This is a genomic window from Marichromatium sp. PS1, from assembly GCF_041155115.1.
GTDB lineage: Bacteria > Pseudomonadota > Gammaproteobacteria > Chromatiales > Chromatiaceae > Marichromatium > Marichromatium gracile.
This window is the reverse complement of the sequence record NZ_BAAFHB010000002.1, coordinates 1-57,318: the sequence shown is the minus strand read 5'-3', so window position 1 is coordinate 57,318 and position 57,318 is coordinate 1. Positions and strand designations below refer to the sequence as shown.

Sequence of the window (57,318 nt, the reverse complement as noted above, 5' to 3'; positions counted from 1 at the left end):
AAGACGCTGAAGGCATGGAAGGGGTTGCGCTTGAACTCGGTACGATCGACCGCCGCCTTGATGAAGCCGAGGTCGAAGTGGGCGTTGTGCCCGACCAGGATGGCGCGGGTGCAACCGGTGTTCTTCACCGCCTTGCGGACCGGGGAGAGGATGCGGTTGAGCGCCTCGTGCTCGGGCACGGCTTCGCGCAGCGGATGGTCCGGGTCGATGCCGTTGAAGGCGAGCGCCCTGGGGTCGAGTTCGGCGCCGACGAAGGGCAGCACATGGCAATGGACCGCGGGCGCGGGTTCGAGCCGGCCATCGGGCGCCATGCGGATGACCACCGCGGCGATCTCGAGCAGGGCGTGGCGCTGGGCGTCGAAGCCCGCGGTCTCGACGTCGACGACGACCGGCAGGAAGCCGCGAAAGCGCTGTGCGATGCCGTCTGGAATCTGTTCTTCACCGTTCATCGCGACAGCATAAGTGGTTTGGTCGGCAACGCCAATCCTGTTGCCCATGCCGGCCCCGTCAGGGGGCTGCGCTGTGGTAGGATCGCGACTCGTTGCGTTGAATCAGGTGAAGGACGTCGAGATGGACACACGCGGGTTCAAGTGGCTGGGAATCTTCGGAGCGGCACTGCTGCTGGCCGGTTGCGCCTCCGGCGCGGCGCGCGTGAGCGATCCACGCGACCCGCTCGAGCCTTACAACCGGGCCGTCTATCGCTTCAACAGCGATTTCGACAAGGCCTTCATCCAACCCGCCGCGCGCGCCTATCGCAAGGTCACGCCGGAGCCGGTCGATCGCGGCGTGACCAACTTCTTCGCCAACGTCGCCGACATGACCTCGGCGGTCAACAACGTGCTGCAGTTCAAGATGTCGCGCGCCGGCAGCGATGTCGGCCGGGTGTTCATCAACTCCACCGTGGGTATCCTCGGGGTGTTCGACGTTGCCACCAACGTCGGGCTGCCGAGCTACAAGGAGGACTTCGGTCAGACGCTCGGTTACTGGGGGCTCGAGTCCGGCGCCTACTTCATGTTGCCGATCGTCGGTCCGAGCAGCATCCGCGACACCTTCGGCTTCGCCGGTGACGTGGCGCTCGACCCCTTCTTCAACCTCGAGAAGAATCAGGTCTATTGGGGGGCGATCGCGTTGCGCGCGATCGATCAGCGTGCCGACCTGCTCGATGCCAGCGATATCCTCGAGGAGGCCGCGCTCGATCCCTACAGCTTCCTGCGCGAGACCTATCTGCAGCGTCGCGAGAGCCTGGTCCACGACGGCAACCCGCCGAGTGGTGCAGGCGGTGACGACGTCTGGGACGAGATCGACTTCGACAGTCCCGCCGAGATCTGATCCCGCCATCCGGCGTCCCCGTCCGGGGACGCCGGAGCCTCTTCCAGGACGGCCCGATCAGGCCGTCTCGAGCCGCCAGCCCAGGGTCTCCCCGGCGCGTAGCGGCACCACACAGTCCTCGCCGAACGGATAGTGCGCCGGCACCTGCCAGGGCGTGCGGGTCAGCCGCACCCGTTCCTGGTTGCGCGGCAGTCCGTAGAAGTCGGCGCCGTGATGACTGGCGAAGCCCTCCAGCCGATCCAGCGCGCCGGCCTCGTCGAACACCTCCGCATACAGCTCCAGCGCCGCGTGCGCGCTGTAGGCGCCGGCGCAGCCGCAGTCGCTGAGCTTGGCCGTGCGCGGGTGCGGGGCGCTGTCGGTGCCGAGGAAGAAGCGCGGATGACCGCTGGTGGCGGCCTCGACCAGCGCCTCGCGGTGACGCTCGTGCTTGAGCACCGGCAGGCAGTAGAAGTGCGGACGGATGCCGCCGGCGAGCAGGGCGTTGCGGTTGTAGCGCAGGTGGTGCGGGGTGATGGTGGCGCCCAGGGTCTCCGGGCCCTCGCGCACCAGGGCCACGCCGTCGGCGGTGGTGACGTGCTCGAAGACCACCTTCAGCTCGGGGAAGTCGCGCAGCAGCGGCACCAGCTTGTCATCGATGAAGCGCTGTTCGCGCTCGAAGATGTCGACCTCGGGGTCGGTGACCTCGCAGTGCACCAGCAGCGGCATGGCGTTGCGCTGCATCGCCTCGAGGACCGGGGCGATGCGGGCGATGTCGGTGACGCCGCTGTCGGAGTTGGTGGTGGCGCCGGCCGGGTAGAGCTTGCAGGCGGCCACCGCGCCGCTGGCGCGTGCCCTGTCGATCTCCTCGGGCCGGGTGAGGTCGGTGAGATAGAGCGTCATCAGCGGCTCGAAGCCGCTCCCCTGCGGCAGTGCCGCCAGGATGCGCTCACGATAGGCGAGCGCGAGCGCGGTGTCGGTCACCGGCGGCTTGAGGTTGGGCATGATGATGGCGCGCGCGAACTGGCGCGCGCTGTGTCCCACCACATCGGCCATCGCCGCGCCGTCGCGCAGGTGCAGATGCCAGTCGTCGGGGCGGGTGATCTCGATCGTCTCGGTCATCGCGATCAGCCCGCCTGCGGGCCGGCGGCGAGGATCGCGGCATCGACCTCGTCGGTGAACTTGGTGAAGTTGTCGCGGAACATCCCGGCGAGCTTGCGTGCCTGGGCATCGTAGGCGGCCGGATCGGACCAGGTGGCGCGCGGGTCGAGGATCTCGGTCGGCACCCCGGGGCAGCTCTCGGGGATGTTGAGCCCGAAGATCGGGTCGGGACGGGTGGCCACGCCCTCGAGCTTGCGATCGAGCACCGCGTGCACCATGGCGCGGGTGTGGGGGATGGCGACGCGCTTGCCGACGCCATACGGGCCGCCGCTCCAGCCGGTGTTGATCAGCCAGACCTGGGTGCCGTGCTCGGCCAGGCGCTTGCCGAGCAGCTCGGCGTAACGTTGCGGGTGGCGCGGCATGAAGGGCGCGCCATAGCAGGCGCTGAACACCGGCGAGGGCTCGGTGACGCCCTTCTCGGTGCCGGCCACGCGCGCGGTGTAGCCGGAGATGAAGTGATACATCGCCTGCTCCGGGGTCAGCCGCGAGATCGGCGGCAGCACGCCGAAGGCGTCGCAGGTGAGAAACAGGATGGCGTCGGGGTGTCCGCCCATGCCGGTTTCGCTGGCATTGGGGATGGCGCTGATGTGATAGGCGCCGCGGGTGTTCTCGGTCAGCGAGTCGTCGTCGAGGTCGAGCCGGCGCGTCTCCATGTCCATGGTGACGTTCTCGAGGACGGTGCCGAAGCGGCGCGTGGTGGCGTGGATCTCGGGCTCGGCATCGGCCGAGAGCCGGATCATCTTGGCGTAGCAGCCGCCCTCGAAGTTGAACACCCCGTCGTCGCTCCAGCCGTGCTCGTCGTCACCGATCAGGGTGCGCGAGGCGTCGGCCGAGAGGGTGGTCTTGCCGGTGCCGCTGAGACCGAAGAAGAGCGCGGTGCGACCGTCCTCGCCGATGTTGGCCGAGCAGTGCATCGGCAGCACGCCGCGCCCCGGCATCAGGTGGTTCATCACCGTGAACAGCGACTTCTTGATCTCGCCGGCATAGCTGGTGCCGCCGATCAGCACCAGGCGCTTCTCGAAGTTGACCAGGATGCAGGTCTCGCTGTTGGTCTTGTCGAGTCCGGGGATAGAGTGGAAGTGCGGCGCAGCGATGACGGTGAACTCGGGCGCGAAGTGCTCCAGCTCTTCGGGTTTGGGCTGGATGAAGAGGTTGCGCGCGAACAGGCTGTGCCAGGCCTTTTCGGTGATCACGCGCGCCGGCAGCCGGTAGTTGGGGTCGGCGCCGACGAAGCAGTCCTGGACGTAGACGTCCTTCATCTGCAGGTAGGAGGCGAGACGATGATGGACCAGGTCGAAGTGCTCGATGTCGATCGGGCGGTTGACATCGCCCCACCAGATGTCGTCGCGGCTGCCCGCCTCCTCGACGATGAACTTGTCGTTGGCCGAGCGTCCGGTGTGATGGCCGGTGCGGACCACCAGCGGACCCATGTGGGCGACCTGGCCCTCGTAGCGCGCGAGCGCCTGCTCGTAGAGCTCCGCAGTGGGGAGGTTCCAATGGACGGCGTTGAGGTTGTAGAGGCCGTGTTGTTCGAGCGGGTGGTCGCTGTTCGGACGTCCGGAAACGCGCATTGCTGGCTCCAATCTGGGTTTTCTGGGCAAGGGAGGCTGGACAAGTGCTCGGATCTTGCCGCAACGGGATCGATAGGCGTGGAGCCTACACCAAATCGACCCCGCTGCGGACGCTCGAGCGGTGCGATACCCGCTTCCTTTGCGACGGATCAGGATCGCACCGGGGGCGTGGTCACGAACTGGCCGGTCGCGCGCCCGAGCCGCTGCTCGTCCCCTGATTTTTGCCGCTGCCGCTGGTGCGGCAGTGACCGGAGACCTTGACCCCGTCCTTGCGGGTATAGGGATCGACCCAGTGACATTCGCCCTTGCGCTCGCAGGCGCCCTTGTCGAGACCCTTGCAGGCCGAGGCGGCATGGCTCGTCGGGGCGGCCCCGAGCACGAGTGTGGCGGTGGCGATGGACAGCACGAGACGCGGGTTGATGCGCATGCTTCCCTCCGGTGCGTGTCGGTTTGAGTGAGACTCCCTGCCTTGCACGTGGCGTGAGCAAAGCTAGGTCGCGCTCAACCGCTTTGCAAGTCGCTCTTCCCGGCGGTCAGCGTCAGATAGCGCTGATGCAGATGCCGTACCTGCTCGGCGAGATCCTGCGGGTCGCCGCTGTTGTCGATCAGGTCGTCGGCAAGCGCGCGGCGACGGGCGCGCGGGATCTGCGCGGCGATGATGCGGGCGATCTCGTCGTCGGCAAGGCCGCTGCGCGCCCGCACGCGCTCGATCTGTGCCGACTCGGCGAGGTCGACCACCAGCACCCGATCGGCGAGACGCTGCTGTCCGGTCTCGAACAGCAACGGGATCACCAGCACCGCATAGGGGGTGCGCAGCGCGGCGCGCTCGGCACACATCCGCGCCTCGATGCGCGGGTGCAGGATGGACTCGAGCCGCTGGCGGGCCTCGGCGTCGGAGAACACCAGCGCGCGCATCGCGGCGCGATCCAGGCTGCCGTCGGCGGCGATCATCTCGCGACCGAAGGTCGCGGCGATCGCCGCCAGGGTCTCGGGGTCGTCACGGGTGAGGGCGTGGGAGATGTGGTCGGCATCGATCACGCCGGCGCCGAGTCGCTCGAGCTGCGCGGCGACGGTGCTCTTGCCGCTACCGATGCCGCCGGTGAGGGCGATGGTCAGCATGGCGCTCATCCCAGTCCGCTGAGGCGCAGGTAGGCGCCGGTGATCTGCTCGCCCCACAGCAGTGCGACCCAGCCGGCGACGGCGAGGAAGGGACCGAAGGGCATGGCGGTGTCGCGCCCCTGGCGTCGCAGTGCGATCAGTGCACCGCCGATCAGCGCCCCGGAGACCGCCGAGAGCAGCACCACCAGGGGCAGCGCCTGCCAGCCGAGCCAGGCCCCGAACAGGGCCAGCAGCTTGAAGTCGCCATAGCCCATGCCCTCCTTGCCGGTGAGTAGCCGAAAGGCGTGATAGAGGCTCCACAGCAGCAGATAGCCGGCCGCCGCGCCGATGATCGCCGCCTGGGCATCGGTGAACACCCCGAACAGGCTGAGGATCAGCCCGAGCCACAGCAGCGGCAGGGTGATGCGGTCGGGCAGCAACTGGGTGTCGAGGTCGATCACCGCCAGTGCGACCAGGCCCCAGGTCAGCACCAGCGCGGCGAGTAGCTGCACGCTGGCGCCGAAGTGCAGCGCCGCGACGAGACTGAGCAACGCGGTGAGCAGCTCGACGGCCGGATAGCGCCAACCGATCGGCGTCTTGCAGGCGCTGCAGCGTCCGCGCAGCAGCAGGAAGCTCAGCAGCGGGATGTTCTCGTGGGCGCGGATGCGGTGACCGCAGTGCGGACAGCTCGATGGAGGGCGTGCCAGTCCGGGCGGCGGTGTCGCGTCGTCGGACTCGCCGGCGAGTTCGGCGCACTGCGCGCGCCACTCGTGTTCGAGCATCCGTGGCAGACGCAGGATGACGACGTTGAGGAAGCTGCCGAGGATCAGTCCGAGCAGCGTGACGGTGACATAGAGCAGCATGGGGGACTGCTGGAATGGCTCTAGCCAGGGCATGGTCGAGTCCTTGCTGGGGCGGGTCGGGAGAGGCGACGCCGGGGCGTCGCCACGGGATCAGACGACGGAGGCGAGCTTGAAGATCGGCAGGTACATGGCCACCACCAGGCTGCCGACCAGGCCGCCGATGATCACCATGATCATGGGTTCGAGCAGGCTGCTGAGGCTGTCGACGGCGTTGTCGACCTGCTCCTCGTAGAAGTCGGCGACCTTGCCGAGCATGGTGTCGAGCGCGCCCGACTCCTCGCCGATCGAGGTCATCTGGATCACCATGTGGGGGAAGAGGTCGCGCTGACGCATCGCCAGCTGCAGCGACTGACCGGTGGCGACCTCCTCGCGCATCTTCAGCACCGCGTCCTGGTAGACGATGTTGCCGGTGGCCCCGGAGACCGACTCGAGTGCGTCGACCAGCGGCACGCCGGCGGCGAACATGGTCGAGAGGGTACGGGCGAAGCGGGCCAGCGCGGCCTTGTTGAGGATCGGGCCGATCACCGGGATGCGCAGCACCAGTCGGTCGATCCCCTCGCGCAGCCCGCGGCTGCGCTTATAGAGCGCGGCGAAGCCGTAGCCGGCGCCGCCGAGGCCGAGGAACACCGCCCACCACCACTGCTGCAACAGGTCGGAGAGGCTGATCACCAGCAGGGTGAAGGCCGGCAGATCGGCGCCGAAGCTCGAGAACAGGTCCTTGAACTGAGGGATGACGAACAGCAGGATCACCACGGTGACGATCACCGCCACGGCGATCACCGCCGCAGGATAGAACATCGCCTTCTTGATCTTGCCCTTGATCGATTCGGTCTTCTCCTTGTAGATGGCGATCTTGTCGAGCAGCACGTCGAGCACGCCGGCCTGCTCGCCGGCGGCGACCAGGTTGCACACCAGATCGTCGAAATAGAGCGGATGCTTGCCGAGCGCCAGGGCCATCGCGGTGCCGCTCTCGATGTCTTGCTTGATCGCCAGGATCATGTCCTGCATCGAGGGGTTGTCGTGACCGCGACCGACGATGTCGAAGGCCTGCACCAGGGGCACGCCCGCGGCCATCATGGTGGCGAGCTGGCGGGTGAACACGGCGATGTCGGCGGTGGTGATCTTCTTCTTGCGGGCGCCGAGCAGCGGCTGGGGCTTCTTGCGCACCTTGGTCGGGTTGACGCCCTGACGGCGCAGCTCGGCGCGCACCAGGTTCATCGTCGCCGCGCGGCTCTCGCCCTTGATGCGGGCGCCCTTGCGGTCGACCCCCTCCCAGAGGAAGACGCTGGCCTTCTCCTTGTCCTTGGCCTTGTTCTGGGGGGGCTTGGGTTTCTGTTTCGCTGCCAGCGCCATGGGTGCTTACTCTTTGGTGACGCGGTTGAGTTCTTCGAGGCTGGTGAGACCGTTCTTGACCTTGCGCAGCCCCGATTTGCGCAGATCGGCGACGCCCTCGCGCCGCGCCTGGTCGGCGAGCTGCATCGAGTTGCCGCCCTCGAGGATCAGCCGGCTGATCTCCTCGGAGATGGGCATCACCTGGAAGATGCCAACGCGCCCCTTGTAGCCCTTGGTGCAGCGCTCGCAGCCGACCGGCTTGTAGATGGTCAGCCCGGCCTCGACCTCCTCGTCGCTGAAGCCCTCGGCGCGCAACGCCTCGGGCGGCAACTCGTGCGGCTCGCGACAGTGCAGACAGAGCCGGCGCGCCAGTCGCTGGGCCATGATCAACAGCACCGAGGAGGCGATGTTGAATGGCGCCACACCCATGTTGGCCAGACGGGTGAGGGTCTGGGGGGCGTCGTTGGTGTGCAGGGTGGAGAGCACCAGATGGCCGGTCTGGGCGGCCTTGACGGCGATCTCGGCGGTCTCGAGGTCGCGGATCTCGCCGACCATGACGATGTCCGGGTCCTGGCGCAGGAAGGCCCGCAGCGCCGCGGCGAAGGTCAGCCCGGTCTTGGGATTCATGTTGACCTGGTTGATGCCAGGCACCTGGATCTCGACCGGATCCTCGACGGTGGAGATGTTGATATCCGGCTCATTGAGGATGTTGAGCGCGGTGTAGAGCGAGACGGTCTTGCCCGAACCGGTCGGGCCGGTGACCAGGATCATGCCGTAGGGTTTCTTGATCGCCTTGAGGAAGGTGTCGCGCTGCTCGGGTTCGAAGCCGAGCGCATCGATGCCGACCTGTGCCGAGGAGGAGTCGAGGATACGCAGCACCACCTTCTCGCCGTAGAGGGTGGGCAGGGTGTTGACGCGAAAGTCGATGTCGCGCGAGCGACTGAGCTTGAGCTTGATGCGCCCGTCCTGGGGAATGCGCCGCTCGGCGATGTTCATCCGCGACATCACCTTGAGTCGGGCGATCAGGCGGTTGGCGATGGTCTGCGGCGGGTTGGCCACCTCCTGGAGCAGGCCGTCCTGGCGGAAGCGCACACGGAAGAACTTCTCGTAGGGCTCGAAATGGATGTCCGAGGCCCCGGCGGTGATGGCGTCGACCAGGATCTTGTTGACGTAGCGCACGATCGGCGCCTCGTCGATATTGGCCTCGCTGCCGTCGTCGCGCTCCTCGTCCTCGTCCGGGGCGATCTCGAGCTTTTCCAGGTCGGCGTCCATGATCTCGCTCATGGTCGTGTCCTGGGCCTCGATCGCGCTGTCGATCGCCGCCTGGAGCTTGTCCTCCTCGACCAGCACCGCGTCGGTGGCCAGCCCGGTGTTGAAGCGGATCTCTTCGAGCGCCTGGTCGTTGGTGGGGTCGGAGACGGCGAGGAACAGCCGGTTGCCGCGCCGCAACAGCGGCAGTGCGTGGTGTTTGCGGATCAGTCGCTCGTCGACCAGATTGGTCGGCAGCTCGGAGACCTCGACCGAGCCGAGGTCGAGCAGGGGGACGCCGAACTCGTGTGCCGCCGCAACCGCGATCGCCCGGCTCGAGAGCAGCCCCTGGCCGACCAGGTGGCCGACGAAGGTCCGCCGCTGACGGATCGCCTCTTCCTGGGCGTCGGTCGCCTGTTGCTCGCTGAGCAGCTCGTCCCTGACCAGACGCAAGGCCAGTCCCGAGAGCTTGACGTTGGCGGCATCTAGCGACATGGGATCGAGGCTCCGATGGGATGGTGGCACCGTCGCCCGCGCGTGCTCGGACGGTGCGGCGAACGAGGCTGGTGGCGGGCGGGAGGGCGCGGGATCACTTGTTCTTGTGGTCCTGGTTGACCTTGTAAGCGTCCCTGATGTTGGTTGCGATCAGGCCGTCTTTCTGCTCGCTCGGCTGGAGGTAGAACTCGAACACGAAATCCCGACTCATCAGGTGTCTGTCCTCGATCCCGTGATCGACCTCGCTCTTGTGGAAGAACACCGAGCTATAGGGGGATTGCGGGTTGCGGGTGTCGGTGACCCACAGATCGGCGGAGATCCGGTTGAGTACCCGCATGAAACCGTAGCCCTTGTCCTTTAGCCAGTTGACGCAGACGCCGCGCACGCACGAGCCGGCCTCGCCCCACTGATTGTCCTTCTCGTAGTGGATCGGCAGCAGGTCGGGGATGGTAAAGCCTGAGTAGAAGGCGTCGACCTGTTGCTGCAGCTCCTCCGAGATGTGCTTGAAGCCGATCAGCTCGACCCGGCACCCCTGGTTCTGCAGTGCCCGCACCAGCGGGAGGAAGTCGCCGTCTCCGGTGACCAGCAGGATGTGGTCGAGTCGCTCGGCCTGCAGCATGGCATCGACAGCCAGGTCGAGATCGGCATCGGCCTTGCTGTTGGTGATGTTGCCGTCTTCGTCGCGATAGTGACGCACGTGCTTGAGGTTGACCTTGTAGCCGAACTCCCGGATCAGCTGATGGTACTCATGACACTTGCGCTTGTAGTCCTCGTCACCATCCTTGTCCGCGCGCTCGATATCATAGGCGATATAGGTGTTGAGGCGCTGCAGTCTCCCTCCTTCGCGCGCGGCAAACCGTCTCAGCACATCGTAGCGCATCTGGTAGCCGCCGTTGTAGCGGATGTTTTCCGCGTCGATGAAGACACCGACCCTGGGTTGTGGGCTCATGTTGGATGGTTTGCTCGTTGTCTCGACCAACTGTTTGAATGGTCTCAGGTGTGAGTGCTGAGTCCCTTCGTGGACGCCGGGCACGGCGCTTGGGTGCATCCGTGAAGTCGCCCTGCAAAGCGGCGAGGGTATGGTGGACGACCCGCTGCGGTGAGAGGCCGCTGGAGGCCTGTGACCGTGATGCCGGGTGAGGGCGCGGCTGGTTCGGGACGGCAAGACGCCATCCGCCCCCGAGTCACCTCCGCGGGCTCGGGGATGCTTCCAGGGTGCCTGGCACCCGGGTGCATCGGGTCACAGCGCAGGGGCTGGGGTCGTGCCCCGAGGGGCGGTCGTCCAACTGGGCAGACGGACCGATGGTGTGGTGTTTGCTCGAATGAATCAAGACGGCGTCCGGCAATCGTGTTCCCGGACGCCGCCCCGAACGCGCCCGGTGCTCCCGGGCGCGGCGCGTCCATGCGCCTCGGCGGCGGTCCTCAGCGGTTGAGTCGGCCGTCGATGAGCTCGTTGACCACGGTCGGGTCGGCGAGCGTCGAGGTATCGCCCAGCGAGTCGATCTCGTTGGCGGCGATCTTGCGCAGGATGCGGCGCATGATCTTGCCCGAGCGGGTCTTCGGCAGACTCGGCGCCCACTGGATGAGGTCGACGATGGCGATCGGGCCGATCTCGCCGCGGACCAGCGACACCAACTCCTTCTTCAATGCGTCGGTCGGCTCGACCCCGGCCATCGGGGTGACATAGGCATAGATGCCCTGACCCTTGACCTCGTGGGGGTAGCCGACCACCGCGGCCTCGGCCACGTGCGGGTGCAGCACCAGCGCCGACTCGATCTCGGCGGTGCCGAGACGGTGGCCGGAGACGTTGAGCACGTCGTCGATACGTCCGGTGATCCAGTAGTAGCCATCGGCGTCGCGGCGTGCGCCGTCACCCGAGAAGTAGTACCCCGGGTACTGCTTGAAGTAGGTGTCGATGAAGCGCTGGTGATCGCCGTAGACGGTACGCATCTGCCCCGGCCAGGGACGAGTGATGACCAGCGCGCCCTCGCCCTCGCCCTCGATCGGGGTGCCCTCGGCGGGATCGACCAGCGCCGGCACCACGCCGAAGAAGGGACGGGTGGCCGAGCCCGGCTTGAGCGCGGTGGCGCCCGGCAGCGGGGTGATCAGATGACCACCGGTCTCGGTCTGCCACCAGGTGTCGACGATCGGGCAACGCTCCTCGCCGACGATGTGGTAGTACCACTCCCAGGCCTCGGGGTTGATCGGCTCGCCGACCGAGCCGAGGATGCGCAGCGACTTGCGCGAGGTCTGCTTGACCGGCTCCTCGCCGGCGCGCATCAGCGAGCGGATCGCCGTGGGCGCGGTATAGAAGCTGTTGACCTGGTGCTTGTCGACGACCTGCCAGAAGCGCGACATGTCGGGGTAGTTGGGGATGCCCTCGAACATCAGCGAGGTGGCGCCGTTGGCCAGCGGACCATAGACGATGTAGGTGTGACCGGTGACCCAGCCGACGTCGGCGGTGCACCAGTAGACCTCGCCCTCCTGATAGTCGAAGGTGTACTTGTGGGTCATCGCGGCATAGACCAGGTAGCCGCCGGTGGTGTGCAGCACGCCCTTGGGCTTGCCGGTCGACCCTGAGGTATAGAGGATGAACAGCGGGTCCTCGGCGTCCATCTCGGTCGGCTCGCAGGTCGGCGCGGCCGCGGCGATGGCCTCGTGGTACCAGATGTCGCGACCCTCGACCCATTCGACCTCGCCGCCGGTGCGTCGCACCACCACCACGGTGTCGACGTTGGGGCACTCCTGCAGCGCGGTGTCGGCATTGCGCTTGAGCGGGATGTGGCGGCCGCCGCGCACGCTCTCGTCGGAGGTGATCACCACCTTGCACTCGGAGTCGAGCACGCGGTCGCGCAGCGAGTCGGGCGAGAAGCCGCCGAAGACGATCGAGTGCACGGCGCCGATGCGCGCGCAGGCGAGCATCGCCACCGCCGCCTCGGGGATCATCGGCAGATAGATGCACACCCGATCGCCCTTCTCGACGCCGCGCGCCTTGAGCGCGTTGCCGAGCCGCGAGACCTCTTCGTGCAGCTCACGATAGGTGATGCTGCGATCCTCGTTGGGGTCGTCGCCCTCCCAGATGATGGCGACCTGATCGCCACGGGTCTCGAGATGGCGGTCGAGGCAGTTGTAGGTGACGTTGAGCTTGCCGCCCTTGAACCATTCGACGTGCAGGTCGTCGGCCTGGTAGCTGTAGTCGAGGACGCTGTCCCACTTCTTGAACCAGGTGACGAACTGCTCGGCGTGCTCGCCCCAGAAACCCTCGGGGTCATCGACGGAACGTCGATACATCGCCTCGTAGGTGGCAGCGTCGATGTGGGCGTTGGCGGCAGTCTCCGCCGGCACTGGATAGACCTTTTGCTCCGACATGGATGTCGTCTCCTCTTATCGTGGTCTCTTCTTGTAGGGTGATTCGGTGCCGGCGAACTGCTTGAAGCAGCGTCGATACCGTGAGGCCGGCGTCTTGTTGTGGGCACATGGTAAACGGTCACACCTGAGGCATCTAGCCATTCGCTGGGGCGCGTCTGTCATGTGCTCCAGCGCGGATGACGATCGTGGACCCTTGCGCGATGTCATGTTCCTTTCGTGTTCTCTGCCTCGCCACTGTCTCGTCCCGGACTCAGCACAGAAAGGTGCCGAGCGCCACCCCCTTGCCGTCGTCGCGGTAGGCCGCCTGGGCGAGGAACAGCTCGGCGGCGGCGAGGGCGTCGCCGAGCGCGTCGTGGGCGCCGTGACGGGGCAGGTTGTAGCGGTCGCAGAGCGCGTAGAGACGCAGGTCCGAGCCGCGAAAGGGGATCTGGCGACGCTCGAAGGTGCGATGCGCCAGCACCTGAGTATCGACCACCGGGGTCAGCAGCCCCTGGCGCCACAGTCGTCTGCAGGCGCTCGACAGGAAGCCGAGCTCGATGCTGGCGTGGTGCGCGATCAGCACCCGTCCGGCGAGCGCCGCGAGCAGCTCGGCGAGGACCGGCTCGAGCTCGCCGCCGCAGGCCGCCTGATCGTCGGTGATCTGATGGATCACCGCGCTGGCCTCGGGGATCGCGCCGCCGACGCGCACCAGATGACGGCGCGCGGTGGCGAGGTCGATGGCCGCGCCGCGTACCACCACATGGCCGACGCTGAGGATCTGGTCGTTGCGCGGATCGAGTCCGGTGGTCTCGAGGTCCACCGCGAGATACTCGACCTCGCGCCAGTCGGTGCGTGGGCGTGGCGTCGGCTGGGCGAGGTGCTCGCGCAGCGGCCCCTGGGGCGCGCGGCGCAGTCGCCAGCGCCGGCGCCATTCGATCAGTCCTGGCATCCGGCGTCCTCAGGTGAAGCGGCCCGCCTGATGGCGTTGTCCGAGTGACTCCTGCATGGTGTTGATCAGCAGGAAGGCGTCCTTGAGATGACCGCGTTCGAGCGGCGAGAGCTCGTCGGGCGAGAGGAAGTTGTCGGCCTTGGTGCCGTTGCGCAGTTGATGGGCCTGGTGGCGCATGCGCAGGGTGGCGATGAACTCCGAGGCATCGACCAGATTGGCCGCGCCGTCGCGGCTCAGCGCGCCGCACTCGGCCGCCGCGCGTAGTCGCTCGCGGGTGTTGGTCTCGGCGAGTCCGGCCGAGAGCGCATAGACCCGCGCCAGATCGATGATCGGCACGGTGCCGCGATGCTTGATGTCGAAGGTATGGTCGTGGTCGCCGCCGTGGATCAGCACGATGTTACGGAAGAAACCGAGCGGCGGGCGGTACTTGAGTGCGTTGGCGGCCATGTAGGCGATGAAGATGCGGTTGGCGCGGGTGCGCTCGAGCATGCGCTGCTGCAGCGGCTCGAACAGGCCCGCCGGGTCGTGCAGCGGGCGCAGGTCGAAGAACACGCTGGCGAGCATCAGCGCCAGCGGCTCGGGTTTGACGATCCAGGTGGCGAAATAGTCGTGCCAGACCCGCAGTGGTTGGCGCCACTTGGGGTTGGAGGCCATCACGTCGCCCGGGCAGTAGATGAAGCCGCAGGCGTGCAGACCGTCGTTGACGAAGCGGGCGAGTGCGGCGAAGTAGGCGTCGTGCTCGGGGCCGGCCTCGTCGGCGAGCAGCAGGGCATTGTCCTGATCGGAGTGCGAGGACTGCTCGCGCCTGGCCTGGGAGCCGCCGACCATCCAGCAGTAGGGGACCGGCGGCGCGCCGAGTTCGGCCTCGGCCAGCTTTAGGAGGCGCCGGGTGATGGCGTCGGTGATGGTGCTGATCGCCTGCCCGGTCTGGTTGGCGGTGGCCCCGGCGGTGACCAGGTGGACCTGCAACTCGGGGATGCGCGAGCCGATCTCCACCAGGGTCTCGAGGGACTCGGCGCGATGGATGTCGCCGACCAGATAGACGGCGTTGGCGCTCTGGAAGCGGGTCAGGTCGGTGCTCGAGACCAGTCCCATCACCCGCCCGCGCTCGATCACCGGGAGGTGATGGACGTTGAGCCGGGTCATGGTCAGCAGTGCCTCGAAGCCCAGGGTGTCGGGTTCGATGCTGTGCAGTCGCTCGGTCATGATCTCGCGCACCGGTCGCTCGCTCGACAGCCCGGCGGCGAGACAGCGACTGCGCAGGTCGCGATCGGTGATCATCCCCGCCAGGTGCTCGCCCTCCATGATCAGCAGCGAGGAGACGCGGTGCTCGGACATGATCCCCGCCGCCTCGCGGATGCTGGTCTCCGGGCCGGTGCTGATCGGTGCGCGGTTGATCATGCTGCGCACCCGTACCGTCATCAGTCCGGTGCCCGCCGGCGGGGTGTCGCACACTACGTCGAGGGCCTTGCGCAGGCGGTTGGAGATCGACTGCTCGAAGTGTTCGGCGAAGCCGGCATGGCGCTCGCGCAACGCCTGTAGTTCACCGCAGGGCAGGGCGTAGACCAGGGTGTCCTCGACGGCGGTGGCGCGGTAGTGATCGCCGTCGTCGCGACAGCGCAGGTCGTACAGATCGCCCTCGGCGAGCTTGCCGATCAGTTCGTCATCGTCGTTGCGCAGCTCGATCGCGCCGCGTCGCAGGATATAGAGCCGGGGGCTGTCCTCGTCTTCCGGCGGAAAGGCGCTGTCACGACGGAAATAGCGTACCTGGAGGCGGCGCGGAAGCTGTACCAGCGCCTCCTCGGGCAGCTGGTCGAAGGGCGGCCGGCCGGCGAGGAATTCCTGGATCTCGATCAGTTCGATGTCCATGGTCGATGTCCCGTGCCCGTGATCTGAGTGGCTCGGCCGGGTGGTTGGCGGCGTGCGCCGGCCCGGCGTTGTCGGTGTCCGTGCTGGGCCGCCCTGTCGCAGGATGCCGCGACAGGGCGAAAAAGCCCCGCCGAAGCGGGGCTTGAGTCAACGCTCAGGGATTGAGCGCGGCGTCCATCAATGGCCGCCGGCCTCGCCGGCGCCACGCGGGATGCGCACGTCCTCGACGAGGTGCTGGATGTGCTCCGGCGGCGGTGCCGTGAGCTTGGCGACGATGATGGCCACGGTGAAGTTGACCACCGCGCCGACCGCGCCGAAGGCGTTGGGCGAGATCCCGAAGAACCAGTCCTGACCCATGCCCATCTCGGGCATCAGGAAGGAGGTCCCGGGGACGAAGAAGATGCCCTTGTGCTGGAACACGTAGAGCAGGGTCACGGTGATACCGGCGATCATGCCTGCGACCGCCCCGGCCTTGTTCATCCGGGTGGCGAAGATCCCCATCATCAGCGCCGGGAACAGGGAGGAGGCGGCGAGCCCGAAGGCGATGGCCACGGTACCGGCGGCGAAGCCCGGCGGATTGAGGCCGAGATAGCCGGCGACCATGATCGCCACCAGCATCGACACGCGTCCGGCCATCAGCTCGTTCTTCTCCGAGATCTTCGGCATCATCACGCCCTTGAGCAGGTCGTGGGAGATCGCCGAGGAGATCGCCAGCAGCAGTCCCGCTGCGGTTGAGAGCGCCGCGGCCAGACCACCGGCGACCACCAGTGCGATCACCCAGGCCGGCAGGCCGGCGATCTCGGGGTTGGCGAGCACCATGATGTCGCGGTCGACCTTGACCATCTCGTTGCCGGCCCAGCCGTAGGACTCGGCCTCGGCGGCGAACTCGGGGTCGGCGTCGTTGTAGTACTGGATGCGACCGTCGCCGTTCTTGTCCTCGAACTGCAGCAGGCCGGTCTCCTCCCACTTCTTGAACCACTCGGGACGCTCGTCATAGAGCAGGTTGCCCTCGACGCTGCCGATCGGACCGATCTGGATGGTGTCCATCAGGTTGAGTCGCGCCATGGCGCCGACGGCCGGGGCGGTGGTGTAGAGCAGGGCGATGAAGACCAGCGCCCAGCCGGCCGAATAGCGCGCGTCACGCACCTTGGGCACGGTGAAGAAGCGGATGATGACGTGCGGCAGACCGGCGGTGCCGATCATCAGCGACAGGGTGTAGGCGAACATGTTCAGGGAGTTGCCCATGGTCTGGGTGGTGTACTCCTTGAACCCGAGGTCGGTGACCACCTGATCGAGCTTGTCGAGCAGCGACATGCCGGTGGCGACACCGTTCTGAATGTATTCGCTGCCGAGCCCCAGCTGGGGCAGCGGGTTGCCGGTGAGATTGAGCGAGATGAACACCGCCGGCACGGTGTAGGCGAAGATCATTACCACATACTGGGCGATCTGGGTATAGGTAATACCCTTCATGCCGCCGAGCACGGCGTAGATGGCGACGATGCCCATACCGATATAGAGACCGGTGTCGTAGGGCACCTCGAGGAAACGCGAGAAGGCCACGCCGATCCCCTTCATCTGGCCGATGACATAGGTGATCGAGGCGAGGATCAGACAGATGACCGCGACGATGCGCGCCGACTGCGAGTAGTAACGATCACCGATGAACTCGGGTACGGTGAACTTGCCGAACTTGCGCAGATAGGGCGCGAGCAGCAGCGCCAGCAGCACATAGCCGCCGGTCCAGCCCATCAGGAAGACGGATGCGCCATAGCCGTTGAAGGCGATCAGCCCGGCCATGGAGATGAAGGATGCCGCCGACATCCAGTCGGCGCCGGTGGCCATGCCGTTGGCAACCGGGTGAACGCCGCCGCCGGCGACGTAGAACTCGCCGGTGCTACCGGCGCGGGCCCAGATGGCGATGCCGATGTACAACGCAAAGGTCGCGCCGACAACGCCGTAGGTCCACATATCAAGAGGCGTCATGATCTGTGCTCCTTACTCTTCGCCGACGTCGAACTTCTTGTCGAGCCTGTTCATGTTCGCCGCATAGACGAAGATCAGTACCACGAAGGTATAGATCGAGCCTTGCTGGGCGAACCAGAAGCCGAGCTTGTAGCCCCCAAGGGAAATGGCATTCAGGGGTTCGACGAGGATGATCCCGAACCCATACGAGACCACGAACCAGATGGTCAGCAGTACCGCCAGCAGGCGTAGATTCGCCCGCCAGTAATCTGCCCGTTTTTCAGGTGTCATTTCGATGTCACTCCGTAATCGACAAGTGGATTGCGTAATTGCTCGGGGTGACGGGGCGTTGACCGGCAGCCACGCGCAAGCACGGGCCCGATGGTCAGACCGCGACAGATGCCCCCTCATTCTCTTTCTTCTAGTGTGTGTGTGCCGTATCTGTCAGTTCAGGCGCACGCTTTGCATTGTCTGGTTGCCTTTGCCGCAATGTCAACGATTCGAAGTGACATCGGATTCAATGGTGATCATTGTGACGCGGGTGCAGCATTCATCACGGCACGCTGGTGATCGTGGCCGAGACCACGCCACGGTTGCCAAGCGTGGCCAGGTTTTTTACTCTCAACCATTTCCCCGGCGTTCGCTGGGAGCAGGGGACGGATTGCGCCGCGCCCGCTCCCCCGAGCACGCTCCGGGCACGCCGCCTCGCCACCACCGGGGTGTCTGCCCGTCTCGTCCATCGTCTCCCGACGCCTGCACGGAGCGCACGTCCGAGGCCGCGCGCGGGTGCCGGCGCCCGCTCGTCTACAGCAACCAGTCAATACAGAGAACGAGATGCACTACTTGAGTACCCGCGGGGGTGTCACCTCCATCGGTTTCGCCGACGCGGTCACCATGGGGCTGGCCACCGACGGTGGTCTGCTGGTCCCGGCCGAGTTGCCCCGGGTCGATGCCGCGACCCTGCGTGCCTGGTCGCAGTTGAGCTTTCAGGAACTCGCCCTCGAGGTGTTCACCCCCTTCGTCGGCGACGAGATCCCGCGCGAGGACCTGCGCGCGCTGATCGATCGCTCCTATGCCGGTTTCTCCCACCCCGAGGTCACCCCGGTGGTCGAGGCCGGCGGGGCGCGCATCCTCGAGCTCTTCCATGGCCCCACCGCCGCGTTCAAGGACGTGGCGCTGCAGTTTCTCGGCAATCTCTTCGAATACCTGCTGGCGCGTGACGGCGGTGAGCTCAACATCGTCGGCGCCACCTCGGGCGATACCGGCTCGGCGGCGATCTACGGGGTGCGCGGCAAGGCGCGCATCCGGGTCTTCATCCTCCACCCCAAGGGCCGGGTGTCGCCGATCCAGGCGCGCCAGATGACCACGGTGCTCGACGACAACGTGCACAACATCGCCGTCGAGGGGACCTTTGACGACGCCCAGCGCATCGTCAAGACGCTGTTCAGCGACCTGCCGTTCAAGCGCAGCCACCACCTCGGCGCGGTCAACTCGATCAACTGGGCGCGGATCCTCGCCCAGATGGTCTACTACTTCTACGCCTGGGGTCGGGTCAGCGGCGGCGATCCCGAGCGCGCGGTCAGCTTCTCCGTGCCCACCGGCAACTTCGGCGACGTCTTCGCCGGCTATCTCGCCCGCCGCATGGGGCTGCCGGTGCGCCGGCTGGTGATCGCCACCAACCGCAACGACATCCTCACCCGCTTCGTCGACAGCGGGGTCTACGCCGCCGAGTCGCAGGTCCACCGCACCCTCAGCCCGGCGATGGACATCCAGCTCGCCTCCAACTTCGAGCGCTATCTCTACTTCCTCCACGACGGCGACTGCGCACGGGTGCGCGCGCTGTTCGAGGGGCTGCGTGAGCACGGTCGCATCGAACTCGACGCCGAGCGCCACGCGCGGGTGCGCGCCGACTTCGACGCCCGCGCCGCGAGCGACGCCGAGACCCTGGAGCAGATCCGCGCCAGCTACGAGTGCGACGGCTATATCTGCTGCCCGCACACCGCCGTCGGCCTCCATGCCGCGCGTGGCATGGACGACGCCATCTGCCTGGCCACCGCGCATCCGGCCAAGTTCAACGAGGCCGTCGAGCAGGCGATCGGCCAGGGCGCGCCACTGCCGCCGTCGCTGCAGGGGTTGATGGAGCGCGAGCAGCGCTGTGTCGAGCTGCCGGCCACGGTCGAGGCGATCAAGGCCGAGATCGAGCGCACCCTCGCCGCCACGGGGGCGGGTGCATGAGCGAGTCGGCCGAACGCTATGTCCAGATCATGGACACCACCCTGCGCGACGGGGAACAGACCCAGGGAGTGTCCTTCTCGCCGGCGGAGAAGCTCAATCTCGCCAAGACCCTGCTCGAACAGGTGCGGGTCGATCGCATCGAGGTCGCCTCGGCGCGGGTCTCCAGCGGCGAGGCCGACGCGGTGCGCCAGATCATCGAGTGGGCCGAGGGGCGCGGACTCGCCGAGCGGGTCGAGGTCCTCGGCTTCGTCGACCAGGGGCGCAGCATCGACTGGATCCGTGATGCCGGCGGACGGGTGCTCAACCTGCTGACCAAGGGCAGCGAGCGTCACTGTCACGGCCAGCTCGGCAAGACCCTGGAGCAGCACGTCGGTGATGTGCGCGCCTGTGTCGCCCGCGCCCAGGAGGCGGGGCTTGCCGTCAACCTCTATCTCGAGGACTGGTCGAACGGCTATCGCGACACCCCGGACTATGTCTATCGCTTCGTCGAGCAGCTCGCCGACAGCGGGGTGGGGCACTTCATGCTGCCCGACACCCTCGGGGTGATGACCCCGGAGCAGGTCGAGGCGGCGATCGCCGACATGGTCGCGCGCTTCCCCCGGCTGTGCTTCGACTTCCACCCCCACAACGACTACGGCCTGGCCACCGCCAACGTGCTCGCCGCCGCGCGCGCCGGGGTGAGCGCGCTGCACTGCACCGTCAACTGTCTCGGCGAGCGCGCCGGTAATGCCTCGCTGGCCGAGGTCGCGGTCAACCTGCGCGATCAGCTCGGCTATCGCACCGGCATCGACGAGACCCATCTCGCCCGCGCCAGCGAGCTGGTCGAGTACTTCTCGGGCAAGCGCATCGCCGACAACGCGCCGATCGTCGGCGCCGACGTCTTCACCCAGACCGCCGGCATCCATGCCGACGGCGATCGCAAGGGCAGTCTCTACCACTCGCGGCTCTCGCCCGAGCGCTTTGCCCGGCGACGCAAGTACGCGCTCGGCAAGCTCGCCGGCAAGGCCTCGCTGGCGAAGAACCTCGAACGACTCGACATCGAGCTCTCCGAGGAGCAGCAGCAGACGGTGTTGCGCCGTATCATCGAGCTCGGCGACTCGAAGAAGACCATCACCACCGAGGACCTGCCCTTCATCATCGCCGAGGTGCTGGAGAGCAAGGATTACGACCATGCTGAGCTGCTCGCCTGCTCGGTGGCCTCGACCATGGACCTGGAGTCGACCGCGAGCATCAAGGTCCGTATCGAGTGCGACGTCTATAACGCCGTGGGCAGCGGCAACGGTGGCTTCGACGCCTTCATGAGCGCGCTCGCGCGGGTGGTGAAGAAGCGCGGCCTGACCCTGCCGCGGCTGACCGACTACGAGGTGCGCATCCCCAAGGGCGGGCGCACCGATGCCCTCACCGAGTGCAGCATCGTCTGGCAGACCGACCTGGGCGAGCTACGCACCCGCGGGGTACATGCCAACCAGGTGTTCGCCTCGATCGCGGCGACGCTGCGCATGCTCAACATCGTCATCCACCGCGCACTCAAGCAGGCGGCGGCTGCCGAGTCCGCGACGACGGGCGACTGAGCCCTGTCTCGTCGGCTGTCGTCGCGCGCGGCGGCAGCGGCGTCAGCCAGCCGATCCCCATCATCAGCCCGCCGACGGCGAGGAAGGAGACGATGCGCTCCACCCCGCCGCGCGCGGCCAGATCGATCGCAAACAGCTTCACCACCGCCAGCGTCAGCACCGCCGCCGCGCCGAACCAGAGCGCGCGCGAGCGCCAGCGCCGCGCCCCCAGCAACAGCGCCACCGCGCACAGCCCCCAGCTCACCGAGAGGACCATCTGCGTCGGTGCCGAGTCGAGCAGCGCCGCCACCCGGTAGTCCACCCCCCAGGCATGGTGCAGCGCGCGCAGCAGCACCAGATTGAGCCAGCCGAAGCCGAGCACCCCGAACAGCGCGGTGACGGCTCGCCGGCCCGGCGCGCCGGGGGCGATCAGCCCGTGCGTCTCGAGCGCGCGCCACCAGCGCCACAGCGCGACGAGCACCAGCGCGGTGACGAGATCGAGCGGGTTGACGAGCGGCAGCCGAGGCCAGGGCGCGCTACCGCCGGCGATCCCGGTCGACCAGATCGACCAGAGCGCCAGCCCGAGCGCGAGCGGCGCGCCGAGCGCGCCGACATGGACCCGCGCCCAGGTCAGCGGCCAGGGTCGCGCCCGCGTGGCCAGCAGTAGCGCCACGGCCGGGAGCAGCGCCAGCGCCGCGGCGTGCCAGCCGGGGGCGGGCTGGTGCGCGACCAGCGCCCACCACAGCCAGCCCCAGTCGAGCACCAGCAGGGTCGTCAGCCCCTGGGCGAACAGGCCCCAGCCGATTCGCGGGGCGAGTGCGCGGCGCTCGACCCGCCACAGCAGCAGATAGCCGAGGCCGACGAAGGCCGGCCAGGCGAGCGCGCCGCCGGCGCCGAACGGTTGCTCCAGCCGCTCGGCGCTGGCCGCCAGCGCGACCAGCCCGAGCAGCGGCAGCCCGCCGAGCAGGGCGTCGAGTCGCGCCCAGCGCAGCCGGGTGGCGGCGAGTTCGGCGAGCAGCGCGCCGAGCAGGGTATAGCCGATGAGTCGCGCCGGCAGCACCGCGCCGGGGTCGAGACGCCACAGCTCGGCGCTCCCGGCGCCGAGCCACCACAGCGCCCCCCAGCCGAGCAGCCAGGGCGCCAGGGCGCGGCACCAGGGGCGGGCACGGTCGAACCAGTAGGCGCTCACCAGCCCGGCGAGGGCGATCGTCAGCGCGCCGAGCACCTCGGCGCCGAGGAAGGGGCGCGGGTCGGCGGCGGTCTCGGCGAAGGGCAGCGTCAGTGCCGCGCCGAGCTGGAGCAACAGCGCGAAGACCAACACCCGCGTCTGCTCCTGACGGGCGCCGATCCAGGCCATGGCCGCGCCCTCGAGCGCCCAGAAACCGGCGGTGAGTTCGGCCTCGAGGGCGAAGGCCGGGGTCAGCGACAGCAGGATCACCGCGAGCGCGAGGAAGGTCTGGGCGAGCAGCGTCGTGGCTGGATGTCCGTCGCGTCGCAGCCAACCGGCGAGGACGAGATAGAACAGCCCCATCGCCAGGGTCGAGTAGGCCTCGCCCCAGGGCAGGTGGGCGACCAGCGCGAGCTGACAGGCGAGGGTCAGCAGCGGGGTGCCGAACACCAGGGTGGCGTCGACCGGGGTGGCGGAGCCCGGCGGTCGGTGCCGGGCGTGGAGCACCGCCACGGCGACATAGACGAGGAAGAAGTAGATCAGGAAGGGCTCGACCCGATGGAACAGTGCCGGCTCGTAGCGCAGCACGCCCCAGACGATGCCGATGACGAAGGTGAAGGCGAAGCCGAGCAGGTTGAGCGCGCGCCAGCCGCGCGCCCAGGCCAGCGCCAGCACCAGGGTGTCGAGCAGGGCGTAGTAACCGAACAGCACCACCGGGTCGCCGCCACCGTCGGCGCTGATCAGTGGCGCGAGGAAGCCGCCGATCAGGCCGAACCAGGCGAGGCTGCGCGCCTCCTGGGTGAGCGCCAGGGCGAGACAGACGAGCGCGATCAATGCCAGCAGCGCGAAGGCGGCCACGGGCCCGAGCAGCCCGGCAAGCACATGGGCGCCGTGGACGTCGAGATAGAGGATGCCGATGGCTGCGCCCTGGAGCAGCAGTCCGTAGTCGCGATTGCGCGCGCACACCCGCCAGCCGAGCCCGAGCAGCCCCAACGCGGCCAGCGCGATGGCGCCGAGACGCAGCTCCAGCGACAGCCGCAGCCACTGCTGGTCGACCGCATACTTGATCAGGAAGCCGGTGCCGACGAACACCAACAGGATGCCGATGCGCACCAGCGGATTGGCACCGAGCAGGCGCTCGCGCAGGCGCCAGGGGGCGCGTGGGGCAGGCGTCGGGCGGGGCGGGGTCGGCGGCGGGGCGGGCAGGTCGAGCGACAGCGGCTCGGAGTCGGGGGCTTGCGCCGGTTCCGGCTGGGGCTCCGCGGGCGATGGGGTCGCACGCCCCAGCTGCTCGCGCAGCATCCGCTCGAGCAACTGCTGGCGGGCGAGCACGAAACCGAACAGTGCGCCGATCAGCGGCGCGGCGAGCCCGTCGAGCCCGGCCTCCGCCAGCCATAGCCCGCCGGCGAGACCGACCAGGGTCAGGATCAGGGTCAGGGCCATGCCGGGTTCCTCGTACCGCCGTGTATGCCGACACGTTAGCCCGGCGCTCGGAGCGGGGCAATCGGGGCGGCAGCTATCAGCCACCAGCTACCAGCTACCAGCTACCAGCCACCAGTCGTCAGCCGTTGCCGCCAGTCGCCAGCTGTCAGTGGACGCTTGTGCTCAACGACGGTGGTCAAGGACTGTCCGCCCTTTCACTGGCGGCTGGCGACTGGCGGCTGGCGACTGGCGACTGGTAGCTACCCGCCGGCAAACTGCTATGATGCGCCGGCGGTCTGGCCGCCATCGTGTTCGCGCCCGCTCGGGCCCCTTGTTGCGGAGAGACGGATGAATCCGGAAAAGGTCGTCTTCGGCTTCTTCATCGTGCTCGCCCTGACGCTGAACTTCGGGTTCTTCGTCGGCGAGATCGACAATCCCGACCATCATCACGCCTGGGAGCTGTTCGCGGTGATCGTGGTCAACCTCGTTGCCACCGTGCTCAAGTTCGGCGACCGCACCCAGCTCGGCGCGGTGCTGCTCGCCACCAGTCTGGTGGCGATCCTGCAGCTCGTCGCCGCGGCGCTGGTGTGGACGGCGGTGGTGCACGTCGGTGAGGGCGGCATGACCCCCTCGGCGATGGCCAGCATCGTCTCGCTCGCCGGCGGGGCGATGATCGCCAACGTGGTCTCGGTGGTGCTGTTGCTGATCGAGACGGTGATGCTGCGCCGCTGAGCGGTGCGGCGCCGCGACCGGGGGAGCCGTCGCATGGATACCATCGTCTTTCTCGTCTTCCGGCGGATGCGCGCGCCGCTGCTGTCGCTGATCCTGGTCTATGCGGTGGCGATGGCCGGGCTGGCGTTGATCCCGGCGCAGGACGCCGCCGGCGAGCCGGCGACGATGAGCCTGTTCCATGCCTTCTATTTCGTCAGCTACATGTCGACCACCATCGGTTTCGGCGAGCTGCCCAATACCTTCACCGATGCCCAGCGGCTGTGGGTCTCGGGTTGCGTGTTCGCCACCGTGGCGGTGTGGATCTATGCCATCGGCACCCTGATCGCGCTGCTGCAGGACGCGACCTTTCAGCGCGCGATCCGCGAGCGTCGCTTTCGCGCCCGGGTGCGCGGGCTGTGCACCCCCTTCTATCTGGTCTGCGGCTATGGCCAGACCGGCAGCGCCCTGGTGCGGGGGCTAACCGATCGTCATCTGCATGCGGTGGTGGTCGATATCGATCCCGAGCGCATCAATCTGCTCCAGCTCGAGAACCAGCGCGAATACGTCCCCGCGTTCTGCGCCGACGCGCGCAGTCCGGCGCACCTCGAGGCGGCCGGGCTCAGGCATCCGCTGTGTCAGGGGGTGGTGGCGCTGACCAACGTCAACGAGACCAACCTCAAGATCGCCATCGCCGCCAAGCTGATGCACCCCGAGGTGACGGTGATCTGTCGCGCCGACTCGCACGAGGTCGAGGCCAACATGGCCTCCTTCGGCACCGACCACATCTACGACCCCTTCGATACCTTCGCGCTCTACATGGCCACCGCCATCCAGGCGCCCTGTCTCACCCTGCTGTTCGACTGGCTCTCGGGCTTCGGCGGCGAACGGCTCAAGGAGCCGCTGTTCCCGCCGACTCGGGGGCGCTGGGTGATCTGTGGCTATGGTCGCTTCGGCAAGGCGATGTACAAGCATCTCAAGGAGCAGGGGATGGAGGTGCAGGTGATCGAGGCGCTGCCACACAAGACCGGGATCCCCGAGGAGGGCGTGGTGCAGGGCCGCGGCACCGAGGCGGTGACCCTGGAGCAGGCCGGGATCCGTCGTGCCGTGGGGTTGGTGGCGGGCACCGATCACGACGCCGACAACCTCTCGATCGTGATGACCGCGCTGATGCTCAACCGCGGGCTGTTCGTGATCGCGCGCGAGAACCAGCACCACAACCATCAGTTGTTCGCCCGGGTCGGTGCCCATGCGATCATGCACCCCAGTCTGATCGTCGCCAATCGCATCGGTATCCGGTTGGTCAACCCGCTGCTCTCCGACTTCGCCACCCTGGCACGGCTCGAGGACGAGCCCTGGGCCTGCGAGTTGGTGAGCCGGGTGCTGGGGTTGGTCGGGGAGTGCGCCCCGCACGTCTGGGAGATCGTCCTCGAACCCGGGCGCGCCTTCGCCGTGTGTGACGCGATTGCGCGCGGCGAGCCGCCGACCCTGGAGATCCTGTTGCGCGACCCGCAGGCGCGCGACGAACGCCTGCCGGTGATCCCCCTGCTGCTGGCGCGCGACGGCGCCCGGTGGTTGCTCCCGGGGCCGGAGACCGAACTCGAGGCCGGCGACCGGCTGCTCTGCTGCGGTCGCGAGTGGGCGAGCAGGCGCATGGGTTGGACGCTGCAGAACCTGCATGCGCTCGACTATGTGTGTGGTCGTGAGAGCTGGCGCGAAGGGCCGGTCTGGCAGTTGCTGGCCCCATTGCTGCGGCGCGCCCGCGATCATTGACCGCCGCGCCGGGAACCCCGACCGATGCCGCTCGTCTGATGCTGGACGAGAGCCCGGGGACGGATCGCACGTGCCTTGGCTCGGCTGGAGATGATGGCATACTGGATCGATTGAGACGATTGCCACCGACTAGGAGAAAGGCCTATGCACCCGGTGATGACCCGACTGGGCCAGGACCATGCCCGTCTCGTCAAGCTGCTCGACCTGTTCGAGACCCTGCTCGACCGCTTCCACGCGGGTGAGGAGCCCGACTACGACCTGATGTCCGAGATGCTCGAGTACATGGACGGCTATGCCGATACCGTCCATCACCCGACCGAGGACATCATCTTTCGTCGAGTCCTCGACAAGGGCGCCGGGCAGCACGAGGTGTTCGACGTGCTGATGCGTCAGCACGCGAGCCTCAGCCAGATCAACAAGCGCTTCCGTCAGTCGCTCGACGGCATCCTCAACGAGGAGGTGCTGTTGCGCGAGGACGTCGAGGCCAATGGTCGCGAGCTGGTCGCGACCATGCGCGCGCACCTCTCGCTCGAGGATCGCGAGGCCTTCCCGATCGCCCTCAAGGTGCTCGACGAGGCCGACTGGGACGCGGTGGCGGCCGAGGCGCCCTCCGCCGAGGATCCGCTGTTCGGCGCCCCCGATCCCGAGCGCTTCCAGGCACTCTACCGACTCCTTTCCGAACAGGCCCAGTCCGAGACCCCTTGATGAAGTTCGTCGATACCCCCGCTTACCGCCATGACACCCCCGAGTCGCTCGGGGTGCTGCTGATCAACCTGGGCACGCCCGACAGCACCAGCGTGCCGGACGTGCGCCGCTATCTCGCCGAGTTCCTCTCCGATCCGCGGGTGGTGGAGATGTCGCGCGCGCTGTGGCTGCCGTTGCTCCACGGCGTCATCCTGCGCACCCGCCCGGCACGCTCGGCGCGTGCCTATGAGTCGGTGTGGACCGAGGACGGTTCGCCGCTGCTGGCGATCTCGCGGCGGCAGCGCGACGGCATCGCCGAGCGGCTGGGCGCGCGGCTCGGGGGGCCGGTCAAGGTTGCGCTGGGGATGCGCTACGGCAACCCCTCGGTGGCCTCGGCGCTGGCCGAGCTGCGCGCGGCCAATGCCCGACGCATCCTGGTGCTCCCGCTCTATCCGCAGTACTCGGCCACCACCACCGGCTCGGCCTTCGACGCCGTCACCGCCGAGCTGCGGCGCTGGCGCTGGCTGCCGGAGCTGCGCTTCATCAACCAGTACCACGACGATCCGGCCTATATCGATGCCCTGGTCGCCAGTATCCGCGCGTACTGGGCCGAGCACGGCGAGCCCGAGCGGCTGCTGTTCTCCTTCCACGGCATCCCCAAGGACTACTTCGACAAGGGCGACCCCTATCACTGTCTGTGTCGCAAGAGCGCGCGGCTGGTGATCGAGTCGCTGGGGCTGGCGGAGGATCGTTGGGGGATGTCGTTCCAGTCGCGTCTCGGTTCGAGCGAGTGGCTCCAGCCCTATACCGAGACCACCCTCAAGGAATGGGGCGCGGCCGGGGTGAAGTCGGTCCACGTGCTCTCGCCCGGGTTCTCCGCCGACTGCTTGGAGACCATCGAGGAGATCGACGAGGAGAACCGCGAGTACTTCCTCGAGGCCGGCGGCGAGCACTACGGCTACATCCCCTGTCTCAACGACGCCCCGGCGCATCTCGATCTGCTCACCGAGCTGATCCTGCGCCACTGCGCCGGCTGGCCCGGGCTCGACGCCCCGGCCCAGGATGCCGAGGCGCTCGCCGAGCGTCTGGCCCGCGCCCGCGCGCTCGGCGCCGAGCACTGACCGCGGAGGTCCCCATGGACGACGCCCATCCACTGCCCACCGAGATCCGCCTGCACCAGCGCTCGCGGGTGCTGGAGCTGGCCTTCGACGACGGGGCGCGCTTCCGGCTGCCGTGCGAGTACCTGCGGGTCTACTCGCCCTCGGCCGAGGTGCGCGGTCACTCCCCGGCGAGCGCCAAGCTGCAGCTCGGCAAGGAGCGGGTGAACATCACCGCGATCGAGCAGATCGGCGCCTATGCGCTCAAGATCCGCTATGACGACGGTCACGACTCCGGGCTCTACGACTGGGGTTATCTCCATCGCCTCGGTCGCGCCTGGCAGCCGCTGTGGCAGGACTATCTCAAGCAGCTGGAGGAGGCCGGCGCGCACCGTGACGGTCCCGACCCCTTCGAGCAATTGCAGGCGCGCGGCGAGGTACCGGCAGAGACGGCGGCGACGGCGCGCGACTGACACCCGGGAGCGGGCGCGCGGCCCGCAGGAGTGGAGGCACATGGATGGAGGCCTGATGCGTCGCTGGACAGTGGTGCTGTGCGCGCTGCTCGGCGCCCTCGCGGTCGAGGCCGCGCCACCCGAGGCCCAGGGCTGGCGCGCCGAGGTGGTGACGCGCGGGCTCGAACACCCCTGGGCGATCGCCTGGCTGCCCGACGGCACGGCGCTGATCAGCGAGCGGCCGGGCCGGCTGCGTCGGCTCGCGACCGACGGCCGGCTCGACCCGAGGCCGATCGAGGGCGTGCCCGAGGTGCTCGCCGAGGGGCAGGGCGGTCTGCTCGACGTCGCCCCACACCCCGACTTCCGTCGCAACCGGCTGGTCTATCTCAGCTATGCCGAGGGTACGGCCCGCGCCAATCGCACCGCCCTGGCGCGCGCGCGACTGGTCGACGGCGCGCTGCGCGATCTCGAGCGTCTCTATGCCAACCCCGACACCAAGCGCGACACCCAGCACTTCGGCTCGCGCATCCTCTGGCTCGACGACGACAGCCTGCTGCTCAGCATCGGTGACGGCGGCAACCCGCCGATTCGCTTCGCCGGCGGACTGATCCGCGAGCAGGCGCAGCGTCTCGACAGCCACTTCGGCAAGATCCTGCGGCTGCGCGCCGACGGCAGCCCCCATCCCGACAACCCCTGGTTCGCCGCCGGCGGCGCGCGCGCGGCCATCCACAGCCTCGGGCATCGCAACATCCAGGGTCTCGCCCGCGACCCGGCGAGCGGGCGGGTGTGGGCCAACGAGCACGGCGCGCGCGGTGGTGACGAACTCAATCGCATCATCCCCGGCGCCAACTACGGCTGGCCCGAGGTCACCACCAGCCACGAGTACTGGGGACCGGCGATCTCCAGCGTCCACCAGCGCGTCGACGTCACCGCGCCGCTGCTCGAATGGACCCCCTCCAAGGCGCCGAGCGGGCTCGCTTACTACAGCGGACGGCACTTCCCGGCCTGGCGCGGCGACCTGTTCAGCGGCGCGCTCAAGTTCGGTGAGGTGCGGCGTATCGACCTGGAGGACGGCGCGGTGGTGGGCGAGGAACGGCTGACCATCGGCACTCGGGTACGCGACGTGCGCGAGGGCCCCGATGGCCACCTCTACGTCCTCACCGATGCGCCCGACGGCGCGTTGCTGCGGATCGTCCCGGATGGATAGCGCGCGGGGCTAGCGATCAGCCGCCAGCCGCCAGCCGCCAGCCGCCAGCCGCCAGCCGCCAGCCGCCAGCCGCCAGCCGCCAGGGGATTGAACCGCAAAGATACCGTCTTTCCCGTCAAGCCGCGGAAGCGTAATCGGGCTGGTAGGGACGACGGTTCTTGAACACGCCGAAGCAGATGTGGGCGAGTTTCCGCATGGCGGCGCCGAGGGCGACCATCTTGGGCTTGCCGCGCGCCAGGAGGCGTTCGTAGAGGTCCTTGACGTGAGGGTTGTAGCGAATGGCGGTGACGGCGGCCATGTAGAGGGTGGCGCGTGCATGCGCAGGCCCGGCCTTGGAGAGTCTGGCGCGCCCCTGCACGGAGGTGCCCGACTGTCGCTCGACGGGCACGAGCCCGAGGTAGGCGGCGAACTGTTGGGCCGAGGTGAAGGGACGGCTTTGCAGCAGCGCCACGAAGCGCTGAGCGACCTTGAGGCCGACGGCGGGGATCGAGGTGAGGAGGTCGACGTCCTCGCGTAGCTGAGGATGGCCGTCGAGGTGGTCGTCGATCTGTTGCTGGAGCTTGGCGAGGGCAGCCTCGAGGAAGGCGATGCTCTCGCGCACCGAGTCGCGCACCAGCGCCGGGGTGTGGGTCGCCTCGACCTTCTCCAGGCGGTTGCGCTCGCGGCGCAGGTCCTCGATGAGGGCGCGCTGACGGGCCAGCAGCGCCCGCAGGAAGCGCACCTCGGGCGAGGGCGGCGTCCAGGGCGCGGGCTTGAGGAGCGCGCCGAAGCGCGCCAGCACCTTGGCATCGACCGCGTCGGTCTTGGTGCGCACCGCCAGACCGCGAGCGAAGTCCCGGGCCTGGGCCGGGTTGACGATCGAGACCGTCAGGCCACGCCCGTGGAGCAGCTCGGCGGCCGTCTCGTGGTAAGGGCCGGTGGCCTCCAACACCACATGGACCGCCTCCGGCCTCGCCCCCTGACGCCCCAGCCAGTCGATCAGCGCCTCCACCCCCGCGGCGGTATTGGGCACCGTCTTGGTCTTGAGCTTAACCCGCTCCTGCTCGCTCAGCTCCAGCGCGGTGTGCAGCTTCGCCTTCGAGACATCGATTCCGAGAGACATCATCGTCGTCCACTCCTTGATCCTGGGCCAGTCCTCATACCCACTCGCCTTGTCCATGCAGGGTTCGCCCCTTGGATACCGTTCAGTGTCGAGACTGGCATGAGAAGAGAGATCGAGGGCTGAATCTTTGCGGCAAGGTCCAGGCCTTCAGTCGCAATCGAGCTGCCTCAATCTCGCGCGGTGGGAGCTAACCACCACGGGGTGGCAAGATACAAGCCGCAAAGAACGCGAAGGGGTTCCAATTGCCAGCGACCAACTGACAGCGAGAGGAGCAGGCTTGTCTCTTACCTTCAAGGCTGACTGCAAACCGCAACTGGAGGCTGTTTGCCGAAGGCTGGTCGCTTTCTTTGCGTCCTTCGCGTCTTGGCGGTTCGAACCAGCTTCCAGCGATCAGCTTCCAGCCTCCAGTCGGGGAGGTTGGTGTGCATGATCGGCGATTGACGGGCAAGACGGTATCTTGGCGGTCCAATCTTCTGATCAGCTGATCGCGCCTTTCGCTGGGCACGCGACGCTTTGCCCAGCCTACGCACTGATATGAGCCTTCAGCTTTGATCCAGCGGGGAGGGTTTGGCGCTTGTGGCTGGCGGCTGGCGGCTGGTAGCTGGAGGCTGAGGGCCTTTCTCTCTGGAGACCGTCGCCGCGGGGCGCGGCGACGGTGGCCCGGCCCGAGGGGCCGGGTGGGGGATCAGCCGCGCTTGCGGCCGGCCACGCGCAGGCGCAGCGAGTTGAGGCGGATGAAGCCGGTGGCGTCGGTCTGGTCGTAGGCGCCGGCGTCCTCCTCGAAGGTCGCGATCGACTCGTCGAACAGGCTGTTGGTCTCGGAGCGACGGCCGAGCACGCTGACGTTGCCCTTGTAGAGCTTGAGACGGACCACGCCGTTGACCACCTGCTGGCTCTCGTCGATCGCCGCCTGCAGCATGCGCCGCTCGGGGGCGAACCAGTAGCCGTTGTAGACCAGGCTGGCGTAGCGCGGCATCAGCTCGTCCTTGAGGTGCGCGGCCTCGCGATCGAGGGTGAGCGACTCGATGGCGCGGTGCGCCTTGAGCATGATGGTGCCGCCGGGGGTCTCGTAGCAGCCGCGCGACTTCATGCCGACATAGCGGTTCTCGACGATGTCGGCGCGCCCGATGCCGTTGGCCCCGCCGATGCGGTTGAGTTCGGCGAGCACCTCGGCCGGGCTCATCGCCTTGCCGTCGATGGCGGTGATGTCACCGCGCTCGAAGGTGAGCTCGATCTCGGTGGCCCGGTCCGGGGCCTGCTCGGGCGAGACGCTCCAGCGCCACATCGCATCGCCGGGCTGGGTCCAGGGGTCCTCGAGGTCGTAGCCCTCGTAGGAGATGTGCAGCAGGTTGGCGTCCATCGAGTAGGGCGACTTGTTGCCCTCGCGCTTCTGCTCGACGCCGATGCCGTGCTTGGCGGCGTAGGCCATCAGCTTCTCGCGCGAGAGCAGGTCCCACTCGCGCCAGGGGGCGATGATCTTGATCTCGGGGTTGAGCGCGTAGGCGCCGAGCTCGAAGCGGACCTGATCGTTGCCCTTGCCGGTGGCGCCGTGGGAGATGGCGTCGGCACCGGTCTCGGCGGCGATCTCGATCAGGCGCTTGGCGATCAGCGGACGCGCGATCGAGGTGCCGAGCAGGTACTCGCCCTCGTAGACGGCGTTGGCGCGGAACATCGGGTAGACGAAGTCGCGGACGAACTCCTCGCGCAGGTCGTCGATATAGATCTCCTTCACGCCCGCGGCCTCGGCCTTGGCGCGCGCCGGCTCGAGCTCCTCGCCCTGACCGATGTCGGCGGTGAAGGTCACGACCTCGCAGCCGTACTCCTCCTGCAGCCACTTGAGGATCACCGAGGTGTCGAGTCCGCCCGAATAGGCCAGAACGACTTTCTTGACTGCGCTTTGCGCCATCGTCTTGCTCCAGAATCGTGAAGGGGTGTTTGCAGGGGCCGGGCGAGCGACTCGCCCTCCCCGGTGGCGGATACCAGTGGCGCGCGGTGCCATGATCGGCCCGACGGTCGCGTCCCGGGTAATCCGCCAGTATAGAACGTCGAGCGGGATCAAGGGGAGGGGCGGAGGGCGGCTTCGGTTCAGTCGTTAGTCTCCGGCTACCAGCCGCCAGCCGCCAGCCGCCAGCCGTCAGTCGTCAGTCGCCAGTCGTCAGTTGTCAGTCGTCAGGGGGATTGAACCGCAAAGGCCCAAAGGGGCGCGAAGGGGATGTTCGGTTGGCAAGGTGCTGGCGGCTCTCTCTAGGGCCGCACCGCCAGCACCGAGCAGGGGGGCTGGTCGAGGATGGACTCGACGGTGTTGCCGATCAGCAGGCCGGTGAGACCGCGTCGTGCGGCGGTGCCCATCACCACCAGGTCGGCGTCGAGCTGACCGGCGAGCAGGCGGACCTGCTCGGTGGCCAGTCCGCGGGGCAGGTGCAGACGGGGGGTGAGATAGTCGTGGGCCTCGGTGCCGAGGATCTCGCGCAGCATCATGTTGAGCGCCTCGAGTCCGCGCCGGTGACGGATACGCTCGCTCTCGACATAGTCGCGCGGAGAATGGTCCGGGGCATCGGACCAGACACGGAACAGCAGCTCGGCCGGGGCGTCCCAGACGTGTACCAGGTGGAGCGCGGCGAAGTCCGAGAGTGCCAGCGAGCCGGCGAGGGTGAGCAGCCGGCGGTTGAGCGGGGTGTCGATCGAGTCGGGCTGCGCCGGATCGTAGTCGAGCGCGAGCAGGATATTGTCGTAGTTGTCGCGCTCGCGTGGCTGCATCAGCCACACCGGGCAGGGGCTGTTGCGCAGCAGCTGGCGATCGTCGCCGCCGAGGAAGCGTTCGAGCCGCTCCGGGGGCTGGGCGGGGTTGATCACCAGGTCGTGACCGCGCTGTTCGATCTCGCGCAGTGCCTCGCGCGCGAGGGCGCCGACCCGTACCTCGATGCGCAGCGCGCAGCAGTCGTGGTGGGCCGCCAGCCGGACCTTCAGCGCCCGTTCGATGCGCGCGATCGTCTCCTGCACGGGTTCGTTCGCCGGTGGTGCGGTCAGCACCGCGAGCACGCTGAGCCGGGCCTGGTTGTTGTGCGCGAGCGTCAGCGCGCGCGCCAGCGCATGCTCCGGCCCGACGCCATCGGCGATGACATAGAGGATGTTCTTGAATCGTTTCATCACATGCCCTCGGCAGCTCCGCCCGCAGGTCGTCCCGGCGCGCAATCCTCACTCAGCCGTTGCGCCGCGCTGCGCGCGGCGTCGGCATAGGGGATGAATACCAGATCCGCCCCCTGTTGTGCGAACCATTGCGCGTCGGCGTCGCTGGTGGCCGAGAGCGCGACCCGGCCTCCATAGCCCTGTTGGCGCAGTCCCTGGAGCAGCAGGCGGTTGATCGCGCGTTCGCGCACCGTGCTCACCACCCAGCGTGCGCGGCTCAGCGGCAGGGTGGCGATCAGCTCCGGATCTTCGATGTCGCCGTAGTGGACGTGGTAGCCGGCGCGTGCCTGGCGGCGCACCACGTCGGGATCGAAGTCGACGGCGAGCACCCGGCGACCGCGCTCGCGCAGCCCGTCGGCCATGACCGCGCCGAAGCGCCCGAGGCCGAACAGCAGGATCTCGGGTTCGCCGGTCTCCTCCGACTCCTGCACGATCTCGCGATGCGGCACCCGGCGCTCGAACCAGACCAGATAGGGCGCGAGCCGCTCGTAGAGCGGGTGCGAGTAGAGGATCAGATAGGTGGAGACGCTGATGGTGACCAGCCCGACCAGGGTGATCAGTCCCAGGGTCTCGGGGGCGAGATGCCCGAGGGCGAGTCCGAGCGCGGCGAGGATCAGCGAGAACTCGCTGATCTGCGCCACCGTCAGCCCGGCGAGGAAGCCGGTGCGGCGGCGATAGCCCATGTAGCCCATGATCGCCATCACGATCAGCGGATTGCCGATCAGCACGAACAGCGACAACACCGCCGCCGCGCCGAGCTGGCCGCCGATCAGCCCGAGTTCGAGCGTCGCGCCCAGCTCGATGAAGAAGAACAGCAGCAGGAAGTCGCGCAGCGTCACCAGCCGCGCGGCGATCTGCTCGCGATAGCGGGTCGAGGCGATCGACACCCCGGCGAGGAAGGCGCCGACCTCGCGGCTGAAGCCGAGCGCGTCGCCGGCGAGTGCGCCGAGCACCGCCCAGGCGATGGCAAACAGCATCAGCAGCTCGGTCGAGCGCGCCAGTCGGTGCAGCAGCCAGGGCAGCACATAGCGCATCAGCAGCGCCACGGTGGCGAGCATCGCCGCCCCCTTGAGCAGGATGGCGAGCGCCTCGCGCACCGGGTGGACGTCGCCCTCGGCCTGGCCGACGGCGGTCAGCGCGATCATCACCAGCACCACCACAATGTCCTGGACGATGAGAAAGCCGACGGCGATGCGCCCGTGCAGCGCGTCGACCTCGCGTTTGTCCGAGAGCAGCTTGACGATGATGATGGTGCTCGAGAAGGTCAGCGCCACCGCCACATAGAGCGCGGCCACCGGCTCCAGCCCGAGCAGCCGGGCGATGACATAGCCCACCGCCGAGGTGAACAGCACCTGGCCAAGGCCGGAGGCCAGCGCCACCGGGCCGACGGTGCGGATGATGTGCAGGTCGAGCTTGAGCCCGACGACGAACAGCAGCAGCGCGATGCCGAGTCGGGCGAACAGCTCGATCTCGCTGCTGTGCGCGACCAGCCCGAAGCCTGCCGGTCCGAGCAGGATGCCGACGGCGATGAAGGCGACGATCAGCGGTTGGCGCAGGCCACGCGCGAGTGCGCCGGCGATGGCGGCGACACCGAGGATCAGACCCATCTGCAGGAAGAGGTCATCGCTCATCGGCATGCCCGCCGGTGTGCGGCTCGAGGGTGCTCCTGGGGTTGGGCGGGCTGCAGGGTCGGTCCATGGTCCACCTCGGATGGGTCGCTCTCTCCCCATCGGACCGGTCGCGCTCGCGCCGGTTCCCACATCGGTCACCGCCCCTTCACCCCATCTTCACTCGCCATCAACGCCGCGGCAACAGTGTTCGGTGATCCTGTGCGCCAAGCTCATCCAGGCAGGCGATGCGATGACCGAGATCACCCGCATGTCCCCTCTGAAATATCGCAGCATCTTCATCTCCGACGTCCATCTGGGCTTCAAGGGGTGTCAGGCCGAGTTCCTGCTCGATTTCCTCGCCGCCACCCAGTGCCGGCAGCTCTATCTGGTCGGCGACATCGTCGATCTGTGGGCGTTGCGCGGCGGACTCTACTGGCCGGAGGCCCACAACCGGGTGGTCGCCGCGATCCTCGACAAGGCGCGCACCGGCACCGAGGTGATCTATGTGCCGGGCAACCACGACGAGGTGCTGCGCGCCCACCTCGGGCTCGACTTCGGGCGGGTGGCGGTGCGCGACGAGGTGGTCCACACCACCGCCGACGGGCGCCGTTTCCTGGTGCTGCACGGCGATCGCTTCGACGGTGTGATCGAGCACGCGCGCTGGCTCTCGCGTCTGGGCTCGCACGCCTATGACCGGCTGCTCGCGCTCAACGCCCAGCTCAGTCGGTTGCAGCGGCTGCTGGGGCTGCGCTACTGGTCGCTGGCCGGTTATCTCAAGCGCAAGGTCAAGAATGCGGTCAACTATATCGGCGACTTCGAGCGGGTGGTGGCCGAGGAGGCCGTGCGCCGCACGCTCGACGGCATGATCTGCGGTCATATCCATCATGCCGAGATGCGCGACATCGCCGGCGTGGCCTATTGCAACTGCGGCGACTGGGTGGAGAGCTGTACCGCGCTGGTCGAGCATCACGACGGTCGGCTCGAACTGCTGCGCTGGACCGATGCCTGTGCCGAGTCGCTCGGCGACGAGGAGGGGCGTCCGGCGGTGGCGCTGGCGCGGGTCGGCTGACCCGCCGACCCTGGCCTATCATGGGGCGAGATCCCGACCAGAGGAGATGCGCCATGCCCACACTGCAACTGCACACCAATGTCACCGTCGCCCCCGAGCGTCGCGCCGAGCTGCTCGCCCGGCTCTCGGCCGCCGTAGCCGAGTTGCTCGGCAAGCCCGAGTCCTATGTGATGGTCCTGCTCGATGACGGCTGCGCACTGAGCTTCGGCGGCAGCACCGAGCCGACGGCGCTGCTCGAGCTGCTCAGCCTCGGGTTGCCCGAGTCCGAGACCCCACGCCATGCGCGCGCGCTCTGCGCGCTCTGCGAGACGCTGCTCGGCGTCCCCGAGCGACGGGTCTATATCGACTTCCGCTCGCCGCCGCGCCATCTCTTCGGCTGGAACGGCGGGACCTTCCAGGACCCGCGTCGCGACTGACCCTTGCCGCCATCTCCGCGCGCCATTGAACCGCCGTCATCCAGCAAGCATCTAATAGATGCGGTGTAGCTCGGTTGCGGCGATCGGAACGATTGTCGCCCACGCCGCCCCGTCTCGCCCGCCCCGCCGCGATGCCCGGGGCTATCCCCCGCCCACCCCGGGCGGTCCCTGCCGATCCTTGCGATGGAGGAGTGGAGTCATGGAGGCCCGCGAACTGTCCGACCGGGGCCCCGGTCGCCACCTGGTGCGGTTGCGCGACGGCAGTCGCTGTCTGCTGCGCGCGCTCGGCCCGGAGGATCGCGATTTTCTGCTCGCCTGTTTCGCCGGGTTGTCGCCGGGGTCGCGTCGGCTGCGCTTCTGCGGCATCAAGCGCGAGCTCAACGAGCGCGACCTCGCGGTGCTCGCGGCCATCGACGGACACCATCATCTAGCCATCGGCGCCATCCGTCTCGACGAGCGCGGGATGCCGGGCGAGCCGCTGGGCGTGGCGCGCTGTATCCGCACCGCGCCCGGCGCCGACAGCGGCGAGCTGGCCGTCGAGGTGATCGACGCGGCGCAGCGTCGCGGCGTCGGCACCGCGCTCCTGCAGGCGCTCATCGGTCACGCCCGTGCCGTCGGCATCCGCCGGCTGCGCTGCGAGGTGCTGGCGGCCAACGTCGGCATGCGCGCGCTGGCTGCGCGCCTCGGCGGGCGGCCGCGCTGGCGTGGCGGCGCGCTGCTCGAATACGAGCACCAGCTCGGCGGCGTCGAGCGGCACGAGGTCGTGGCCACTGGCTGGCGTGCGACCTTTGCCCGCTATCGTGTGTGGATGCAGCCGCGGCCACGCTCGTTCGGCGCGCGGCGCTCGCGCGTGCTGGCGCGGCGCGCGGCTCAGAGCGCGCGGCGCAACCGTGCCCAGTCGAAGGCCGGACCGGGGTCGGTCTTGCGCCCCGGGGCGATGTCGGCATGCCCGACGACACGCTCGGGGGTGATCCCCGGATAGCGCCGCCGCAGCGCCCGCGCACAACGTCCGAGCTGGTGGTACTGAGCGGCGGTGAAGGGCTGGGTGTCGGTGCCCTCGAGTTCGATCCCGATGGAGAAGTCGTTGCACGCCTCGCGCTCGCCGAAGCGCGAGCGTCCGGCGTGCCAGGCGCGGCGCTCGCAGGGCACGTACTGCACCAGGGCGCCGTCGCGCCGGATCAGCAGGTGGGCGGAGACGCGCAATCCGGCGATGGTAGCGAAATAGGGGTGGGCGTCGGGGTCGAGTCGATTGCGGAACAGTGCGTCGATCCACTCCCCGCCGAACTCGCCCGGCGGCAGGCTGATGTTGTGGATCACCAGCAGGTCGATGGTGGTCGCCGGCGGTCGCTCGTCGCAGTTGGGCGAGGGGCGGGCGAGGGCGCCGTCGAACCAGCCGTCGGTGTCGATCTCGGGGTCGGTGTCCATGGTTGCTGTCTGTCTTCTGTTCGTGTCCGGTGACTGCGTGTTCGGTGTACGCGAAGCACTGATCCTGGTCATTGGGGCGCTTGAAAAGCTTCTGTGTTGGCGGTGCCGTGTACCTTGGCGTGCTATAGTGGCCAAGCTGTATACGAAGCCCCGTTAGGTCTCAGGGATGGTCGTCGGGGAGCCGTCTCGTCCTGATCCGATAGGGAACCGCCGTGCAGCAGACTGCACCCGCGCTCAAGATCGCCTTCGTCAACCCGCCCTATCTGGAGCGGTTCTCGCGTACCCAACGCTCTCCGGCGGTGACCAAGAGCGGCACCCTCTATTTCCCGATGTGGCTCGCCGCCGCTGCCGCGCTCTGCGCCGAGTCGGGCCACGAGATCGATCTCATCGACGCCCCGGCCAGCGGTGCCGACACCGAGGCGGTGCTGGCGCGTCTGGCGCGCTTCGCCCCGCGGCTGCTGGTGGTCGAGACCAGTACCCCGAGCATCGCCAGCGACCTGGCCTTCTGCGCCCGCGCCCGCGCGCGCCTGCCGGCGACCTGCGTGGCGCTGGTCGGCACCCATGCCTCGGCGCGACCGCAGGCGTGTCTGCGCGATGAGCCGGCGGTCGATCTGGTGGTGCTCGGCGAGTACGACCTCGGGGTGCGCGACCTGGCCGCGGCGCTCGCGTGCGACGAGCCGCTCTCCACGGTCGCCGGGCTCTGTTATCGCGACGGCGACAGGCCGCGTCTCGGTGTCGCGCGCGCGGTATTCGAGGACCTCGATCGGCTGCCGCCGATCAGCCCGATCTATCGTCGCTTCCTCGACATCCGCGACTACTTCAACCCCAACGCCATCCACCCGATGGTGACCATCAGCACCAGTCGCGGCTGTCCCAACCACTGCACCTTCTGCGTCTACCCGCAGACCATCACCGGGCACCGGCTGCGACGGCGCTCGGCGGGCCACGTGGTCGACGAGCTGGCGTACATCCGCAGAGCTTTCCCCGAGGCGCGCTCGGTGTTCTTCGAGGACGACACCTTTCCCGCCGACCGCGCCCGCTGCGCCGAGATCTGCGAGGAGATGATCCGTCGCGGCTTCGACCTGCCGTGGTCGGCCAACGTGCGCGTCGATGTCGAGCCCGAGACCCTGCGGCTGATGCGTCGCGCCGGCTGTCGCAACCTCTGCGTCGGCTTCGAGAGCGGTGACCAGGCGCTGCTCGATCGCGTGCGCAAGCGTATCACCCTGGCGCAGTCGCGCGCCTTCATGCGCGAGGCCCGCGCGCTCGGGCTGATCGTCCACGGCTGCTTCATGGTCGGGCTGCCGGGCGAGACCCCGGAGACCATGCGCCGGACCCTGGAGCTGGCCATCGAGCTGGCCCCGGACACCGCCCAGTTCTACCCGATCATGGTCTATCCGGGGACCGCCGCCTACGACTGGTATGCGCGCGAGGGGATGCTGGTGACCGAGGACTTCTCGCGCTGGCTCACCCCCGCCGGGCTGCACAACACCGTGGTGCGCAGCGCAGCGCTCGACGCCGAGGCGTTGGTCGCCTTCTGCGACCAGGCGCGGCGGCGTTTCTATCTGCGTCCGCGCTATCTGTGGCGGCGGCTCGGGCTGGTGGCGCGCGATCGCGAGGAGTTCCGCCGCACCTGGCGTGCCGGGCGCACCTTCCTGCGCCATCTGCTGCGCGGCTCGGACATCGAGGCCGGCCATGGCTGAGGCCGCGCCGCGGGTCTCGGTGGTGGTCCCCGCCTATCAGGCCGAGGCGACCCTCGGGCGTTGTCTCGACGCACTCCTCGCCCAGCACACCGCCGCCGATGACTACGAGGTGATCCTGGTCGACGACGGTTCGCGCGATCGCACCGCCGAGATCGCCCGGCGCTATCCGCTGCGCTACGTCCATCAGGCCAACGCCGGTCCGGCGGCGGCGCGCAACCACGGCGCGCGGCTGGCCCGTGGCGAGCTGCTGTTGTTCACCGACAGCGATTGCGTGCCGGCGCCGGACTGGATCGAGCGGATGCGCGCGCCCTTCGCCGATCCCGAGGTGATGGCGGTCAAGGGGGCCTATCGCAGCGATCAGCCGCAACTGGTGGCGCGCTTCGTCCAGCTCGAGTTCGAGCAACGCTTCGCGCGGCTGCGCCGACGCGCGCGCATCGACATGGTCGACACCTATTCCGCCGGTTATCGGCGCGCGGTCTTCGTCGCACTCGGCGGCTTCGATCCGCGCTTCCCCAAGGCCGACAACGAGGACACCGAACTCTCCTACCGGATGGCCGCGCGCGGCATGCGCATGGTGTTCGCTCCCGACGCGGTGGTCAGCCATTTCGGTCACCCCGATTCGGTCTGGCGCTATGCGCGGCTGAAGTTCTCGCGCGGCTACTGGCGGATGGTGGTCTACAAGCGCCACCCCGGCAAGATGGTCGCCGACAGCTACACCCCGCAGACGCTCAAGCTGCAGATCCTCGCCATCCTTGCGCTCGCCCCGGCGCTGGCGCTCGCGCCCTGGTGGCCGAGGGCGGCGCTGGCGCTCGGTGGTGCGACGCTCGCCGCCTTCCTGCTCAGCGCCACGCCCTTCCTCGCCGCCGCCTGGCGGCGCGATCGCCGGTTGGCGCTGGCCGCGCCGGCACTGCTGCTGGTACGCGCCGCCGCGCTCGGCGGCGGCGCCGTCGCCGGGAGTCTGCTGGGGCGTCTCGGCGCGGGCGCGGGGACGGCTCGATGAGACGCACCCACCGCAGTGTCTGCCGGATCTGTCACGGCGGCTGCGGTGCCCTGGTGACCGTCGAGGACGGACGCGTGGTCAAGGTCGTCGGCGATCGCGACTCACCGATGAACCAGGGTTGGATGTGCGTCAAGGGGTTGCGCACCCCGGAGATCGCCAACCACCCCGACCGGCTGGAGTGGCCGCGGCGCCGCCGCGCGGGCAAGGCCGGCGGCTGGGAGCGGGTGAGCTGGGAGGCGGCGCTCGACGAGATCGCCGAGCGCGTCGCCGCGATCCGCGATCGCCTCGGCCCCGAGGCGATCGCCCTGGGGCAGGGCACCGGGCGTCATCACTACATGCACGTGGTGCGCTTTGCCAACGCCCTGGGTACCCCCAACTGGTACGAGCCGGGGCTGGCGCAGTGCTTCATCCCGCGGGTGACGGTGAGCAACCTCACCTACGGCGGCTATGTCACCGGCGACTACTACGGCGACACCCCGCCGGCCTGCATCCTCTTCTGGGGCAGCAACCCGCTGGTCTCCAACCCCGACGGCAAGATCGGCATCGCCATCCGTCGCGCCCTCGATCGCGGTGCGGTCGGCATCGCCGTCGATCCGCGTCGGCACGAGACGGCGCGTCGCTGCGAGCTGTGGCTGGGGCTGCGCCCGGGTACCGACGCGGCGCTGGCGCTGGCGATGATCCAGGTGATCATCGCCGAGCGGCGCTACGACGCCGAGTTCGTCGCGCGCTGGACCCAGGGCTTCGACGCGCTGGCCGCCCATGTCGCCGACTGTACCCCGGCCTGGGCGGCACCGATCACCGGGGTCGCCCCCGAGCTGATCGTCGAGGCGGCGCGCCGCTATGCCGCGCTCGGTCCGGCGGTGCTGGAGTGGGGCGTGGGGATCGAGCAGAACGTCAACGCCCTGCAGACGGTGCGCGCGCTGGCCTGTCTGCGCGCCCTGGTCGGCAGCATCGACGTGCCCGGCGGCGAGCTGCTGTCGATGCAGCGGATGCGCGCCTATCCGACCCTGGCCGAGCAACTGCCGCGCGAGCAGGCGCGCAAGCGGCTCGGCGCCGAGCGCTTCAAGCTGCTCGGTGGCTGGCGCGCCTACATGCCCTCGGCGCACATCCCCACGCTGTTCGCCGCGATGCGCACCGGCGAACCCTATCCGGTCAAGGGGCTGCTGGTGTTCGGCAACAACGCGCTGGCGACCGTGGCCAACGCCCGCGCGGTGCGCCGCAGCCTCGAGTGTCTCGACCTGCTGGTGGTGAGCGAGCTGTTCATGACGCCGACGGCGGAGCTGGCCGACTTCGTGCTGCCGGCGGCCTTCTGGCCCGAGGTCGAGCAGGTGATCGGCTATCCGCTGGCCACCGGCAACCTGGTCTACCACCAACCGGCGCTGACCCGACGCGGCGAGTGCCGACCGGACGAGTGGATCATCGACCAGCTCTCGCGGCGGCTCGGCCTGCCCGACAGCGAGCGTCCCTTCGAGGCGGTGATGGCCCATCAGCTCGAGCCGACCGGGGTCGGTCTCGATCAGCTGCGTCGCCAGGGCGTGCTGCGGCTGCCGCATCGCTACCGCAAGTACGAGACACGCGGCTTCCGCACCCCGTCGCGGCGCATCGAGCTCTACAGCAAGGCGCTCGAACGACTCGGCTACGATCCGCTGCCGAGCCATGTCGAACCGCCCGAGAGCCCGCGCAGCCGCCCCGACCTGGCGCGCGACTATCCCTATGTGCTGATCACCGGCAGCCGTCGGCGCGAGTTCTTCAACAGCGAGCACCGTCAGGTCGCCGGGCTGCGTCGCCGCGCGCCCGACCCGCGCGCCCAGCTCCACCCCGAGGTGGCGCGCGCCGAGGGTATCGCCGACGGCGACTGGATCGCGATCGCCACGCCGCGCGGTCGCATCCGCATGCGCGCCGAGGTCACCCCCGAGATCAATCCCGAGGTGGTGAGCATCGATCACGGCTGGTGGTTCCCGGAGGCGCCGAGCGCGCTCGCCGGGGCGTGGCGCGCCAATGCCAATCTGTTGACCTCCGACGCGCCGCCCTACGACCCGGCCTTCGGCACCTATCAGCTGCGCGGACTCCTGTGTCGCCTCGCCCCCGCGAGCGCGCCCGCCGCCGACGAGATCGACGAGCCCGACGATGATCCAGCACGCGCTTGAGCGTCTCAACCTCTTCCTCGGCGCGCGGGTCGGCGGCCAGCGGGTGCGCTGGTTCGTGCTCGCGCTGGTGGTCACCGACCTCGGCTGTCTCGCACTCAGCCTGTGGCTGGGCTGTCTCTCGCACCGTATCGGCGGGGGCGGGCCGGTCGACGGGGCCACGCTGGGGCTGGTCGGGATGCTGCTCGGTGCCCTGGTGTTCGAGCGCGTCGGACTCTATCGCTACGAGCCGAGCATGATGCGGCTGGTGGAGATCCGCAAGATCATCCGCGCGGTGGTGATCCTCGCCCTGGTGCTCACCGCCTTCGCCTTCTACACCGGCGAGCAGGCGGCGCGGCTCGCGCTGCTCCATGCCATGGGCTGGTTGCTGGTCACCCTGCTGGGCGCGCGCGCCCTGGTCTACCGGTTGCAGCAGTCGCTCTACTCGCGTCGCTTCAACGTCAGCCGGGTGCTGATCGTCGGCGCCGGCGAGGCCGGGCGGATGCTCTACAAGCACATCCGCGAGGCCCCCGAGCTCGGCTACTGGGTCTCGGGGTTCTACGACGAGGACCGCCGCGCCCTGGCGCTCGCCGGCGAGGCCGCCGCCGGGCCCGAGGCGCCGGCGCTGATCGCCGAGGCCGACGCGCTGCGCGCCTTCATCGAGCGCGAGCAGGTCACGCTGGTGCTGATCAGCACCCCGATCCGCAGCGCCGGCGAGTGTCACCTCCAGCAGTTGATGCGCCTGACCGAGGGGCTGGCGGTGCGGATCTGCTTCATGCCCTATCTCAGCGGCTATTTCGCCAAGCAGATCCAGTTCATGGACATCAACGGCATCCCCATGGTGACCCTGGGCGCGATCCGCCCCCGGCCCGCCGAGCAGATCAGCAAGCGCCTGCTCGACCTGACGCTGGCGGGGGCGGCGCTGTTGCTGCTCGCGCCGCTGATGATCGCGATCGCGCTGTGGATCCGTCGCGACTCGCCGGGACCGGTGCTCTTCGTGCAGGAGCGGGTGGGCAAGGACGGCGCGCGCTTCCCGATGTACAAGTTCCGCACCATGCACCTCGACAGCCCCAGGTTCGCCTACTCGCCGACCGTCTCGGACGACCCGCGGATCACCCGCGCCGGGCGCTTCCTGCGCCGCACCAGCCTCGACGAGCTGCCGCAGCTGTTCAACGTGCTCGAGGGCAGCATGAGCCTGGTCGGCCCGCGCCCCGAGATGCCCTTCATCGTCGAACAGGAGTACGAGGAGATCCATCGCGAGCGGTTGCGGGTGAAACCGGGGATCACCGGGGTCTGGCAGATCAGCGGCGACCGCGACAAGCAGATCCACGAGAACATCTCCTACGACCTGTTCTATGTCGAGAACCGCTCGCTGCTGCTCGACGCCATCATCCTGGTACGCACCCTGTTGTTCGCCGTCTCGGCGATGCGTACCTGCTAGCCGCGCCACCGGAGCCGCCATGGAGACCGCGACCCCAACCCTCAACGCCCTGCTCGCCGAGCACGCCAGGCGCACCCCGGAGCGCCCCTTCATCCATCATCGCGACGGCACGCTCGACTATCGCCGGACCCAGGCGCTGGTCGAGTGTCTCGCCGGCGCGTTGCACGCGCTCGGACTGGGGCCGGGGGCGCGGCTGGGGATCGCGCTCGGGCGGCGGCCCGAGGGGGTGCTCGCCTTCCTCGCCGCGACCCGGATCGGCGCCCTGCCGGTGGCGCTCAACCCGGCGCTGGAGCCGCGTCTGCTGCTCGGGTTCGCGCGCGCGCAGCGGCTCGCCGCGCTGCTCGCCGAGGGCGAGACGCTGGCGGCGCTGGCCGCCGGTGAGGTGCCGGAGGGCGTGATGCTGATCGACCGCGCCGGCCGTCATCCCGGCTGCGTCTCCTGGCCCGAGCTGCTCGGCGCCACGCCCATCGCCTCCCCGCCCGAGCCCGAGTCGGGGCAGGTCGCCTATCTCAACTTCACCACCGGCACCACCGGACGGGCCAAGGGCGCGCTGGCGACCCACGCCAATCTCTACTGGAACACCCGCGCCGCGATCGAGGCCTTCGCGCTCGGCCCGGACGACGTCCATCTGTGCATGTTCGCCGCCTTCGCCCATCCCCACGAGCTGTTCTGTCGCGCGCTCCAGACCGGCGGCGCGCTGGTGCTGCTCGAGGAGATCAGCCCGCGCGCCATCGCCGGGACGATCCGCGCGTTCGGGGTGACCTGCATGATGGGGCTGGCGCCGATGTACCGGATGATGGCCGGGGCCTGTGCGCGCGCCGATCTCGCCAGCCTGCGTCTGGCCGAGAGCGGGGGGATGTACACCAGCCCGGAGATCAACGCCGCCTTCGCCGCGCGCGGCGGGGTGCCGATCATGTCGGTGTGGGGCAGCACCGAGACCAGCGGGGTGGCGCTGGCCAACACCGCCGAGGGCTATCGGCTCGACGGCAGCATGGGGCGGGTGTGTCCGCACTATCAGGCGCGCGTCGTCGACGAGCAGGGGCGCGAGCTGCCGCCGGGCGAGGTCGGCGAACTGCTGCTGCGCGGTCCGGGGCTGGTCTCGGGTTACGACGGCGGGATCGCGCTGGCCGGCCACCAGGGCTGGTATCGCAGCGGCGATCTGGTCCGGCGTGACGACGACGGCTTCTATTATTACGTCGAGCGGATCAGCGGCATGATCAAGGTCGCCGGGCTCAAGGTCTATCCGCTGCAGCTCGAACTGCTGCTCGGCGCCCATCCCGGGGTGCGCGAGGCGGCGGTGCTCGGTCGTCCCGACCGCCGCAAGGGCGCGGTGCCGGTGGCCTTCGTCGTGCCCGAGCCGGGAGCCGAGCTCGACGCGGCCCGACTGCGCGCGCATTGCCGCGCCCAGGGGTTGCCCAACTACATGGTGCCGAGACGCTTCGAGCTGGTCGACGACCTGCCGCGTATCGGCAGTGGCAAGATCGACAAGCGGCCCCTGCGGACCCTGGTGGAACGCGGGTCCCTGACCGACGGGTGACGACGATGAAGGCATTGATGGCAACGGCGGTCTGGGATCCCAGACCGGGGTACGCGCCGAGCGCGCGTGAGCTGGAGCGGCGCCGCGCCGACTGCGCCAGTCAGGTGTGGCGCGATCCGAGTTTCGCGCTCGCCGAGGTCCCGGTCCCGGAGATCGGCGACACCGAGGTGCTGGTGCGGGTGGTGTGCTGCGGCATCTGCGGCTCGGACAGCCATCTCTACCAGACCGACGCCGAGGGCTATCTGATGTTCTCCGGGCCGGCGGCGCTGCCCTGCATCATCGGCCACGAGTACGCTGGGGTGGTCGAGCGCGTCGGGCGCGCGGTGCGCGGGTTGCGCGAGGGCGATCTGGTCGCCGCCGAGAGCATCGTCTGGTGCGGCTGCTGCACGCCCTGTCGCAGCGGCGCCTTCAACCAGTGCGATCGGGTGGAGCTGACCGGGATCACCACCGACGGCGCGCTGGCCGAGTACGTCGCTGTCGACGAGCGTCAGTGCTGGTCGCTCGCCGCGCTCGCCGGGCGCTATGACGACACCCGACTGTTCGAGGTGGCGGCGCTGATCGAGCCGCTGGGCTGCGCCTACAACGGGCTGTTCGTCTGTGCCGGTGGCTTCCGTCCCGGGGCGGTGGTGGTGGTCCATGGCGCCGGTCCCATCGGACTCGGCGCCATCGCCCTGGCGCGTCTGGCGGGGGCCAGTCAGGTGATCGTCTTCGACCCCATCGTCGAGCGTCTGGCGATCGCCGAGACGCTGGGGGCCGATCGCGTCTACGACACCACGGCGCTGCGCCGCGACGGCGTCAGGCCGCGCGACCTGGTGCTCGAGCACACCGCCGGGCGCGGCGCCGAGATCCAGGTCGAGGCGGCGGGCGCGGCCGGGGAGACCGTCCCCGAGATGCAGTCCTCGCTCGCCCCCGGCGGCCAGATCGTCTATCTCGGGCGCGCCGCCACCGAGACCCCGGTACAGCTCAACGGGCTGGTGAGCGGTGCCAACGCCATCCAGGGCGGGCGCGGTCACGCCGGCTACGGCATCTACGACGGCATCATCCGGTTGCTCGCCAGTGGTCGGCTCGAGGTCGCGCCGATGATCACCGCGCGCTACCCGTTCGCCGAGGCGATCAGCGCGCTGGCGACCTCGGTGCAGCGGACCGACGGCAAGGTGATGGTGCGGATCGGCTGAGTGGAGGTGAGCATGGCACAGGGACAATCGCCGCGCGGTCTCGACGGCAAGACGGTGCTGGTGACCGGTGGGGCGGGCTTCATCGGCAGCAATGTCGCGCTGCACCTGCAGCACCACCACCCCGGGTGTCGCGTGGTGGTGGTCGACTGTTTCGGCGCCGCCGCCGCCGCCCCCGGCCCGCGCGCCTTCGGGCACTATCTCAACCTGATCGACTTCGCCGGCGAGCTGATCTGCGGTGATCTCACCGAGCCGCGCGACCTCGCCCGGCTGCAGCGCCTGCGCTACGACCTGATCCTGCACTTCGCCGCCGTCTCCGACACCCGGGTCTACGACCAGGCGGCGATCCTGCGCGCCAACGTCAATGTCTTCGCCGATCTGCTGGGTCTGGCCGCGCGCCGCGGCGCCGATCTGGTCTACGCCTCCTCGGCCGCGACCTATGGTGCCGCTCCGGCGCCGCAGCGGATCGGTCACGAGGCCCCCGACACCCCCTATGGCTTCAGCAAGCTGAAGATGGACCAGATGGCGGCGCGCTTCCGTCAGGAGCATCCCGGGTTGGCCGTCGCCGGGCTGCGCTTCTTCAACGTCTACGGGCCGCGCGAGTACTTCAAGGGCACCACCGCCTCGATGGTGCTGCAGCTCGGCCACCAGCTGCTCGCCGGGCGCGCGCCCCGCTTGTTCCACGGCTCGGAGCACATCCTGCGCGACTTCGTCCATGTCGAGGACGTGGTGCGCGCGGTGCTCGCCGCCGCCGCGGGTCGCGTCAGCGGGGTGTTCAACGTCGGCAGCGGTCGTGCCGAGTCCTTCGCCCGGGTGCTCGAGCTGCTCCAGCAGGGTCTGGGCACGGCGCTGCCGATCGACTACATCGACAACCCCCACCACGCCTACCAGACCCATACCCGGGCCGAGTTGGAGACCACCCGCGCGGCGCTCGGCTACGCCCCCGAGTACGACCTTGCGCGGGGCGTGGCCGCGTATCTCCCCGAGATCCGTCGCAGCTATCGCGAATGGGGCGCCGGGGTCAGCGGGTGTTGACGTTGATGTTGCGGTTGATCAGGTCGTAGCCCTGTAGCGAGGGCAGCAGGTTGTCGACCACTCGGGTCCACAGTGCCAGCGGCGCGGCGGTGACATAGACCACGTCGCGCGGCGCGAGCCGGAACTGGGCGCCGAGCACCATTGCGGTGGCGTCGCGGAGGTCGAGCTGATAGATCTGGATCGGTCGCGTCTCGCCGCCGGGGCGGATGACGAACACCCCGGTGGCGTCGGCGCTGCCCTCGTTGAGCCCGCCGACGCTGCTCAGCGCCTCGGTCAGGCGCATGCCGTTGCGGCCCATGACCAGGGTGGTCGGTTGGCGCACCTCGCCGAGCACGAACACCTTGAGGGTGTCGTTGCGCGGCACGTGGATGATGTCGTTGGCGCGCAGCAGCCGGTTCTCGGTGAGCACCCCGTGCTGGAGCAGCGCCTGCAGCGAGATCCGCTGCTCCGCGCCGCGGCGGCTCAGCACCACGTTGTCCCAGTCGGCGTGTTCGGTCAGGCCGCCGGCGTGGTTGATGGCATCGAGCAGGGTCAGCGGGATGTTGGTGAGCGGGCGCGGTCCCGGCTCCCTGACCTCGCCGGTGACATAGACCCGCTTGGCGTTGAAGGCGGCGACGTTGACCTCGACCTTGACCTCCTCGATGTACTCCGAGAGCGCCTCGGTGAGACGCAGGCGCACCTCTTCCAGGGTCAGTCCCGCGACCGCGAGCTTGCCGACATAGGGGAAGTAGAGGGTGCCGTCGCTGTGGACCCAGGTGCCGGACTCGGCGGCGCTGCGATAGGAGCCGGCGGGGATGGTCAGCTCCTCGTGCTCGAAGACGATGATGTTGAGGATATCGCCCTTGCCGACGCGATAGGCATAGTCGGCGATCTCGCGCTCCAGCGCCGGGTTGTCGAGCGGGCTGGGTGGCGGTGTGCTGAGTTGCCGGATCAGCTTGAAGGTGATCGGGTGGATCTCGGCCTGGGCGGCGACCGGGGGTTCCTCGGCGGCGCTGCGTGGCTTGTCGAAGGTCACCATCCGGGTGCCGGGGACCAGCGCGCAGCCGGCGCCGAGCGCGATCAGGCCGATCAGCGCGAGCGCGGCGCTCCAGCGGGCACGGGGCGAAGGCGTGTGAGTGGTGGTCATCGGTGCATCCGGGCTCAGTGCAGATAACGGTGTTCGAGTGGGTCGACGGCGGTCAGCACCAGGCCGAGCGGGGCGCGTCGCGAGAGCCGCTCGAGCGCTGCGCGCGCCGCGCGCAGCGGGGTGCGACCGGCGGCGACCACCAGGAGCGCGTGCTCGACCAGCGCCAGCACCTGGATGGCGTCCTCGCTCGCGCGCAGCGGCGGGGTGTCGATCAGGATCAGGTCGTAGTCCTCGTCGAGACGGGCGAGCAGCGCGCCGAGCCGGGCCTCGGCGAGGAGCGGTGCCGGATCGTCGAGGGCGGCGCCGGCGGGCAGCAGATCGAGCCCGGGCGCGCGGGTGGGGACGATGCAGCGCTCGAGCGCCACGCCCTCGCACAGGTGCCCGACCAGCCCGGGCTGCGGTGCGGCATCGAGGCGTGAGGCGAGGTCGGGGGCGCGCAGGTCGAGCTCCAGCGCGAGCACCCGCAGCCCGTCGCCGGCGCACTGCTCGGCGAGTGCGGCGAGCAGGGTGCTGCGCCCGTCGCCGCGACAGGGTCCGACCAGCGCCAGCCGCCGGGGCAGCTGGCCGTCGAGCCGCTCGCGCAGCCGGTTGCGCAGTGCGCGCAGCGGCTCGCGCCACGCCCGCGCCGGACGCGCGTCGCGGCGTACCCGCACCAGCCGGGCGAGCAGGGGCGGGCCGCGCAGCGCCGCCGGGTCGCGTACCGAGTCGTCGAACAGGTCCTCGATCAGGGCGATGCCGAGCGCCCAGAAGCCGCCGAGCAACACCGCGACCACGGCATTGAGCGCGAGGCTCGGCCTGGCCGGGCGGGTGGTCGGCGTGGCCCGCTGGACCAGCACGTGGGTCGGTGCGACCAGCGCCGCGGCAAGCCCGAGCTGCCGCTGTGCCTCGAGCATCCGGCCATGGATCGCCTCGCTCACCTCCAGCTCGCTGTCCAGCTCGGCCTGGCGCTCGAGCAGCGCGGCATGGGTGTCGACCCGGTTGCGGTACTCCGCGATGGTGTGGGCGATCTGGCGGCCCTCGGCCTCGCTGATCGCCAGCGCCACCTGCTGCTCGGTGCGCCGAGCGCCGAGTTCCTCGTAGAAGCCCAGGGTCTCGCCGCCGCCGCCGACCACCGCCCGTGCCTCGGCGACGATCAGCTCGCGCAGCCGCTCGATCTGGGCGAACAGCCGACGGTACTCGGAGGATGCCTCGGTGCTGTCGACGCGCAGCGCCGCAAGCTCCTGGAGCAGGTCGTTGAGGTCGGCCTTGAGGGTGCGGATGTGCTCGCTGTTGGCCTGGGCCTGATCGGCGCTGCGTGCCGCCCCGGTGCGCGCCAGCTCGGTGTCGAGCGCGGCCAGCTCGGCGGCGAGCGCGGCCTGCTCGGTGTGATTCTCCTCGGCCTGGGTGCGCAGTGCGCCGAGCTTGGTGACCAGGGTCTCGATCTGGGCGTCGAGGTCGATCGCCCCGGTCTCGGTGACGAAGGCGCGCTGGGCGGCGAGGGCGGCGAGATAGTCGTCGCGCACCGCGCCGAGGCGTTCGTCGACGAAGGCGCGGGCACGTGCCAGATCGGCCTGCTGGAGCTCGACCTGGCTGGCGATATAGGCCTCGGCGAGTCCGTTGGCCAGTGCCGCGGCCTGATCGCGCTCGCCGCTCCAGCCGACGATCTCGACCACCCGGCCGTCCTCGAGCTGGTCGATGTCGAGGTGTGGACGCGGGGTCTGGCGCGGCAGCAGCCCGCCCTTGATCAGCCGCCGCGCGGTGAGCGGCTCGCCCTGATCATCGGTGAGCCCGAGCGTGGCGATCACCCGGTCGAGCGAGGGTTCGAGCTGGCCGAGCGAGATCTCGGTGTCGGCGTCGAAGTCGTCGCTGCTGGTGAGGCTGGCGGTGGGGATGCCGAGCGCGGCGAGCAGGGTGTTGGCGCCGGGCGATTCGCGTACCAGCACCAGCGCGGTCGAGCGATAGGTCGGCGCGCTCGCCAGGGTGAAGAGCGCGACCAGCGCCACCACGGCGAGGAACAGGGTGGCGAGCGTGCGGCGACGCCGGATCAGCAGGTCGCGGATCTGTATCAGCTCCATCTCGTGGCGTCGTCATGCTCTGGGTCGGGGACGACCGCGGCGGAGGTTGTCGGCGCGTGTGCGGTCGGCGGCGGCCCATTATAGCGGCTGGCGGCCTCGCGTCGCGCGATCCGCACGGTGGCGACGATCAGCCCGTAGAGCATCCAGCTGAAGGCCGAATCGTAGGAGAAGTCGACGGTGGCGTGGATCAACAGTGCCAGCAGGGCGGTGGCGAGACAGTAGAGATAGCGGCGCAGCCGCGGGTCGCGGGTCTCGCGCAGCGCGCGCGCCAGCTCGACGACCACCCCGAGCACGAAACCGAGCAGCAACAGGGTGCCGATCGGACCGGCGTCGAAGAGGATGCTGAAATAGTAGTTGTGCGCCCCCGGCCAGGGGTCGACGAGATGGGCGAAGCCGCCGAGCCCGGCGCCGATCCAGCGCTCGCCGAGCAGCGCCAGTCCGGCCTCCCAGAACTCCAGCCGGAAGGTGATGGAGAGCTCGTTGACCTCGGCCCCGGAGGCCAGCCGGTCGGCGCTGAACACCACCACGTTGAAGGCCATGATCGCGACCAGCGCGACGAGGAAGCCGAGCCCGGTCAGCAACCGTCGCCCGCGCAACCCGGGGTAGAGCGCGATGAAGGCCGAGACGGCGATGACGAAGGCGCCGGCGGCGCCCTTGGAGCCGGTGGCCAGCAGGTTGGAGATCAGCCAGGGGGCGCTCAGCGCGAGCACCAGCCGGGCGCGCCCGCCGCACTCGGGCCAGAGCGCGCAGCCGGCCATGAACACGAAGGTGGTGACGGTGCCGGCGATCTGCGGCGGCGCGAAGCCGCCGGCGCGGGTGCCGTAGAGGATCAGCGAGGGCTCGAAGCGCCAGTCGGCGCCGAGCTGGACCTGCAGCGCCTGCAGCGGGCTGGTGTCGATCTTGTTGGAGAGCACCAGCATCAGTGCCAGCGCCAGGCCCCAGACGAAGGTGAAGCCGAGGGTCAGGGTGAGGGCGCGGCGGTCGGTGACATAGAGCTGGATGAGGAAATAGAGTCCGACCCCGAAGGCGAGGTTCAACCCCATGCTCGTGCCGTGCAGCGGGTCGAGGCTCCAACCGTAGCTGGCGAGCATCCACAGCAGCAGCAGCGGCGGCAGGGTGTCGAGCGGGGCGATCGTCGGGGCGGCGCCGGGCACGCGTCGGGCGAGCAGCCGCGCGGCAAGCAGCGGCAGCAGCAGCGGCGCGAGCCCGAGGGCCAGCGGGTAGCGCTCGCCGAGCGCGCGTAGCGGCGAGTCGGTGATCAGGTTGATGTTCATCAGCAGCGCCGCGCCATAGACCACCAGGAAACCGGTCAGCGGCCAGCGCAGGCTCGCGGCATAGAACCACAGCAGCGCGACCAGCCCGAGCCCGAGCCAGGGCGAGATCAGGATGGCGAGCACCGCGGGTAGCGCGAGCGCGAGCTGCAGGGTGGCGTTAAGGGGCGTCGCCAGTCGGTCCATCCGGGCTCAGGTAGCGTGGCGTGGCGTCGAGGTCGAGTCGGATCGCGCCGTCCTCCAGCGCCAGGGTGCGCGGTGAGGGGCCGCTGTCGGGCAGCGCCGACTCGACCCGCACCCGCCTCACCCCGGGGTGCTCGATGGGGATGCGTACCGCTGCGCTGCCGCCCGAGCGGTCGCTCCAGGCCACCAGCAGCGGTGCGTCGTGACAGTGGAAGCGCACCACCACCAGACCCTGTTCGTCGCGCAGCAGCCGGGTGCGCCGCCAGTCGCAGCCGTCGAGCCGCTCGGTCATCCGCCGATAGGCGTGATAGGCCGGTTTGCGCCGCCCGTCGGCGTCGATCAGGGTGACCTGGCGGAAGTAGCCGTCGCCCGGGCTGGCGCCACGCTCGGGGGCGGCGCGCAGCCCCGACCACAGGGTCAGGCGGAACCCGGAGCCGAGCAGATAGGCGTGACGCTTGACCACGTCCTCGGCCTGGGCGCGCTCGTCCTGATGGCGCCCGGCATGCTCGAGCGCGACCAGTGGCGCGGGCGCGAAGCCGTTGCGCGCGGCGGCGCGCTCGAGGTCGTCGATCCAGGTGCGCAGCTCGGCGTACTGGCGCTCGAGCGCCACCCCCGGGGCGGTGCCGATCCAGTGCTGGTCGAGATAGTCATAGGGGCGCTCGCCCCCGGCGCGGGCGCCGAGCCGGTCGAAGAAGGCATCCATGAAGCGGCGCGGGTCGGTGTCGCCGTGCCAGCCGGGACCGCGCACCATGCCGGCGATCACCTCGGCGCCGGGGTCGGCGGCGCGGATCGCGCGATGGGCGAGGATCAGGGTGTCGGCGAGGTCGGCGCCGTCGCCCTGCCAGTAGCGCTTGGCATAGGGTTCGTTCTCCACCGCCCAGCGCCGGATCGGCGCGCGCAGGCCGGGCATGTCGGCGCGCCCGTCGCCGTCGTAGCGCTCCACCGCGGCGCGCACGAAGGCGCTGTAGGCGGCGGTGTCATCGGGCTTGCGCGGGATCGAGCGCGCCATGCGCTGGCCCGTCGGTTGCGGCGGCGAGGCGGTGAGGATGGGCACCAGATGGATGTTGTTGGCCTGGCTGTAGCGCACCAGGGCGTCGAGCCGGCTCCAGTCGTAGCCGGCCCAGCCGCCGTCGGCGTCGCGCCCCTGCACCAGGTTCCAGCTGAAGGCGAAGGTCGCGCCCTGTGACGCCCAGTGGGCGCCGAGCGCGCGCATGGTCTCGCCATAGCCCTGGTTCCAGGAGGTGTGCCGGAAGCGCAGCATGTTGGGGTCGAAGAAGCCGAAGGGCGAGTCCAGCGAGGCCTGCATCCGGGCCCGGTCGAAGTGGTCCTCGGGCGCCGTCTCGGGCATCGGCAGCGAGACCGTCGGGCGTTGCGCCGCCGCCCGCGCCGGTGCGCCGGCCAGGGCGGGGCGCACGCTCGGCGCGCCTGGCGGGCGTGCGCCTCCCGGGCCGCCGTCGACGACGATCAGCGCGTTCGGGGTCAGGCGCACCCGGGTCCCCGGGGTCAGCGCGTCGCGTCCGATCTCGTGTTCGCGCAACACCAGGGCGCCGGTCGGGAGCGCTCGGGTCTCGCCGCCGGGCGTCTCGATCCGCGGCGGCGTGCCGGCCACCACGCGTCCGCGCAGCGGACCCCGTCCCGCGCCTCCCTGGGGGACCACCACCCGCTCGCCCGGGGTGAGCGCGGCGGGGTCGACGCGGCTGTGACGCAGCAGCCGCAGTCCGCCGAGCGTCCGGGTGAGGGCGCGCCCGTCGGCGCTGATCAGGTGCACCCGCTCGCCCTCGACCCGCTCCACTCGTGCCATGACCGGGCGCTGCCCCTGACCTTGTGCCGGGCGCTCGGCCATGGGGGCGGCGGGTCGGCCCCAGGGTGGTGGTCGGGGGCCGCTCTCGGGGGCGCAGGCCGGCAGCAGTTGGCTCGTCAGCAACAGGGCCAGGGTCGCGAGGCGGCTGGATGGTGTCATCGGCGCTCCCGAGAGCGGGGTGGCATCGGCCTATTGTCGGTCGGCTGCGGGTGTCAGGTCCAGTGGCGATGGTTGCGCGGCGTGTGCGCGAGCTGCGCTGGAACAAGGTCGGTCCGGGGCGCTGCTGTTATCCTTCTATCTATCGCAAGGTCGCGATCCGTCGGTATCCCGCCGGCGCGGGCCGGTCAGGATGCGGCCGACTTGGCGTGAGGGCTTGAACGGTCGGGAGAACACGCAGTGGTCGGGATTGATCCATCCAGGGTGGTCGTGCGGTGACCGGCTCGCACCAGGGCGACGGCGCGTTGGGCGTGGCCGCGCGCGGCTCCTTGATCACCCTCGCCGGCACCTTCGCCGGCAAGGGGCTGGGCTTCGCCCTCAGGGTGCTGGTCACCCGACTGTTCGGCGAGGCGGCCTTCGGCGCGCTGGCGCTCTGTCTGCTCGTCGGCGAGTTCGCCCGCACCCTGGCGGTGGCCGGGCTGGCGCGCGGCGGCATGCGCTTTCTCGCGCTGGCGCTCGGCGAGGGTCGCCCCGAGACCATCCCGGCGCTGTTGCGTACCGTGTTCTCGATCCCGCTGGCGCTCTCGCTGCTCTGGGCCCTGGCCCTCTTCCACGGCGCCGATGCCCTCGCCATCGGCTGGTTCGGCGATCCCACGCTCGCCCCGCACCTGCAACGTATGGCCTTCGCCATCCCGGCGCTGGCGCTGCTGCGCGTCGGGGTCGAGACCAGCCGCGGCTTCCACACCACCCGTTACGCGACCCTGGTCGAGCAGCTCGCGCTGCCGGCGCTGCTGTTGTGCGCCGCGCTCGGCGGCTATCTGCTCGGCGGCAGCCTCGGGGCGGTGATCTGGGGGATGGTGCTGGCCTATGGCGTGGCGCTGGCGCTGATCCTGCTGGCGCTGCGCCGTCAGCTCGGCGCCGCGCTGCGCGCGCCGCGCACGCCGTCCGCCGCCGTCGCGCCCGCGCCGGGCGCCGGGGTGGTGCTGCGCTACTCGCTGCCGCTGTTTTTGAGCGGCTTCGCCGCGATGCTGATGGGCTCGCTCGACCTGCTGCTGCTCGGTCACTGGGTGTCGGTCGCCGAGGTCGGGGTCTATGCCGCCGCGCTCGCCCTCGCCGGGCTGTTGTCCTCGACGCTGATGAGTTCGGTCAACAGCATCCTCGCGCCGCTGATCGCCAGTGCCCACGGTGGCGCCGATCCGGCGCGCGTCGCCCATCTCTATCGTGCCACCACGCGCTGGCTGACGCTGCTGGCGTTGCCGTTGGCGGGCGCGGCGGTGCTCGCGCGCGAGCCGTTGATGGCGTTGTTCGGCCCCGGCTTCGTCGCCACCGGTGCCGGGGTGCTGGCGGTGCTGGTGATCGGTCACGCGCTCAACTGCGCCAGCGGTGGGGTCGGTCAGGTGCTGGCGATGACCGGTCACCAGGGGCTGGAGCTGCTCGCCAACCTGATCGCGATCGCGCTCAACCTGGCGCTCAACCTGGCGCTGATCCCGCTGCTCGGGCCGCTCGGCGCGGCGCTGGCGACCGCCATCGCGTTGGTCGCGCTCAACGGGCTGCGGTTGTTGATGGTCCGGGCGCGGCTGGGGATGCAGCCCTTCGCCCGGCGTCCGCTGCTGGTGGCGGCGGCTGGTGTGGTGGTGGTGCTGGGGTGCGAGCTGAGCGGGCTGCGCGCGCTGGCGCCGCTGTGGTGCGGGCTGGGCGTCGGGCTGGCGCTGGCAGCGCTGGGCTGGCGCCTCGGTCTCGCGGCCGAGGACCTGAGACTGTTGCGGGGGCTGGGCGGACGGCTCGCTCGCGGCGGGCGACTGAGCCGGGCCTGAGCGCCCGGGGCATGGGGGAGACGAGATGACGCAGAGCAACAACCGGGTGATGGTCTTCGGCATGGACGGGGCCACCTTCGACATCATGCAGCCGCTGCTCGATGCCGGCCGGCTGCCCAATCTGGCGCGGCTGATCGCGCGCGGGGCGAGCGGCACGCTCGACTCCAGCGTGCCCGAGTTGAGCCCGCCGGCCTGGACCTCGTTCATGACCGGGGTCACCCCCGGGGCGCACGGGGTCAACGACTTCTTCGGACCGGTCGAGGCCGGCTCCTACGAGACCCGCTTCTTCAACGCCTCCTACCGTCGCCGACCGCCGCTGTGGAGCCTGCTGAGCGCGCGCGGGCGTCGGAGCTGCGTGCTCAACGTGCCCTTCACCTTCCCGCCCGACCCGATCAACGGGGTGATGGTCTCGGGGATGGACACGCCGAGCCTGGAGAGCGCCTTCGTCCATCCGTCGGAGTTTCGCGAGGAGCTCGACCGGGTCACCGGCGGCTACCGTCTCGAACGCGTCGAGCGGCGGCTCTCGCGCCGTGCCGTCGGGCGTTATGCGCGCAGCATCGAGGAGATCACCGAGAACCGCTTCCGCGCCGCCGCGCATCT

Annotated in this window: 45 protein-coding genes (1 of these 45 only partly in view); 21 read left to right on the top strand and 24 right to left on the bottom strand. The window is 69.4% G+C overall.

Annotated elements, in window-relative coordinates; all coding sequences use genetic code 11:
- Positions 1 to 449, bottom strand: partial view of a ribonuclease T gene (gene rnt / locus ACAM26_RS01515; protein ID WP_123141174.1) — the 5' portion only. The gene continues 217 nt to the left of window position 1, outside the view; the window shows 449 of its 666 coding nt (coding positions 1–449); it begins with the start codon at positions 447 to 449; its stop codon lies beyond the left edge, outside the window.
- 121 nt (positions 450 to 570) lie between these two features.
- Between rnt and ACAM26_RS01510 the strand changes: the two genes are divergently transcribed.
- On the top strand, positions 571 to 1,329 hold the full coding sequence (locus ACAM26_RS01510) for a VacJ family lipoprotein (protein WP_123141184.1): 759 nt from the start codon (positions 571 to 573) through the stop codon (positions 1,327 to 1,329).
- Between the two features lie 57 nt (positions 1,330 to 1,386).
- Here ACAM26_RS01510 and pyrC read toward each other — a convergent pair whose 3' ends face one another.
- The 13 genes from pyrC to ACAM26_RS01445 all read right to left on the bottom strand — a co-directional run bounded on the left by pyrC (position 1,387) and on the right by ACAM26_RS01445 (position 17,492).
- Positions 1,387 to 2,427 carry a dihydroorotase gene (gene pyrC / locus ACAM26_RS01505; protein WP_123141173.1) on the bottom strand — a complete coding sequence of 347 codons (1,041 nt, stop codon included), beginning with the start codon at positions 2,425 to 2,427 and terminating at the stop codon, positions 1,387 to 1,389.
- 5 nt (positions 2,428 to 2,432) lie between these two features.
- Positions 2,433 to 4,037, bottom strand: coding sequence for a phosphoenolpyruvate carboxykinase (locus ACAM26_RS01500; protein ID WP_369612997.1), 1,605 nt, complete (start codon positions 4,035 to 4,037; stop codon positions 2,433 to 2,435).
- Positions 4,038 to 4,209: 172 nt separating this feature from the next.
- Positions 4,210 to 4,464 (bottom strand): hypothetical protein, encoded by a 255-nt coding sequence (locus ACAM26_RS01495; protein ID WP_123141171.1) that lies wholly within the window; start codon positions 4,462 to 4,464, stop codon positions 4,210 to 4,212.
- Between the two features lie 74 nt (positions 4,465 to 4,538).
- Positions 4,539 to 5,165, bottom strand: coding sequence for a dephospho-CoA kinase (gene coaE, locus ACAM26_RS01490; protein ID WP_123141170.1), 627 nt, complete (start codon positions 5,163 to 5,165; stop codon positions 4,539 to 4,541).
- A complete protein-coding gene (locus ACAM26_RS01485; RefSeq protein WP_369612996.1) occupies positions 5,162 to 6,031 on the bottom strand; it encodes an A24 family peptidase in 870 nt (289 codons plus the stop codon). The genes coaE and ACAM26_RS01485 overlap by 4 nt, the downstream gene beginning before the upstream one ends.
- Before the next feature lie 57 nt (positions 6,032 to 6,088).
- Positions 6,089 to 7,351, bottom strand: coding sequence for a type II secretion system F family protein (locus ACAM26_RS01480; protein WP_123141168.1), 1,263 nt, complete (start codon positions 7,349 to 7,351; stop codon positions 6,089 to 6,091).
- Between the two features lie 6 nt (positions 7,352 to 7,357).
- Positions 7,358 to 9,073, bottom strand: a complete 1,716-nt coding sequence (pilB, locus tag ACAM26_RS01475; protein WP_123143059.1) for a type IV-A pilus assembly ATPase PilB — start codon at positions 9,071 to 9,073, stop codon at positions 7,358 to 7,360.
- 94 nt (positions 9,074 to 9,167) lie between these two features.
- Positions 9,168 to 10,022, bottom strand: coding sequence for an NYN domain-containing protein (locus tag ACAM26_RS01470; protein ID WP_123141166.1), 855 nt, complete (start codon positions 10,020 to 10,022; stop codon positions 9,168 to 9,170).
- A gap of 473 nt (positions 10,023 to 10,495) precedes the next feature.
- Entirely contained in the window at positions 10,496 to 12,442 is a 1,947-nt protein-coding gene (gene acs, locus ACAM26_RS01465) for an acetate--CoA ligase (protein ID WP_234524344.1), read from the bottom strand.
- Positions 12,443 to 12,692: 250 nt separating this feature from the next.
- Positions 12,693 to 13,370 carry a 3'-5' exonuclease gene (locus ACAM26_RS01460; RefSeq protein ID WP_123141164.1) on the bottom strand — a complete coding sequence of 226 codons (678 nt, stop codon included), beginning with the start codon at positions 13,368 to 13,370 and terminating at the stop codon, positions 12,693 to 12,695.
- Between the two features lie 9 nt (positions 13,371 to 13,379).
- Positions 13,380 to 15,239, bottom strand: a complete 1,860-nt coding sequence (locus tag ACAM26_RS01455) for a DUF294 nucleotidyltransferase-like domain-containing protein (RefSeq protein WP_123141163.1) — start codon at positions 15,237 to 15,239, stop codon at positions 13,380 to 13,382.
- A gap of 177 nt (positions 15,240 to 15,416) precedes the next feature.
- Positions 15,417 to 17,222 carry a sodium:solute symporter family protein gene (locus tag ACAM26_RS01450; protein ID WP_123143060.1) on the bottom strand — a complete coding sequence of 602 codons (1,806 nt, stop codon included), beginning with the start codon at positions 17,220 to 17,222 and terminating at the stop codon, positions 15,417 to 15,419.
- A 12-nt stretch (positions 17,223 to 17,234) separates the two neighbouring features.
- Positions 17,235 to 17,492 (bottom strand): DUF4212 domain-containing protein, encoded by a 258-nt coding sequence (locus ACAM26_RS01445; protein WP_123141161.1) that lies wholly within the window; start codon positions 17,490 to 17,492, stop codon positions 17,235 to 17,237.
- Between the two features lie 543 nt (positions 17,493 to 18,035).
- On the opposite strand from ACAM26_RS01445, the gene thrC reads away from it, so the two are divergent.
- Positions 18,036 to 19,436 (top strand): threonine synthase, encoded by a 1,401-nt coding sequence (thrC, locus tag ACAM26_RS01440; RefSeq protein WP_123141160.1) that lies wholly within the window; start codon positions 18,036 to 18,038, stop codon positions 19,434 to 19,436.
- Positions 19,433 to 21,007 (top strand): alpha-isopropylmalate synthase regulatory domain-containing protein, encoded by a 1,575-nt coding sequence (locus tag ACAM26_RS01435; protein WP_369612995.1) that lies wholly within the window; start codon positions 19,433 to 19,435, stop codon positions 21,005 to 21,007. The genes thrC and ACAM26_RS01435 overlap by 4 nt, the downstream gene beginning before the upstream one ends.
- Here ACAM26_RS01435 and ACAM26_RS01430 read toward each other — a convergent pair.
- Positions 20,964 to 23,597, bottom strand: a complete 2,634-nt coding sequence (locus ACAM26_RS01430) for a DUF2339 domain-containing protein (protein ID WP_369612994.1) — start codon at positions 23,595 to 23,597, stop codon at positions 20,964 to 20,966. The two genes, ACAM26_RS01435 and ACAM26_RS01430, sit on opposite strands and share 44 nt — an antisense overlap.
- Before the next feature lie 327 nt (positions 23,598 to 23,924).
- Here ACAM26_RS01430 and ACAM26_RS01425 point away from each other — a divergent pair, with 327 nt between their 5' ends.
- The 6 genes from ACAM26_RS01425 to ACAM26_RS01400 all read left to right on the top strand — a co-directional run bounded on the left by ACAM26_RS01425 (position 23,925) and on the right by ACAM26_RS01400 (position 29,497).
- On the top strand, positions 23,925 to 24,308 hold the full coding sequence (locus ACAM26_RS01425; RefSeq protein WP_062277143.1) for a DUF6394 family protein: 384 nt from the start codon (positions 23,925 to 23,927) through the stop codon (positions 24,306 to 24,308).
- 33 nt (positions 24,309 to 24,341) lie between these two features.
- Entirely contained in the window at positions 24,342 to 26,057 is a 1,716-nt protein-coding gene (locus tag ACAM26_RS01420) for a TrkA family potassium uptake protein (RefSeq protein WP_123141157.1), read from the top strand.
- A gap of 144 nt (positions 26,058 to 26,201) precedes the next feature.
- A complete protein-coding gene (locus ACAM26_RS01415; RefSeq protein ID WP_062277147.1) occupies positions 26,202 to 26,762 on the top strand; it encodes a hemerythrin domain-containing protein in 561 nt (186 codons plus the stop codon).
- Entirely contained in the window at positions 26,762 to 27,862 is a 1,101-nt protein-coding gene (hemH, locus tag ACAM26_RS01410; protein WP_369612993.1) for a ferrochelatase, read from the top strand. Before ACAM26_RS01415 ends, hemH begins: the two co-directional genes overlap by 1 nt.
- 14 nt (positions 27,863 to 27,876) lie before the next feature.
- Positions 27,877 to 28,311 carry a gamma-butyrobetaine hydroxylase-like domain-containing protein gene (locus ACAM26_RS01405; RefSeq protein WP_369612992.1) on the top strand — a complete coding sequence of 145 codons (435 nt, stop codon included), beginning with the start codon at positions 27,877 to 27,879 and terminating at the stop codon, positions 28,309 to 28,311.
- A gap of 55 nt (positions 28,312 to 28,366) precedes the next feature.
- Positions 28,367 to 29,497 carry a PQQ-dependent sugar dehydrogenase gene (locus ACAM26_RS01400; protein WP_369612991.1) on the top strand — a complete coding sequence of 377 codons (1,131 nt, stop codon included), beginning with the start codon at positions 28,367 to 28,369 and terminating at the stop codon, positions 29,495 to 29,497.
- A gap of 115 nt (positions 29,498 to 29,612) precedes the next feature.
- Here the strand turns inward: ACAM26_RS01400 and ACAM26_RS01395 are convergent, their stop codons facing one another.
- From ACAM26_RS01395 to ACAM26_RS01380, 4 genes are all read right to left on the bottom strand, one after another.
- Positions 29,613 to 30,602, bottom strand: a complete 990-nt coding sequence (locus ACAM26_RS01395) for an IS110 family transposase (RefSeq protein ID WP_369612990.1) — start codon at positions 30,600 to 30,602, stop codon at positions 29,613 to 29,615.
- A gap of 682 nt (positions 30,603 to 31,284) precedes the next feature.
- Positions 31,285 to 32,505: an argininosuccinate synthase gene (locus tag ACAM26_RS01390; protein ID WP_123141152.1), complete on the bottom strand. Its 1,221-nt coding sequence runs from the start codon at positions 32,503 to 32,505 to the stop codon at positions 31,285 to 31,287.
- A gap of 338 nt (positions 32,506 to 32,843) precedes the next feature.
- Positions 32,844 to 33,746 (bottom strand): universal stress protein, encoded by a 903-nt coding sequence (locus ACAM26_RS01385; RefSeq protein WP_123141151.1) that lies wholly within the window; start codon positions 33,744 to 33,746, stop codon positions 32,844 to 32,846.
- Entirely contained in the window at positions 33,746 to 35,416 is a 1,671-nt protein-coding gene (locus tag ACAM26_RS01380) for a cation:proton antiporter (protein WP_369612989.1), read from the bottom strand. The genes ACAM26_RS01385 and ACAM26_RS01380 overlap by 1 nt, the downstream gene beginning before the upstream one ends.
- A gap of 229 nt (positions 35,417 to 35,645) precedes the next feature.
- Between ACAM26_RS01380 and ACAM26_RS01375 the strand changes: the two genes are divergently transcribed.
- The 3 genes from ACAM26_RS01375 (at position 35,646) to ACAM26_RS01365 (ending at position 37,862) form a co-directional block, all read left to right on the top strand.
- Entirely contained in the window at positions 35,646 to 36,464 is an 819-nt protein-coding gene (locus tag ACAM26_RS01375) for a UDP-2,3-diacylglucosamine diphosphatase (protein WP_123141182.1), read from the top strand.
- 53 nt (positions 36,465 to 36,517) lie between these two features.
- A complete protein-coding gene (locus tag ACAM26_RS01370; protein ID WP_123141150.1) occupies positions 36,518 to 36,880 on the top strand; it encodes a phenylpyruvate tautomerase MIF-related protein in 363 nt (120 codons plus the stop codon).
- Positions 36,881 to 37,079: 199 nt separating this feature from the next.
- The gene (locus ACAM26_RS01365; RefSeq protein ID WP_123141149.1) at positions 37,080 to 37,862 is read left to right on the top strand and encodes a GNAT family N-acetyltransferase; all 783 of its coding nucleotides are present in this window, start codon (positions 37,080 to 37,082) and stop codon (positions 37,860 to 37,862) included.
- Here the strand turns inward: ACAM26_RS01365 and ampD are convergent.
- The gene (gene ampD / locus ACAM26_RS01360; protein ID WP_369612988.1) at positions 37,751 to 38,305 is read right to left on the bottom strand and encodes a 1,6-anhydro-N-acetylmuramyl-L-alanine amidase AmpD; all 555 of its coding nucleotides are present in this window, start codon (positions 38,303 to 38,305) and stop codon (positions 37,751 to 37,753) included. The two genes, ACAM26_RS01365 and ampD, sit on opposite strands and share 112 nt — an antisense overlap.
- A gap of 212 nt (positions 38,306 to 38,517) precedes the next feature.
- On the opposite strand from ampD, the gene ACAM26_RS01355 reads away from it, so the two are divergent.
- The 7 genes from ACAM26_RS01355 to rfaD are packed head-to-tail and all read left to right on the top strand — an operon-like array spanning position 38,518 to position 48,313.
- Entirely contained in the window at positions 38,518 to 40,005 is a 1,488-nt protein-coding gene (locus ACAM26_RS01355; RefSeq protein ID WP_123141147.1) for a radical SAM protein, read from the top strand.
- On the top strand, positions 39,998 to 41,005 hold the full coding sequence (locus tag ACAM26_RS01350; protein WP_369612987.1) for a glycosyltransferase family 2 protein: 1,008 nt from the start codon (positions 39,998 to 40,000) through the stop codon (positions 41,003 to 41,005). The genes ACAM26_RS01355 and ACAM26_RS01350 overlap by 8 nt, the downstream gene beginning before the upstream one ends.
- A complete protein-coding gene (locus ACAM26_RS01345) occupies positions 41,002 to 43,152 on the top strand; it encodes a molybdopterin-dependent oxidoreductase (protein ID WP_123143190.1) in 2,151 nt (716 codons plus the stop codon). Before ACAM26_RS01350 ends, ACAM26_RS01345 begins: the two co-directional genes overlap by 4 nt.
- Complete coding sequence (locus ACAM26_RS01340) at positions 43,133 to 44,569, top strand: sugar transferase (RefSeq protein WP_369612986.1); 1,437 nt, start codon at positions 43,133 to 43,135, stop codon at positions 44,567 to 44,569. The genes ACAM26_RS01345 and ACAM26_RS01340 overlap by 20 nt, the downstream gene beginning before the upstream one ends.
- A 19-nt stretch (positions 44,570 to 44,588) precedes the next feature.
- Positions 44,589 to 46,106, top strand: a complete 1,518-nt coding sequence (locus ACAM26_RS01335; protein ID WP_369612985.1) for a class I adenylate-forming enzyme family protein — start codon at positions 44,589 to 44,591, stop codon at positions 46,104 to 46,106.
- Between the two features lie 5 nt (positions 46,107 to 46,111).
- Positions 46,112 to 47,281 (top strand): scyllo-inosose 3-dehydrogenase, encoded by a 1,170-nt coding sequence (gene iolM, locus ACAM26_RS01330; protein WP_369612984.1) that lies wholly within the window; start codon positions 46,112 to 46,114, stop codon positions 47,279 to 47,281.
- 12 nt (positions 47,282 to 47,293) lie between these two features.
- Positions 47,294 to 48,313: an ADP-glyceromanno-heptose 6-epimerase gene (gene rfaD / locus ACAM26_RS01325; RefSeq protein WP_369612983.1), complete on the top strand. Its 1,020-nt coding sequence runs from the start codon at positions 47,294 to 47,296 to the stop codon at positions 48,311 to 48,313.
- Here the strand turns inward: rfaD and ACAM26_RS01320 are convergent.
- Genes ACAM26_RS01320 through ACAM26_RS01305 form a run of 4 tightly spaced genes read right to left on the bottom strand, consistent with a single transcriptional unit; the run spans position 48,300 to position 54,907 of the window.
- Positions 48,300 to 49,439, bottom strand: coding sequence for a polysaccharide export protein (locus ACAM26_RS01320; RefSeq protein WP_123143353.1), 1,140 nt, complete (start codon positions 49,437 to 49,439; stop codon positions 48,300 to 48,302). The two genes, rfaD and ACAM26_RS01320, sit on opposite strands and share 14 nt — an antisense overlap.
- Before the next feature lie 14 nt (positions 49,440 to 49,453).
- A complete protein-coding gene (locus ACAM26_RS01315; RefSeq protein ID WP_369612982.1) occupies positions 49,454 to 51,493 on the bottom strand; it encodes a GumC family protein in 2,040 nt (679 codons plus the stop codon).
- Positions 51,484 to 52,950, bottom strand: a complete 1,467-nt coding sequence (locus tag ACAM26_RS01310) for an O-antigen ligase family protein (protein WP_369612981.1) — start codon at positions 52,948 to 52,950, stop codon at positions 51,484 to 51,486. Before ACAM26_RS01310 ends, ACAM26_RS01315 begins: the two co-directional genes overlap by 10 nt.
- Positions 52,925 to 54,907: a hypothetical protein gene (locus ACAM26_RS01305; protein ID WP_369612980.1), complete on the bottom strand. Its 1,983-nt coding sequence runs from the start codon at positions 54,905 to 54,907 to the stop codon at positions 52,925 to 52,927. The genes ACAM26_RS01310 and ACAM26_RS01305 overlap by 26 nt, the downstream gene beginning before the upstream one ends.
- Before the next feature lie 272 nt (positions 54,908 to 55,179).
- Here ACAM26_RS01305 and ACAM26_RS01300 point away from each other — a divergent pair, with 272 nt between their 5' ends.
- Both ACAM26_RS01300 and ACAM26_RS01295 read left to right on the top strand, forming a co-directional pair.
- Entirely contained in the window at positions 55,180 to 56,718 is a 1,539-nt protein-coding gene (locus tag ACAM26_RS01300) for a lipopolysaccharide biosynthesis protein (RefSeq protein ID WP_369612979.1), read from the top strand.
- A 25-nt stretch (positions 56,719 to 56,743) separates the two neighbouring features.
- Positions 56,744 to 57,318: alkaline phosphatase family protein (locus tag ACAM26_RS01295; RefSeq protein WP_369612978.1), on the top strand; the 575-nt coding region annotated here is incomplete at its 3' end.

Excerpts from the sequence above, each read along its gene's own strand:
- ACAM26_RS01415 (WP_062277147.1), top strand. The coding sequence starts at position 26,202 with ATGCACCCGGTGATGACCCGACTGGGCCAGGACCATGCCCGTCTCGTC.
- ACAM26_RS01480 (WP_123141168.1), bottom strand. The coding sequence starts at position 7,351 with ATGGCGCTGGCAGCGAAACAGAAACCCAAGCCCCCCCAGAACAAGGCC.
- ACAM26_RS01380 (WP_369612989.1), bottom strand. The coding sequence starts at position 35,416 with ATGAGCGATGACCTCTTCCTGCAGATGGGTCTGATCCTCGGTGTCGCC.
- ACAM26_RS01460 (WP_123141164.1), bottom strand. The coding sequence starts at position 13,370 with ATGCCAGGACTGATCGAATGGCGCCGGCGCTGGCGACTGCGCCGCGCG.
- hemH (WP_369612993.1), top strand. The coding sequence starts at position 26,762 with ATGAAGTTCGTCGATACCCCCGCTTACCGCCATGACACCCCCGAGTCG.
- ACAM26_RS01375 (WP_123141182.1), top strand. The coding sequence starts at position 35,646 with ATGACCGAGATCACCCGCATGTCCCCTCTGAAATATCGCAGCATCTTC.
- ACAM26_RS01450 (WP_123143060.1), bottom strand. The coding sequence starts at position 17,222 with ATGACGCCTCTTGATATGTGGACCTACGGCGTTGTCGGCGCGACCTTT.
- ACAM26_RS01305 (WP_369612980.1), bottom strand. The coding sequence starts at position 54,907 with ATGACACCATCCAGCCGCCTCGCGACCCTGGCCCTGTTGCTGACGAGC.
- ACAM26_RS01500 (WP_369612997.1), bottom strand. The coding sequence starts at position 4,037 with ATGCGCGTTTCCGGACGTCCGAACAGCGACCACCCGCTCGAACAACAC.
- ACAM26_RS01425 (WP_062277143.1), top strand. The coding sequence starts at position 23,925 with ATGAATCCGGAAAAGGTCGTCTTCGGCTTCTTCATCGTGCTCGCCCTG.
- acs (WP_234524344.1), bottom strand. The coding sequence starts at position 12,442 with ATGTCGGAGCAAAAGGTCTATCCAGTGCCGGCGGAGACTGCCGCCAAC.
- rfaD (WP_369612983.1), top strand. The coding sequence starts at position 47,294 with ATGGCACAGGGACAATCGCCGCGCGGTCTCGACGGCAAGACGGTGCTG.
- ACAM26_RS01470 (WP_123141166.1), bottom strand. The coding sequence starts at position 10,022 with ATGAGCCCACAACCCAGGGTCGGTGTCTTCATCGACGCGGAAAACATC.
- ACAM26_RS01420 (WP_123141157.1), top strand. The coding sequence starts at position 24,342 with ATGGATACCATCGTCTTTCTCGTCTTCCGGCGGATGCGCGCGCCGCTG.
- ACAM26_RS01385 (WP_123141151.1), bottom strand. The coding sequence starts at position 33,746 with ATGAAACGATTCAAGAACATCCTCTATGTCATCGCCGATGGCGTCGGG.
- iolM (WP_369612984.1), top strand. The coding sequence starts at position 46,112 with ATGAAGGCATTGATGGCAACGGCGGTCTGGGATCCCAGACCGGGGTAC.
- ACAM26_RS01455 (WP_123141163.1), bottom strand. The coding sequence starts at position 15,239 with ATGGACATCGAACTGATCGAGATCCAGGAATTCCTCGCCGGCCGGCCG.
- ACAM26_RS01370 (WP_123141150.1), top strand. The coding sequence starts at position 36,518 with ATGCCCACACTGCAACTGCACACCAATGTCACCGTCGCCCCCGAGCGT.
- pilB (WP_123143059.1), bottom strand. The coding sequence starts at position 9,073 with ATGTCGCTAGATGCCGCCAACGTCAAGCTCTCGGGACTGGCCTTGCGT.
- ACAM26_RS01485 (WP_369612996.1), bottom strand. The coding sequence starts at position 6,031 with ATGCCCTGGCTAGAGCCATTCCAGCAGTCCCCCATGCTGCTCTATGTC.
- ACAM26_RS01390 (WP_123141152.1), bottom strand. The coding sequence starts at position 32,505 with ATGGCGCAAAGCGCAGTCAAGAAAGTCGTTCTGGCCTATTCGGGCGGA.
- ACAM26_RS01435 (WP_369612995.1), top strand. The coding sequence starts at position 19,433 with ATGAGCGAGTCGGCCGAACGCTATGTCCAGATCATGGACACCACCCTG.
- ACAM26_RS01340 (WP_369612986.1), top strand. The coding sequence starts at position 43,133 with ATGATCCAGCACGCGCTTGAGCGTCTCAACCTCTTCCTCGGCGCGCGG.
- ACAM26_RS01310 (WP_369612981.1), bottom strand. The coding sequence starts at position 52,950 with ATGGACCGACTGGCGACGCCCCTTAACGCCACCCTGCAGCTCGCGCTC.
- ACAM26_RS01320 (WP_123143353.1), bottom strand. The coding sequence starts at position 49,439 with ATGACCACCACTCACACGCCTTCGCCCCGTGCCCGCTGGAGCGCCGCG.
- ACAM26_RS01510 (WP_123141184.1), top strand. The coding sequence starts at position 571 with ATGGACACACGCGGGTTCAAGTGGCTGGGAATCTTCGGAGCGGCACTG.
- ACAM26_RS01430 (WP_369612994.1), bottom strand. The coding sequence starts at position 23,597 with ATGGCCCTGACCCTGATCCTGACCCTGGTCGGTCTCGCCGGCGGGCTA.
- ACAM26_RS01495 (WP_123141171.1), bottom strand. The coding sequence starts at position 4,464 with ATGCGCATCAACCCGCGTCTCGTGCTGTCCATCGCCACCGCCACACTC.
- ACAM26_RS01365 (WP_123141149.1), top strand. The coding sequence starts at position 37,080 with ATGGAGGCCCGCGAACTGTCCGACCGGGGCCCCGGTCGCCACCTGGTG.
- pyrC (WP_123141173.1), bottom strand. The coding sequence starts at position 2,427 with ATGACCGAGACGATCGAGATCACCCGCCCCGACGACTGGCATCTGCAC.
- ACAM26_RS01345 (WP_123143190.1), top strand. The coding sequence starts at position 41,002 with ATGAGACGCACCCACCGCAGTGTCTGCCGGATCTGTCACGGCGGCTGC.
- ACAM26_RS01350 (WP_369612987.1), top strand. The coding sequence starts at position 39,998 with ATGGCTGAGGCCGCGCCGCGGGTCTCGGTGGTGGTCCCCGCCTATCAG.
- thrC (WP_123141160.1), top strand. The coding sequence starts at position 18,036 with ATGCACTACTTGAGTACCCGCGGGGGTGTCACCTCCATCGGTTTCGCC.
- ACAM26_RS01315 (WP_369612982.1), bottom strand. The coding sequence starts at position 51,493 with ATGGAGCTGATACAGATCCGCGACCTGCTGATCCGGCGTCGCCGCACG.
- ACAM26_RS01405 (WP_369612992.1), top strand. The coding sequence starts at position 27,877 with ATGGACGACGCCCATCCACTGCCCACCGAGATCCGCCTGCACCAGCGC.
- ACAM26_RS01395 (WP_369612990.1), bottom strand. The coding sequence starts at position 30,602 with ATGATGTCTCTCGGAATCGATGTCTCGAAGGCGAAGCTGCACACCGCG.
- coaE (WP_123141170.1), bottom strand. The coding sequence starts at position 5,165 with ATGAGCGCCATGCTGACCATCGCCCTCACCGGCGGCATCGGTAGCGGC.
- ampD (WP_369612988.1), bottom strand. The coding sequence starts at position 38,305 with ATGGACACCGACCCCGAGATCGACACCGACGGCTGGTTCGACGGCGCC.
- ACAM26_RS01335 (WP_369612985.1), top strand. The coding sequence starts at position 44,589 with ATGGAGACCGCGACCCCAACCCTCAACGCCCTGCTCGCCGAGCACGCC.
- ACAM26_RS01400 (WP_369612991.1), top strand. The coding sequence starts at position 28,367 with ATGCGTCGCTGGACAGTGGTGCTGTGCGCGCTGCTCGGCGCCCTCGCG.
- ACAM26_RS01445 (WP_123141161.1), bottom strand. The coding sequence starts at position 17,492 with ATGACACCTGAAAAACGGGCAGATTACTGGCGGGCGAATCTACGCCTG.